Source organism: Patescibacteria group bacterium, assembly GCA_041645165.1.
GTDB lineage: Bacteria > Patescibacteriota > Patescibacteriia > 2-02-FULL-49-11 > 2-02-FULL-49-11 > 2-02-FULL-49-11.
The window spans coordinates 115,343-173,013 of sequence record JBAZQN010000001.1; the positions used below are offsets into that span (position 1 = coordinate 115,343).

General features: G+C 43.8%; 49 protein-coding genes (2 of these 49 running past the window's edge). 44 read left to right on the forward strand and 5 right to left on the reverse strand.

What is annotated here, in order from left to right:
- Window positions 1-61, reverse strand: the beginning of a protein-coding gene (locus tag WC659_00550) for a glycosyltransferase family 4 protein (protein ID MFA4872411.1). It extends 1,076 nt beyond the left edge of the window; 61 of the gene's 1,137 nt are visible here — the first part of the coding sequence; it begins with the start codon at window positions 59-61; its stop codon lies beyond the left edge, outside the window.
- Window positions 62-117: 56 nt separating this feature from the next.
- On the opposite strand from WC659_00550, the gene WC659_00555 reads away from it, so the two are divergent.
- The 35 genes from WC659_00555 to WC659_00725 all read left to right on the forward strand — a co-directional run bounded on the left by WC659_00555 (window position 118) and on the right by WC659_00725 (window position 35,002).
- Complete coding sequence (locus tag WC659_00555; protein ID MFA4872412.1) at window positions 118-1,080, forward strand: NAD-dependent epimerase/dehydratase family protein; 963 nt, start codon at window positions 118-120, stop codon at window positions 1,078-1,080.
- Between the two features lie 14 nt (window positions 1,081-1,094).
- A complete protein-coding gene (locus tag WC659_00560; protein ID MFA4872413.1) occupies window positions 1,095-1,892 on the forward strand; it encodes a hypothetical protein in 798 nt (265 codons plus the stop codon).
- A gap of 144 nt (window positions 1,893-2,036) precedes the next feature.
- The gene (locus WC659_00565) at window positions 2,037-2,984 is read left to right on the forward strand and encodes a GDP-mannose 4,6-dehydratase (protein ID MFA4872414.1); all 948 of its coding nucleotides are present in this window, start codon (window positions 2,037-2,039) and stop codon (window positions 2,982-2,984) included.
- Window positions 2,985-3,177: 193 nt separating this feature from the next.
- The gene (locus tag WC659_00570) at window positions 3,178-3,756 is read left to right on the forward strand and encodes a PsbP-related protein (protein ID MFA4872415.1); all 579 of its coding nucleotides are present in this window, start codon (window positions 3,178-3,180) and stop codon (window positions 3,754-3,756) included.
- A gap of 273 nt (window positions 3,757-4,029) precedes the next feature.
- The gene (locus WC659_00575) at window positions 4,030-4,683 is read left to right on the forward strand and encodes a DUF4190 domain-containing protein (protein ID MFA4872416.1); all 654 of its coding nucleotides are present in this window, start codon (window positions 4,030-4,032) and stop codon (window positions 4,681-4,683) included.
- A 241-nt stretch (window positions 4,684-4,924) separates the two neighbouring features.
- On the forward strand, window positions 4,925-5,617 hold the full coding sequence (locus tag WC659_00580; protein ID MFA4872417.1) for a hypothetical protein: 693 nt from the start codon (window positions 4,925-4,927) through the stop codon (window positions 5,615-5,617).
- Window positions 5,618-5,889: 272 nt separating this feature from the next.
- The gene (locus WC659_00585; protein ID MFA4872418.1) at window positions 5,890-6,543 is read left to right on the forward strand and encodes an alpha/beta hydrolase; all 654 of its coding nucleotides are present in this window, start codon (window positions 5,890-5,892) and stop codon (window positions 6,541-6,543) included.
- A 278-nt stretch (window positions 6,544-6,821) separates the two neighbouring features.
- Complete coding sequence (locus WC659_00590; GenBank protein MFA4872419.1) at window positions 6,822-7,610, forward strand: hypothetical protein; 789 nt, start codon at window positions 6,822-6,824, stop codon at window positions 7,608-7,610.
- A gap of 227 nt (window positions 7,611-7,837) precedes the next feature.
- The gene (locus WC659_00595; GenBank protein MFA4872420.1) at window positions 7,838-8,359 is read left to right on the forward strand and encodes an SET domain-containing protein-lysine N-methyltransferase; all 522 of its coding nucleotides are present in this window, start codon (window positions 7,838-7,840) and stop codon (window positions 8,357-8,359) included.
- A 168-nt stretch (window positions 8,360-8,527) separates the two neighbouring features.
- Window positions 8,528-9,040, forward strand: coding sequence for a GNAT family N-acetyltransferase (locus WC659_00600; GenBank protein ID MFA4872421.1), 513 nt, complete (start codon window positions 8,528-8,530; stop codon window positions 9,038-9,040).
- 225 nt (window positions 9,041-9,265) lie between these two features.
- Window positions 9,266-9,655, forward strand: a complete 390-nt coding sequence (locus WC659_00605; GenBank protein ID MFA4872422.1) for a hypothetical protein — start codon at window positions 9,266-9,268, stop codon at window positions 9,653-9,655.
- 29 nt (window positions 9,656-9,684) lie between these two features.
- Window positions 9,685-10,593 (forward strand): methyltransferase domain-containing protein, encoded by a 909-nt coding sequence (locus WC659_00610; GenBank protein MFA4872423.1) that lies wholly within the window; start codon window positions 9,685-9,687, stop codon window positions 10,591-10,593.
- A gap of 53 nt (window positions 10,594-10,646) precedes the next feature.
- Window positions 10,647-11,819, forward strand: a complete 1,173-nt coding sequence (locus WC659_00615) for a glycosyltransferase family 4 protein (GenBank protein ID MFA4872424.1) — start codon at window positions 10,647-10,649, stop codon at window positions 11,817-11,819.
- Complete coding sequence (locus WC659_00620) at window positions 11,803-12,270, forward strand: GtrA family protein (GenBank protein ID MFA4872425.1); 468 nt, start codon at window positions 11,803-11,805, stop codon at window positions 12,268-12,270. Before WC659_00615 ends, WC659_00620 begins: the two co-directional genes overlap by 17 nt.
- Before the next feature lie 165 nt (window positions 12,271-12,435).
- Complete coding sequence (locus tag WC659_00625; protein MFA4872426.1) at window positions 12,436-13,572, forward strand: glycosyltransferase family 4 protein; 1,137 nt, start codon at window positions 12,436-12,438, stop codon at window positions 13,570-13,572.
- A 158-nt stretch (window positions 13,573-13,730) separates the two neighbouring features.
- On the forward strand, window positions 13,731-14,504 hold the full coding sequence (locus WC659_00630) for a HAMP domain-containing sensor histidine kinase (protein MFA4872427.1): 774 nt from the start codon (window positions 13,731-13,733) through the stop codon (window positions 14,502-14,504).
- Between the two features lie 11 nt (window positions 14,505-14,515).
- On the forward strand, window positions 14,516-14,926 hold the full coding sequence (locus WC659_00635; GenBank protein ID MFA4872428.1) for a response regulator: 411 nt from the start codon (window positions 14,516-14,518) through the stop codon (window positions 14,924-14,926).
- Window positions 14,927-14,934: 8 nt separating this feature from the next.
- On the forward strand, window positions 14,935-16,074 hold the full coding sequence (locus tag WC659_00640) for a glycosyltransferase family 4 protein (protein ID MFA4872429.1): 1,140 nt from the start codon (window positions 14,935-14,937) through the stop codon (window positions 16,072-16,074).
- Between the two features lie 24 nt (window positions 16,075-16,098).
- Window positions 16,099-17,211 carry a glycosyltransferase family 4 protein gene (locus WC659_00645; protein ID MFA4872430.1) on the forward strand — a complete coding sequence of 371 codons (1,113 nt, stop codon included), beginning with the start codon at window positions 16,099-16,101 and terminating at the stop codon, window positions 17,209-17,211.
- 167 nt (window positions 17,212-17,378) lie between these two features.
- On the forward strand, window positions 17,379-18,230 hold the full coding sequence (gene rfbD, locus WC659_00650) for a dTDP-4-dehydrorhamnose reductase (GenBank protein MFA4872431.1): 852 nt from the start codon (window positions 17,379-17,381) through the stop codon (window positions 18,228-18,230).
- Window positions 18,227-19,513, forward strand: coding sequence for a glycosyltransferase family 4 protein (locus WC659_00655; GenBank protein MFA4872432.1), 1,287 nt, complete (start codon window positions 18,227-18,229; stop codon window positions 19,511-19,513). Before rfbD ends, WC659_00655 begins: the two co-directional genes overlap by 4 nt.
- 10 nt (window positions 19,514-19,523) lie before the next feature.
- Window positions 19,524-20,576, forward strand: a complete 1,053-nt coding sequence (locus WC659_00660) for a GDP-mannose 4,6-dehydratase (protein ID MFA4872433.1) — start codon at window positions 19,524-19,526, stop codon at window positions 20,574-20,576.
- 18 nt (window positions 20,577-20,594) lie between these two features.
- Window positions 20,595-21,176: a methyltransferase domain-containing protein gene (locus tag WC659_00665; protein MFA4872434.1), complete on the forward strand. Its 582-nt coding sequence runs from the start codon at window positions 20,595-20,597 to the stop codon at window positions 21,174-21,176.
- Between the two features lie 105 nt (window positions 21,177-21,281).
- Complete coding sequence (locus WC659_00670; protein ID MFA4872435.1) at window positions 21,282-22,331, forward strand: glycosyltransferase family 4 protein; 1,050 nt, start codon at window positions 21,282-21,284, stop codon at window positions 22,329-22,331.
- 188 nt (window positions 22,332-22,519) lie between these two features.
- On the forward strand, window positions 22,520-23,218 hold the full coding sequence (locus tag WC659_00675) for a class I SAM-dependent methyltransferase (GenBank protein MFA4872436.1): 699 nt from the start codon (window positions 22,520-22,522) through the stop codon (window positions 23,216-23,218).
- A gap of 13 nt (window positions 23,219-23,231) precedes the next feature.
- Window positions 23,232-24,173, forward strand: a complete 942-nt coding sequence (locus tag WC659_00680) for an FkbM family methyltransferase (protein ID MFA4872437.1) — start codon at window positions 23,232-23,234, stop codon at window positions 24,171-24,173.
- A gap of 139 nt (window positions 24,174-24,312) precedes the next feature.
- On the forward strand, window positions 24,313-25,515 hold the full coding sequence (locus tag WC659_00685) for a glycosyltransferase (GenBank protein ID MFA4872438.1): 1,203 nt from the start codon (window positions 24,313-24,315) through the stop codon (window positions 25,513-25,515).
- Window positions 25,516-25,520: 5 nt separating this feature from the next.
- Window positions 25,521-26,120, forward strand: a complete 600-nt coding sequence (locus WC659_00690) for a class I SAM-dependent methyltransferase (GenBank protein ID MFA4872439.1) — start codon at window positions 25,521-25,523, stop codon at window positions 26,118-26,120.
- A 5-nt stretch (window positions 26,121-26,125) separates the two neighbouring features.
- A complete protein-coding gene (locus tag WC659_00695) occupies window positions 26,126-26,863 on the forward strand; it encodes a glycosyltransferase family 2 protein (protein MFA4872440.1) in 738 nt (245 codons plus the stop codon).
- 14 nt (window positions 26,864-26,877) lie between these two features.
- On the forward strand, window positions 26,878-28,689 hold the full coding sequence (locus WC659_00700) for a hypothetical protein (protein MFA4872441.1): 1,812 nt from the start codon (window positions 26,878-26,880) through the stop codon (window positions 28,687-28,689).
- Window positions 28,690-28,711: 22 nt separating this feature from the next.
- The gene (locus tag WC659_00705; protein MFA4872442.1) at window positions 28,712-30,295 is read left to right on the forward strand and encodes an NAD(P)/FAD-dependent oxidoreductase; all 1,584 of its coding nucleotides are present in this window, start codon (window positions 28,712-28,714) and stop codon (window positions 30,293-30,295) included.
- Window positions 30,282-31,613 (forward strand): glycosyltransferase family 39 protein, encoded by a 1,332-nt coding sequence (locus WC659_00710; GenBank protein MFA4872443.1) that lies wholly within the window; start codon window positions 30,282-30,284, stop codon window positions 31,611-31,613. The genes WC659_00705 and WC659_00710 overlap by 14 nt, the downstream gene beginning before the upstream one ends.
- Complete coding sequence (locus tag WC659_00715) at window positions 31,610-32,659, forward strand: glycosyltransferase family 4 protein (GenBank protein MFA4872444.1); 1,050 nt, start codon at window positions 31,610-31,612, stop codon at window positions 32,657-32,659. The genes WC659_00710 and WC659_00715 overlap by 4 nt, the downstream gene beginning before the upstream one ends.
- Window positions 32,660-32,896: 237 nt before the next feature.
- Window positions 32,897-33,829 (forward strand): GNVR domain-containing protein, encoded by a 933-nt coding sequence (locus tag WC659_00720; GenBank protein ID MFA4872445.1) that lies wholly within the window; start codon window positions 32,897-32,899, stop codon window positions 33,827-33,829.
- Between the two features lie 9 nt (window positions 33,830-33,838).
- Window positions 33,839-35,002, forward strand: a complete 1,164-nt coding sequence (locus tag WC659_00725) for a GNAT family N-acetyltransferase (protein ID MFA4872446.1) — start codon at window positions 33,839-33,841, stop codon at window positions 35,000-35,002.
- Here the strand turns inward: WC659_00725 and WC659_00730 are convergent.
- From WC659_00730 to WC659_00740, 3 genes are all read right to left on the reverse strand, one after another.
- Entirely contained in the window at window positions 34,994-36,151 is a 1,158-nt protein-coding gene (locus WC659_00730) for a DegT/DnrJ/EryC1/StrS family aminotransferase (protein ID MFA4872447.1), read from the reverse strand. The genes WC659_00725 and WC659_00730 overlap by 9 nt on opposite strands.
- A 119-nt stretch (window positions 36,152-36,270) precedes the next feature.
- Window positions 36,271-39,180 (reverse strand): GNAT family N-acetyltransferase, encoded by a 2,910-nt coding sequence (locus tag WC659_00735; protein ID MFA4872448.1) that lies wholly within the window; start codon window positions 39,178-39,180, stop codon window positions 36,271-36,273.
- Between the two features lie 3 nt (window positions 39,181-39,183).
- Window positions 39,184-40,545 (reverse strand): O-antigen ligase family protein, encoded by a 1,362-nt coding sequence (locus WC659_00740; GenBank protein MFA4872449.1) that lies wholly within the window; start codon window positions 40,543-40,545, stop codon window positions 39,184-39,186.
- 157 nt (window positions 40,546-40,702) lie between these two features.
- On the opposite strand from WC659_00740, the gene WC659_00745 reads away from it, so the two are divergent.
- From WC659_00745 to WC659_00765, 5 genes are all read left to right on the forward strand, one after another.
- Window positions 40,703-41,917, forward strand: coding sequence for a glycosyltransferase (locus WC659_00745; protein MFA4872450.1), 1,215 nt, complete (start codon window positions 40,703-40,705; stop codon window positions 41,915-41,917).
- 10 nt (window positions 41,918-41,927) lie between these two features.
- Window positions 41,928-42,731 carry a class I SAM-dependent methyltransferase gene (locus WC659_00750; protein ID MFA4872451.1) on the forward strand — a complete coding sequence of 268 codons (804 nt, stop codon included), beginning with the start codon at window positions 41,928-41,930 and terminating at the stop codon, window positions 42,729-42,731.
- A 16-nt stretch (window positions 42,732-42,747) separates the two neighbouring features.
- Window positions 42,748-43,854, forward strand: coding sequence for a glycosyltransferase family 1 protein (locus WC659_00755; GenBank protein MFA4872452.1), 1,107 nt, complete (start codon window positions 42,748-42,750; stop codon window positions 43,852-43,854).
- Window positions 43,844-45,832, forward strand: a complete 1,989-nt coding sequence (locus WC659_00760; protein ID MFA4872453.1) for a putative glycoside hydrolase — start codon at window positions 43,844-43,846, stop codon at window positions 45,830-45,832. The genes WC659_00755 and WC659_00760 overlap by 11 nt, the downstream gene beginning before the upstream one ends.
- Window positions 45,833-45,940: 108 nt before the next feature.
- Entirely contained in the window at window positions 45,941-47,137 is a 1,197-nt protein-coding gene (locus tag WC659_00765; GenBank protein ID MFA4872454.1) for a glycosyltransferase family 4 protein, read from the forward strand.
- Window positions 47,138-47,205: 68 nt separating this feature from the next.
- Here WC659_00765 and WC659_00770 read toward each other — a convergent pair whose 3' ends face one another.
- Window positions 47,206-49,050 (reverse strand): hypothetical protein, encoded by a 1,845-nt coding sequence (locus WC659_00770; protein ID MFA4872455.1) that lies wholly within the window; start codon window positions 49,048-49,050, stop codon window positions 47,206-47,208.
- Window positions 49,051-49,574: 524 nt separating this feature from the next.
- On the opposite strand from WC659_00770, the gene WC659_00775 reads away from it, so the two are divergent.
- The 4 genes from WC659_00775 to greA form a co-directional block, all read left to right on the forward strand.
- Window positions 49,575-51,317 (forward strand): S8 family serine peptidase, encoded by a 1,743-nt coding sequence (locus WC659_00775; GenBank protein MFA4872456.1) that lies wholly within the window; start codon window positions 49,575-49,577, stop codon window positions 51,315-51,317.
- A 1,061-nt stretch (window positions 51,318-52,378) separates the two neighbouring features.
- Entirely contained in the window at window positions 52,379-52,969 is a 591-nt protein-coding gene (locus tag WC659_00780) for a hypothetical protein (protein MFA4872457.1), read from the forward strand.
- Window positions 52,970-53,065: 96 nt separating this feature from the next.
- On the forward strand, window positions 53,066-56,884 hold the full coding sequence (locus WC659_00785) for a hypothetical protein (GenBank protein ID MFA4872458.1): 3,819 nt from the start codon (window positions 53,066-53,068) through the stop codon (window positions 56,882-56,884).
- 647 nt (window positions 56,885-57,531) lie between these two features.
- Window positions 57,532-57,671, forward strand: partial view of a transcription elongation factor GreA gene (gene greA / locus WC659_00790; GenBank protein ID MFA4872459.1) — the 5' portion only. The gene runs 340 nt beyond the window's last position; 140 of the gene's 480 nt are visible here — the first part of the coding sequence; the start codon lies at window positions 57,532-57,534; its stop codon lies beyond the right edge, outside the window.

A 57,671-nucleotide genomic window follows, 5' to 3' on the forward strand; every position in this document is an offset into this window, starting at 1 on the left:
CTCCCCATACCGACTGGGTGACGAGGAAGAGAATTTTTTTCATGCGGGCTGGTATTTCCATATATATTCATGATAGAATGGAACAAGCGGAAGGTCAAAGAAATTACTTATTAATTTATGAATATACTTATAACCGGTGGCGCTGGTTTTATCGGTGCATGGTTGGCAAAAGCATTACACGAACGAGGAGATGTAGTTACGGTGATTGATGATTTTTCTTCAATTAACTATCGTGCTCAAATTAAGGAGGCACGTGTTGAAGCCCTCCTTAGCGGCGTTAACGTTGTACGTGGCAGTATTCTTGATGTTTCTTTGATGGTCAGGTTGCTTAAAGATAAACCGTATGATTGCATCGTACATTTCGCAGCAGCACCCGGCGTGCGCTATTCAAGTAGAGAGCCATTAACTTACGCGCGGGTAAATGTTGAAGGAACTACTGCAGTATTTGAGTCAGCGAAACAAGCAGGAGTGAATTGGGTAGTGTATGCGTCTTCTTCTTCAGTGTATAGCATGGTTCAGGACATTCCGTTCAATGAGAATCATTCAATAGAAAAAGTTACATCGATTTATGCTGCAACCAAGCGTGCAACGGAATTGATTGCAGGGACCTATTGGCTTACTGCGAGAATTAAATCTACCGGAGTACGTTTTTTTAATGTGTACGGCCCATGGGGACGTCCGGATACCCTTCCTTATATTGTTTCTAATGCTATTTTTAATCACGCTCCTATTGAACTGAAATGGGAAGGTAATATCGCGCGTGACTTTACATCGGTGCACGATATTGTTCGCGGAGTCATTTCAGTGATTGGTCATCCCGAAGCAGAGTGTGAACTTGTCAATTTTGGTAACTCTCATCCAATCCTTCTCAAGGAGCTGGTTAGTAGGCTTGAAGCAATCATCGGTATTGATGCAATTGTTAAGAGCGAACATGCGATTCCACGAGAGGATCCCATCAATACTTATGCCGATATTAAACTTGCAAAACTAAAGTATGGATGGGAGCCATGTGTCTCATTGGATGAAGGGTTAAAAGAATTGGCGGAATGGCATAAAAAATATTACAGAGCTGATTATTAATATTTCCATATATTATGAAATTTAAGTTAGGCATTATAGGAGTCGGAATGGTCGGCGGCGCGGTGTACGCGTACTATCCCGATGCTATTCCTTACAGCCCGCGGAAATATCCGCAGAATAAGGAAAAAATTAATGATGCAGATATCGTATTCGTGTGCGTTCCCACGCCATTTATGAAAGATGGCGTAGGGTTTGATCTGTCTTATGTGCATGACGCAATTTCACTATTGAAGGAAGGGAAGACAGTGGTCATAAAATCAACCGTCATCCCGGGCACTACGGATGCCTTGCAGGCGCAATATCCCCAGCATAAATTCCTTTTCAATCCTGAATTCCTGCGCGAGGCATCAGCTAATGAGGATTTCAAAAATCCGGACAGGCAGATTATCGGCACTACTGCGCAGAGTGAAGCCGCAGCCCGTGAATTAATGGGAATCCTCCCTCCCGCGTCGTTTAGCAAAATTGTTCCGGCAAAAGAGGCAGAGATGGTGAAATATTTCGGGAATACCTTCTTAGCTACGCGCGTTATCTTCGCAAACCAGATGTTTGACTTGTGTAAAAAGCTTGGAATCGATTATGAATTAGTGAAAGAAGCGGCATCAGCCGATCCCCGGATCGGGCCTTCTCATTTTAATATAGATCAGGATGGCTATCGCGGGTATGGCAAAAAATGCCTGCCCAAAGACACACGCGCGCTCCTGCAGCTCGCTGTACAGACGGGGGTGAATTTGGAACTATTAAAGACGCTTGAGGAGATTAACCACGAGCTCACCGGCGGCGTGGACAAAGAAGCAGACCCTTACGGTTTGTGAGAATCACAAACCGTAAATCCAAATTTCAAAGTTCAAATGTCAAATGAACGACCAATGCCAAAATTCCAATATTTCAATGTTTGGAATTTAGAATTTGAGATTTTATTAGAAATTTGAAATTGGGGCTTTAGATTTATTAAAATTATGCGTATTCTTGTTACAGGCGGTGCCGGTTTTATCGGCGCTCATCTCTGCAAAGATCTACTTACAAAAGGTCACGAAGTTGTGTGTCTTGATAATTTTGTGACCGGAAAAAAAGAGAATCTTGGGGATCTTCTGAAGCAGAACAATTTTTCTCTCATTATACATGATGTATGCGAACCCTTGCCTCCTGTACTTGGTAAAGTAGATCTTGTGTACCATCTCGCGGCCATTGCCTCTCCGTGGAAATACCTTGAACAGAAATTATTTACTTTGAAAACAAATATTTGGGGCACTTATCATGCGCTTGAGTATTGCCGCGCGAACGGAAGCGCTCTTATTTTTTCTTCCACCTCGGAAGTCTACGGCGATCCTGAAGAGCATCCTCAAAAAGAGGAATATTGGGGACACGTGAATCCCATTGGCCCGCGCGCCTGTTACGACGAAGGAAAGCGCGCGGCTGAATCGATGATTACTAATTACCAGGAAACGTATGGAATGCAGTGCGCGATAGCCCGGATATTCAACACCTTCGGACCCCAGATGGCGCTTGATGACGGCAGGCCGGTCATTAATTTTATCTCAAAAGCATTGAGAAGCGAACCATTGCCGATTCACGGCGACGGTCTGCAGACAAGGAGCTTCTGTTATGTGAGCGATATTATGAAAGGACTTCAGGCGCTCGCGGAGAAAGGAATAGGGAAAGGGCCGATAAATATCGGCAATCCCGATGAGCGCACCATTCTTTCCATCGCAGAATTAGTTCGCGCAAAAGTGAATCCTCACGCAGCCTTCACGCACATACCGCGCGTCGAAAACGACCCCCAGCGCAGATGCCCGGACATCACCAAAGCAAAGACCCTTCTCGGCTGGGAGCCAAAGGTAAGTTTTGAGGAAGGAGTGGATAGGACGATTGAGTGGGTGAAAGAATTAATTAAAAATCAAGCATAAATAGTAGCTAATTGTTCGTTCGTATAACATACCAAAAGTAGTCATTTATACGCCAACAGTTCGTATAATAACTAGTTATGTAAAATAGCCAGAAATTTCTTTATTACTTTTAAGATTTTTTTGGCAATTTATTTCGGGTCGAACATAGCTTATGATATGATTTAATCAGTTTAAGTAACTAACCAATACAATTATGAACAGAAAAAATGTAATCACGATCCTAATCGTCGTAGTCGTTGTGCTTGCTGGCACGACAATATACTTTACAATGACAAAAAATGCGGGTCAGCAACCAATCACAAATCAAACTACACAGCCTAATAGCAACGCAACTGCAACAATCCCCACTGGTTGGAAAGTTTACCAAAATAAGAATTTTAAATTTGAATTTGCCTATCCTCAAAATTGGAATATAGGCGACTTAACTGCTACCACTAATAATTTATTAACGCTGGGTATGGGAGTTCCTGGTCTTGGCGATGACACCGCTTGGATTAATGTTGTATCTGAAAATGGTTTAGCTAAAGCGATAGATTTACATGTCCAAAATTACGTCGAGGGAACAAAGATTGAAAAAGAACAAATATTTACACTCGACGGCATTGAAGGCAAGCTTATTTACTTGAATATAGGTGGGAATAGTCCTGATTTGGATAGATGGGTTTTTGTTAAGTATGATTCAAAGGTATACAATATTGGCATTACTTATGATGTCACACCATACGATGAAGAGTTCAATCAAATCCTCTCGACATTTAAGTTCATAAAATAAATTGCAAAAAATAAGGTAAAGAAATTTCTGGCTACATCACATAACAGCGTGTATGCGGCGACAGCTTGCTCCGTACCTCCGCAAGCCTCCGCCCATATTTGCTGGCGGTGAATCGCTTCGCGATATTATACAGCCAGCAAACATCGCATACACGCGAACGTTATACGCCATAATAAAAAGCCTCAAATACAATTAATTAATAACTTTGGCAATTTATTTTTTAGGCGGGTCGAGATAACTTGTTTTAATATAATAATTAACTGAAACAAAATTATGAACAACAAAACAGAAACTACACTTATTATCATTAGTTTTATTCTCGTAGTTGCAAGTTTATTTTTGGCACCCTTGCTTTTTGGCATTATAGCAATCATACTTTGTGTTGTCGCCTTGGTTAAAAACAGTAAAACCAACACTCTTTCAAATGGCAAAAAATGGTTAGCTTATATTTCTATAATATTAGCAATTATTAGCATGGCTTATGCTGTTCTAATAGTTAAAAACCAAGTTACTGGTCTTATTGATAATGCCAAACAAGAGCTTGATACGGCAGCTGTAAAATCACGTGATGCCAAAAGAATTGCCGACGCAAGAATATTAAATACCACCATTCAAATTTACGCCCTTGATACTGAAAAACTTCCTATCGCTAAAGACGAAAAAAATAATTTTCGACCGTTTAAACTGATAAAGGGATCGCCAGATTTTACTTCTCTTGAATCTGAAATAAAAGGTAACGATTCCTCGCAGTATATTACTGCCGATCCATCAGACCCGGAAAGATATTATGAATACTTTAGTGACGGTAAAATCTATACTATCAAGGCCTATCTCGAACAAACGAATGTGGAGAACTGCAAAGAAGTAAAATCTGGCTATTGCGAATTCGAAATAAAAGGAGACTTGGCATCGGCACTAGGAGAATAAATTGCCAAAATTATTTTACATTAAGGAATAGAGGCTTTTTATGACGGCGTATAACACGGGATAAGCGGTTCAGGGCAAATGCGATTTATTACTTACATTAATGAGTTGCATTTGCCCCTCACCCAAATTTTTACTACGTTTCACTCCGTAAAAACTTCGCTTATCCCGATACGTTATATGAAATAATCAAAATCTCTCTTATATTTTATTAAAAGATTTTTGGCAAATTATTTTTAACAATATGGAAAAAATTGAAAATCAACGGCCCTTTAATATACCAATAGAAAAAGGCATTAAAGGTGAAACCAAACAACTATACAAGTTTGTTGACAATGATAATTATGTAGTAAGATTTGCTCCCCTTCGATCATCGTCGAGAGATATTTCCACATCTGAACTTAGCCCAGAGGAAGCGGCCGATATGGGTATAAAACTATTTCGAGAATTAAGAGATGGTTACAATCTTATAGTACCGGCCCAATTTGTTCGAGGAAAATGGAAGCAATATACCGAAGGAACATACACAATAGTTAACCGAATTGAAGGTAAAAGTCTTGAAGATATGTATTTTGATAGTCGCTCTGATTGTCTTGTCTCTAAACTTGATGATTTGTTTGAGTCACTCTTGATGTATGTAAATGATAAATTTCATTCGGAAGATTATTTTTTATGGGATATATTTCGAAAGGAACAATATGTGTGGGGCAAGAAGATCGAAGATAATCGAGACCAAGGCGAACAAAACAAAGATGAAGAGGATATATATTTGACTGATGTTGATATATTTGCTTTTCGTAAATCTAAACATATGCTTTATGCTGGGTTTCAAAATCTCCTTAACAATATTAACACAATGGAACAAAGGTTGGATACTAAATTCGAAAAAACTAGGAAAAAACTCTCTGAAATTAGCAGTTTATTCCCAAGGATATAAAATTTTTTTTAGATAAATCACCCCATTAATAAAATAATTTGCCAAAAAGAATAATAAGGTAGAGAGATTTTTGATTACATCACATAACACGGGATGAGCGGTTCTGGGCTGGCGCGATTTGTTTAATAATAATGAGTGCGCCAGCCCCTCACCCATATTCGCTTCCCTTTGGTTTTAAGTTCATCAACTATTGGTGAATTTAAAACGATTAAGAAGCAAAAACAATTTAACCAACCAAATCGGGAAGCGAACATCGCTTATCCCGAAACGTTATGCAAAATAATAAAAACACCCTTAATAACATGACTTACGCAAAAACTCAGATATTTTATGTTCATGGAGGAAATACGTTTAGAAACAAACGTGAATATTTGCATTTTTTAAAGATACGAAATCCGTCTATTGAAAAAAAGTTCGCATGGAACGATAATTATCTTGATGACAAGATAGGCAAACAATTTCATATCATTAGACCCCGCATGCCTCGGCAAGATGGTGCAACATTCGCTGAATGGGCGATACATTTTGAACGGTTTTTCCCGAAGCTAAAAAATAACTTAATTCTCATCGACCAGTCTCTTGGCGGCATATTTTTAGCCAAGTACTTGTCCGAGCATAAATTTCCGAAAAAGATACTGGCTGCTTATCTAGTGTGCCCGCCGTTTGATAACACCTTGCCATCAGAAACACTGGCTGGCGGCTTCAAACTCAAATTAGACTTATCGCTTCTTGAAAAAAATTGCAAAAAGTTGACCTTGATATTTTCCAAAAACGATGAGGTAGTGCCAGTGTCTCATGCCAAAAAATATGCCGCCAAGTTAAAAAATGCAAATATTCTCGTCTATAAGCACATTAAAGGTCATTTTCAAATATCTGAGTTTCCAGAGATTGTAGCAATGATTAAGTCTGATATTCGGAAACGGTAGGTGTTTTTATTACATCGCACAACACCGAGTATGCGGCTCAAAAGTTTTGCCTTATTGGAAACTAAATTAAGGAACGCAAAACCTTTTCGACCCAAATTCGCTTTTCTCTGTTAGGTGGTAATCTAAGGAAAAGTGCGATAAAATAGTATTAAGATAATTCAAATAATTAACCAATAAATCCGAAAAGCAAACTTCGCATACTCGGAAACGTTAGACGAAATTGAAAAATGGCAATTTTCGGAAGATTTATATAATTCTTCAACCAAAATTTAACAAATATGTTCCAACTCTTTTTATTCATACTAATGGGTGTTGCGGCTGCTTCAATTGTAACCGGCTGGCAAGGATACAAGGACTCTCCTTGGGAAAATTTTGTATTTCGTAAATTTGTAAGAAGTTATCTCGTCGCTTCAGTGGCTGGATTAGTGTTTTATTATCTAGATAATTTCAAAATATTAAGTTTTGATAATTTAGGGGTGCTACTTCTTACGATTCTTAGTGTTGAAAGGGCTACTGGCGAAGTGTATAAAGGGTTCATCAGAAAACAATCTCATCCAGAATATGTCAAGCTTTTTGAGAGATTACATATTCAATTTAAATCCCCTGCAATTAGAGTCATTACAGGAATTTTATTTGCAGCTGTCCTTACTGGAGTAGTCCTCATTTTACTAACTCAGTTTATCTCTCGTATTCTACTGTTACCTAGTATCACGGCAGGATTAATTGTTGGATTAATTGGCGGGACGCTAAGTGCGGCTGGCGGGGCTATAAAGGATTCTCAATTTGAGGGTTTCAGGTTTAAAAAATTTATACGCAGCCCTATTGTCGGTATGCTTGGCGGTGTGATTCTTGTTCGTTTTACCAACAATCCACTTTTGTTATTACTAAACGTTACTGGATTTGAAAGAGTAGTAGTAGAGTTATACAAGACTTTTATTAAACGACAAGTGCGAGGCATTTTTGAAAGTCAAGAACCTAACTATTTATATTGGTTGAAGAATAGATGGATTTTTATTGTTTTATACGGTATTGGCGTATCTATACTAACCATATCCTTCTTTGCATAATAATAGAAGCAGAACAGAAAATTGCCATTTTTCAACTCAAGGGGACGCTGCGCTTTCGTTCCCGTTGGTCGCTCACCCTCGCCTAACAGCGGATATGAGGTTCGGCTCTTGCAGAGCCTCAACACAAATTGCTTCGCAACTTCTCATATCCGCATACGTTATATTCAGTTTTATTTCTGCCCTCTAGAATAGATAAATTTATATTTTCTTTTCTCTAAGCCGATCATATGAAGTCATACATAGTAAAAAAATCTAAAATTCATGGTAACGGATTATTCGCTAATAAAAATTTCAAGAAAGGCGAACTAATTTTTGGTGTTGATATATCAAAATTACCGAAACTTGAACCGAACGCTAAGCTTTCTGAAGAAGAAGATCTTCATGTTGATTATGCAGGACTGGGAAAATACATTGTTGGTACTCGCCCTTATGCGTATATAAACCACTCTTGCGATCCAAATGTTTTGGTAAAGCATGAGACCATTGCAAGAAGTAAATTTTTTACCATGAGAGATATTAAAAAAGGAGAGCAATTCACTTATGATTATGGTGTTAATGCAATGGATCAAATTGACAAAGAATTATGGAGTACAAAATGCAAGTGTGGTTCAAAGAATTGCAGAGGCACATTATCAACATGCTTTTTGAAGCAGCCGATTGAGATACAAAGAAAATATTACAAATATCTTCCTCAATCATTGAAAAGAAAATATAAAAATAAATTCTTAAAGTTACGGGGGCAAAAATAAAACTCTGAAATTTTCCTTTGGAACGTTGCACTAAAATTCTGTCCTGCGGAGAATATAACACGCATTAACCAACTCCGCTCGGTTGCGCCTCGCTCCGTCCAAATCAGCTTCGCCGACTTCGGTTAATGCGATACGTTATATGAAATATTTTTAATCGGTTTCTAAAATATGCATCTACTTATTAGGAAATTACAAAACCACGACGCAGAAATAATTTCTTCTGCCTTTAATGAAATCAGGTGGAATAAGCCAGCTTCACAATATAAACATTATTTTACTGAACAAAAAGTCGGGAAGCGATTAGTGTTGGTGGCTTTTGTAAATAAAAAATTTGTTGGCTATTTAACTATTGTTTGGAAGTCAAATTATCCACCATTCAAAAATGGTAACATTCCTGAAGTAGTAGACTTAAATGTATTGCCAAAATATCAACGACAAAAAATTGGCACTAAACTAATGGACGAGGCAGAAAAAATTATATCTAAAAAATCCAAAGTTGTGGGTATCGGAGTTGGTCTAGCACCCGGATATAATGCGGCACAACGAATGTATGTGCGTCGTGGTTTTATACCTGATGGACTGGGGGTTGAATATAATGAGAAGTCAGTTAAATATGGCCAAAAAATAGTTGTTGATGATAGTCTAACTTTACATTTTACAAAACGATTGAATAACCGATAAAAAATACCTCATATAACAAAGAGTATACGGTTCAGGATTTTTTCATCTATAATATTAATAAGGAGTAAAAAATTTCTTCACTCAAATTCGTTTTTTTTAGTCCATGCAAATAACAAGATATGTGCATCAAAATAGTTCATTTTAAATAACAAAGTTAATCAATTAAAGTCGGAAAATAAACTTCGTTTACTGCGATAGGTTAAGTGAAATAAAATACAGGCAATTATGAACAAAACCCAAGCACTTAAATTACTTTTAATTTTAGGCGCGCTATATTATCTCGTAGGAGCGACCGTTCACTTTTTCGGTCTTACTCTTTTTCCGTTTTATGACGGTGTGCTTTATCAGCCGTATCATGATACCGTTATAGCTTTAGTCGCGATAGTTCTCAGTCTTCTCTTGTTATCTATTGCCAGAGACCCGGTAAAAAATGTTGATTCACTCAATGTAATTATAATCGGCGGGATTATTGCCATTATATTCAGCATTGGAATTATTTTGAAAATAGATTTTGTTCAGCTTGGTGCGCCAGGGAAAAGAAATCAAACGATAGTTGAAATGATTCTACTGATAATTTATGTTAGTTCATTAATATATCTTAAGCCCAAAAAGTGAATTAAGTGGATATTTTAAAAAATCGTGTTATGGGTAATAAAAGTTTAAAAATGAACATTTCACTGACTGATTTTTATCTTTTGCATAGCGACAAGTTATATGGCGACCCTCTATTTAAAAAGCAAATTATAGGTCATCAGCGATTTTTGAAATTTGACAATATATTAAGTGAAAGAGCGGTATTTGACAAAATCCTCATTCAGTTTCTTGAAGAGGCAGAATTAACCCTATCCCTCATAAATGATTTGGATCTCACCGGAAAGGATGTTTTAGAGATTGGGGGAGGGCTCGGATTCGTATATGGATATCTTCAGAAAGCAGGTATCAATATATATGGAATAGAGCCCTCAGATTCAGGTTTTGACGGATATTTTAATGCCGCGATGCAATTATTCAAAATAATAGATGTTGATGAATCACATTTTTATCCATTTTCAGCAAAAGAATGTATAAAATTAAACAAGCAATTTGACATCATATTCTCAAATAATGTCCTGGAGCACATCCCAGAGCTCGATGAGTCCTTTTCAGCCATGAAGAGCGTCCTTGATCCTTATGGATTGATGGTGCATAACACGGTGAATTATCTTATACCGTATGAGCCGCATTTTAAGATGATGCTTTTCCCTTTTTATCCAAAACTCACCGTGCTTTTCAAGCCAAGCCTAAGGAGCTCATCTCTTTGGAACGGCCTGAACTTTATTACCACTGGTAAATTGAAACGTATATGCAAAATTAAAAATCTCAGTATTGAGTTTAAAAAAGATGCATTGTACAATACCTTATTAAGATTGGAGAACGATCCGATGTTTGCGCAGAGGCAAAAATATTTCATCCCGCTATATAGAGTTTTGAAATTTACAGGTTTAATGAAAATTCTTGTTAAAATTCCCATAGCCCTCACCACCCCTATTACTTTCACAATAAGAAGAAAATAAATTCCAATATATTCATTAATGATACCAAATTTTAAACTCTCACTTCTCTCGCCATGCCCCGTCTCCACATCCTCGTCTTTAGCCTTGCGTACCGCCCTTATGTGGGAGGCGCGGAGATTGCGCTTGAGGAGATTATGCGGCGGTTGCCGCAATATTTTTTTACCGTTGTAACGGCGCGTGCTATGAAGAATTTTGATTATGTAAAATTACCGGATATCGAGGAGAAGGACAATGTGCGCGTGGTGAGAGTGGGCTCCCGCAACCGTTACCTGGGCCAATACGCATACCCGTTGGCGGCCCTGAAGCACGCTTACAGAGAAGCGCGGTTTTCCAAGCCTGCCTGCGTGTGGGGCATGCTGGAATCGTATGGCGGCATAGCCGCGGCTCTTTATCATCAGCGATTCCCTAATATGCCATATATCCTCACTATGCAAAGCGGGGATTCAGAATCATTTTGGGGCTGGCGCACCTGGTTTTGGCAGCCGTTGTATAAGAAAGTGTTCTCACAGGCAAACGCGATTCAGGCGATATCAAAATACTTGGCAGAGCGCGCGAAGAAATATGGCGCGCGCGGAGAGATCAGAATTATCCCCAATGGAGTCGATAGTGTTTTTTTTGAACGAATCAGTGATGAGGAACGAAGGAGGCTGCGGCAGGAATTAGGATTAAGTGATGATGAGACAGTCGTCATCACCGCATCGCGTTTAGTGAGTAAAAACGGCATTGATACATTGATAAAAGGCTTTTCGGTATGGCGGCAACGAGGAGGAAACGGCGTATTGCTTATTTTAGGTAAAGGGCCTCAGGAAACGGAATTGAGAAAGTTATCGTATAAACTTGGCATAAATACTCAAGTGAAATTTTTAGGTGAAATTCCGTATCAAGAATTGCCAAAATATTACGGCGCCGCTGATATTTTTATCCGCCCGTCACGGTCTGAAGGTTTGGGAAATGCGTTTCTTGAGGCAATGGCATCAGGCATCCCGGTGATCGGCACGCCGGTAGGTGGCATCCCCGATTTTTTGACGCATGAACGCACAGGCTTAATGGTGCCGCCTGACGATCCAGAAGCACTAAAAGATTCTATTGCACGATTATGCAGCAATCCTGAATTGAAACAGAAATTAATTCAGGAAGCCCGGAAGCTCGCACTAGAAAAATATTCATGGGATGTCGTGGCTCATGCGATGAATAATTTATTCCAAAATTATGTTAAAATTTCTTGATAAAATGCTCACCTACGCGGCGTCGCTGGGCGGCCGTGCGCACCTGGAATTGGAACTTTTTTTGCGTTATGCAATCGCAGGAGGGATGGCGGCAGTGGCAGACCTTATAATTGTGTGGTCTTTAGTGGAATATGCTCATCTCCATCCATTTCTCGCGGGCGCGGTTTCGATTTTTTTTGGCATATCTATTAATTTCTCTATAAGCCGTTATTGGTCTTTCAAAAGCAAAGGCCCATTGGTAAAAGAATTTTTAACTTTCTTGACCGTAGCAGCCATCGGCACTGCCATCAACTATGGAACGTTCGTGGCATGCATTGGTTTGATTCATCTTTGGTATATGGCAGCAAAGGTTATTGCTATTGTCATCGCGTGGGCATGGAATTATACTTTAAACCGCCGCGTCACCTTTAAGCATTTTACCTTTACGACGCACCGGACTCTGGAGAGATGATTGGAAACATTACTTACGTATTATGGTGGCCATGGCTAGAAAATTAAGTATGGTGGCATTATGCCCGCCCAAATTTTGCCAGCAATAATGAGTTTGTTGTATCTTAAGACTCAAGGTTATTATCCCAGTGTAACGCACATGAAAGGATGCAAAATTTAGGCGGGTATGAATGAAAGAAAAAAAATAATTTTCGCATGTGAAATATACCCGCCAGATATCGGCGGGCCGGCGACGTATGCGCGTGAATTGCGGGAGCAGTTATTGTTGCATGGTTATACTGTTACATTGCTCACGTTTGGTGATAAGGAAGAAATTAAAAATGAAGAAACAATCGTGATTGATCGGAAGAAAAATGTCTTTGGCCGTTCTCTTAACTATTTTTATACTCTTTTGCGGTTATCAAAAACAGGTGGTGTGATATATGCGATGGGACCGGTCGCAAGCGGCCTTCCGGCGGTGGCTGTCGGTTGGTTGAGAAAATGTCGGGTCATTATACGCGTTCCCGGCGACAGGGCATGGGAAACACATTGTCAGCGTGTGCAGCAACCGGAATCATTTGAAGAATTCCAGCACAAGACCCACAAAGGTTGGGTGGGTATTTTAACGCGTATAGAACGGTTGGTGGTGAAAAGAGCCGATCATATCGTTGTCCCAAGCAATTTCTTAAAAAATGTGGTGATAGGTTGGGGTGCAAACGAAAACCATGTAACAGTGATATCCAATGCGATCAAGGCTCCCATTTCAGAATTGCCGCACCAGGAGAATTTATTGTCCATCCTCGCCATCGGGCGCCTTGTGCCATGGAAAGGGTTTTCTGATCTTATACATGCGTTTCAGACTGTGTTGAAATCGTATCCTCATGCCACGCTTACCATCGTTGGAGACGGCCCTGAGCGAAGATATTTAGAAAATCTAGCGCGACAATCAAACGTGGCCGTACAGACGCATTTTACGGGATCAGTGCCGCGTGAGAACCTCGCGCGTTATTGGCAACAAGCGTCTGTGTTCGCGCTTCCCTCGGGGTATGAAGGATTCCCCCATTTAGTGCTGGAAGCGTGGGCAGCGGGCATTCCTGTGCTCGTAAGCGATATACCTGGAAATACCGGCATTGTGCGAAACGGTGAAAACGGCCTTGTCGTGCCCTATAAGGATAACGCCGCGTTATCAAACGGCATACTTGCGCTTGCGCTTGATGCCGACTTGAGGCAGCGCATGCGCGCAAATGGCGCGCAGTCTCTTGCCCAGTATCGCTGGGAATGCATAATTGGTAAAACAATTGCGCTCCTCAAAATTTCATGGTAATGCTATACTGAATTAAAGAATAATTTATCGTATCGGAATTTCAATCCTCCGTCCAAGGTAAAGCATAGAGTAGCGTGGCAGTTTATCTGCCATCCACCATGTCGCAGACAAGCTGCGACGCTACAGAGAACTAATTAGTAGCAATATACTTGACTGCTATGCACACAAGGACAAAGCGTCCATCCATGAAATTTGATTTCGTGACCATTGCTTCCCACCAATTGAGGACGCCGCTTTCTGCCATGAAGTGGTTTCTCGAGATGCTTATCGCGGGCAACGCAGGGAAACTCACCAGTCGGCAGCGAGAATTTTTAAGCGAAATTTACAAGTCAAATGAAAGGATGATCCGCCTTGTGAACGACCTGCTCATTGTTTCCAAAATTACCCAAAAAACTTTTCGTCTGTCATCGCATCCTTTTATCTTTGAACAGATGGTGGCATCGGTGATAAAAGAGGTGAAGCCAATTATCCAGTCGGCGCAAATTACCGTAGTTTCAAAATTTGACACGTCGCAGCGCACGTGTGTGAATGCGGATGAGGACAAGATTCGCCAGGTGATACGGACCCTCTTCGATAATGCAGTGCGCTACATGGTAGACGGGGGATTGATCATTGTTCGGGTAGACTACAAGAATCACCACATCGCATTCGAAATCCAGGATACTGGCGTAGGCATCCCGAGCGATGAGCGCACAAAAATATTCCAGCAATTTTTCAGGGGGAGCAACATCGTACGCATGCGCACAGAAGGCACGGGCTTAGGGCTTTTTATTGCTCACGCGATTGTGGCCGCATCCGGCGGATCGATCAGCTTCACTTCGCAGGAAGGCAAAGGTTCTACGTTCCGCGTGGCCTTGCCAATATCTAAAAAAAATCAACCCGCATTATGTGAGCCGCATCTTAAGAAGAAGCGAAGACGCGCTCATAATTAAACCTATCACATATGAATGTCCTAATTATCGAAGACGAAAAGATGTTATTAATGGCATTGGAAGAAGAGTTTAAAAGGAAAAAATGTTCAGTGTTCACGGCAGAGGACGGTGATCAAGGATGGCAGATTCTCTCAAAACACCCGGCTCTTGATATGATTGTATTGGATCTTGTGCTTCCAAAAATAGACGGATTTGAACTGTTAAAAAATATCAAGGCGGATGATAAGCTGAAAACGACACCCTTGGTCGTCCTTACAAATCTTTCCGATGAAAATACTATAGCCGCTATTGTAGCATCAGGGGGGACCGATTATCTTGTGAAAGCGGATTACACGCTTCAGGAAGTCGTGGGAAAAATAATCGAGATAGCAAAGAGGCCTGCATTTGAAAAATATAGAAAACTACAAAGTCCAATTACGTGAAAACAGATATGGCTACTCAACAGAATGTGTTCATGGTCTCGTTTGACCGGAGTTTGGTGGGCGAGGGGGGGACAGACGCGGTTGAGCGGCATAAAAAATATGCGGCGCTGCTGCAGGGGTCGCTCTCGGTGGTAGTGGTAACGCCGTCCGGGTACCAGCATTTAAAAGTAGATGAGAGGCTTGAGACATATCCGACCAATGCGAAGGGGCTCGCAGGACATGCGCGTTCTATTTTTTATTATTATCGAATAATCCGGCGCGCCCAACGCATCAATTTGATTATTGCGCAGGACCTCGCCGCACCAGTCCTTCTTCTATTGAAATGGTATTCGCGGTTGCCGCTACTCGTCACCGTGCATGGTATTTGGTGGGATGATTGGTTTTCTGAGAAGAAGTGGTGGTATCGGTGGTATCTTCCGCTCATTACCTACTCATTTAAAAAAGCAGATGCAGTCAGGGTTGTTTCGCATTATTTACGAAATGAGCTCATCGCGCGAGGGGTTCGCGCGAATCGGATACATGTGATACCTGTTCCTGTGAATCTTGAATTATTTTCACAATGCGATCCTAAAGCCTTAGAAGACGTACAGCGGAAAATACCATCTCCGTTTGTGCTGTCCGTCGGAAGGCTTGAGCGAGAGAAGGGATTTGACCAACTGCTTCTCGCGTGGGAACTTCTGCAGAAAGAGCAAATAACTGCTCATCTGGCAATTATCGGTGAGGGGAGCGAGAGAGCAGGATTAGAAGCATGGGTGAGGGAGCATAAACTCGAATCATCAGTAACCTTTGTAGGGCGCGTTGCCACAGAGCAACTTCCCCCGTATTATCATGCAGCGCGGTGCGTGGCGCTGGCGTCCCGCAGCGAAAGCTTTGGAAAAGTCCTTGTGGAAGCAGGTGTCGCAGGGAAGGCGGCAGTCGCGACAGACACCCACGGGGCATCAGAGATTATAAAGACTGGTATCACAGGATATCTCGTACCCCAAGGTGATATGCACGCATTTGCGCAAAAAATGGCAGATTTGCTCCAGAATCCTGTGCTTGCCGAGGAATTGGGAAAAGAGGCGTTTGCACATGTAATGAATGCATTTGACGGTGAGAAAAATACTGAAAAGATCGTGCGGTTATGGAAGCATATCGCGATACATTAGTTTTGAGTTTTGAGATACCATCGTATGAACCTCTTATTTATCACGCGGCGCGTGGACCGCAATCATCCGCTTGCGGGTTTTACCTGGAAATGGATAAAGGAATTCAGTGTTCAGTTGTCAGTTGTCAGTGGTCAGTTGGCGGTGATTACCTTAGAGCCGAGTGCCGATGAGGGCTTGGCGGATAACGTGATGATACGATCAGTGCGCAAGGCGGAGAAGAACCGCGTACAAGATTTTTTTGTATTTTGTAAATTACTTTTATCACTTATTCCCAAGTGCGATGCGATTTTTATTCACCAGCACCCCGTATATGCCATCATCGCAGCGCCTTTCGCAAAGCTATTTAATAAAAAAATCTATCTTTGGTACATGCATAAGCATGTAGATATTAAATTAAGGCTCGCGACTGCGCTGTGCAACGGCATTTTTACTGCGTCAAAGGAAAGTTTTAGATTAAAAACCAAGAGGCCCATTTCTATTGTTGGCCACGGCATTGACACGAACATTTTCAAGCCTTCAGATACCCATACTTCAAGCAATGTATTCACCATCCTCAGTGCGGGCAGGCTTTCCCCCGTGAAAGGATATGCGGTGCTTATAGATGCGGCTCTATTAGCACTACCACGATTTAACAATTTAAAAATGCGTATCGTAGGCGGGCCGGGTTTGAAAGAACATGCGTGGTATGAGAATGAATTGAAAACATTAGTTCATGAAAAAGGATTGGATCAAGTGATACAATTTACCGGCCCTGTGCCTCATAATGACATTGTGGCCGAGTACAGGAATGCACATGTGTTTATAAATTTGTCAGGCACTGGCTCGCTCGATAAAGCCGTGCTGGAAGCAATGGCGTGCGGTGTGCCGGTTATTACTTCCAATGAAGCGTTTCAGGGGATATTAGCGCAGATTGACCCTCATTTATATGTATCTTGTAATCCGCGCGCGGTAGCAGAGGCGATTGAAAGATTAATCACAATGCCACTGGAGGCGCGCAGGCAATTAGGGGGAGCATTGCGCGCCGTGGTTGTGCGCGATCATGATTTGAAGCAGCTTGTCGCAAGGATCTTATCAAAAATATGCCCAGTCATACAACATCCAAGAGGGAGGCAGATACTTTATACAGAGAATGGATAAGATATGAGGGGATCTACCTGAGTGTAGTAAAGGCGTATTCAGAGCCTCCCTCATCAATCGCCAAACGTTTTTTAAACATTAATATGTATCACAGCACCAAGGTCGTATCTATTCTAGGATTTATCTAATACCAGCCACGTTTGGCGTTGGATGTTGATATACTGGGTATGAGTATATTATTGCTGGGCGCACAAGGGCAATTAGGCGAAGCCTTGGGAGACGTGTTGCCAAAAGAAACATTGAAATGGGGAAGGGGCGAATTGGATCTTACACAAATTGATTCGATTGCCCCAAAGATATCTGAAGCACATCCTAATGTAGTAATTAATGCGGCAGCAATGACTGATGTGGATGGATGTGAAATAAATAGAGCATTAGCCGTAAAAATAAATGAAGATGCGCCTTGCCTGCTCGCAAAAGTTTGTAAGAGTTTAAACAGTCTCTTAGTACAGGTGAGCACTGATTATGTCTTTGGATATGATGAAACAAGGAAAAAACCCTACAATGAATCAGATACGCCGCATGCAATAAATTATTATGGCATTACTAAGCTTGAAGGAGAGCGAAAGATTATAGAGAGCGGCTGCGAATATTTAATCTTACGAACCTCAGGATTATACGGCAAGAAGAGTATGGGCTCGAATTACTCGAATTACGTTGAAAAAGTGCTCACGCGCGCGAGATCACAGGAAGAGATACGCGCAACCACAGATCAAATTTATTCCCCTACCTATGCCCAAGAGTTTACACAGGCACTTATATCTCTTATTGAACAGAATCAGCGCGGACTTCTGCATTTGGTAAATGTGGGCGAGGTCAGTCGTTATGAGTTTACTCAAGCAATTATTGAGCTTGCGGGATTGCCGGTACGGGTGGTGCCAGCTTTGAGGAAAGATTTTTCTCTACTTGCGCAGCGACCTTCATATTCAGCGCTTACCAGCGAACGCATTGAACTTTTTTCATTGATGAGCGATTGGAAAACTGCGCTTCAGAATTATATTAAAGAACGCGTCTTATGAAACTTTTAATTGTCGCATATAAATTTGGCACAGAACAGGAGATAGGCGAGCATCTTGGCACGTATCATTATTTTATCGAAAAAATGCGTCGTGTGGCGCTGAAAGGCCATGAGGTGCATGTCGTATGCCCGTGGCTCACCATGACACGAAGGGGAAGCGTGAAAGTTGATGGCATTATACTACATCGCACTTGGCCTCCGATGCTCAATAAAGCGTGGGCGTGGCCGTTGAATCGTCTCATGCGGCGATGGTATATGCACCGAACGCAGCGTAAGGTACTGCATCTTGTGAAGAAATTGAAGTGCGATCTCGTCTATGTTTGGCAGGCGCGCGAAACTGGCTACGCGCTTTGCCAAATAAAGGAACAATTGGGTATTCCCCTCATATTCCGCCAGATCACCGCGTGGCGGTGGCATTTTGAACGCACGATTGCGGATATTTTTAAATCTCATCGGTGGTATAAGGTTTTACAAAAGGCCAAGCTCCAACATTTGATTGATCCAGTTATACGTTATCTCCTTGACCTTGGAATTCAGGTCCATTACGCGCGCACGATATATCAGAAGGCTGATAAGATTGTATTTTTAAGCAATGCCGCAGTGGATGAAGCGGTGTCATTGGGATTAGACCGCGCGAAAGCGGATACCATTGGCGTGGCAATAGAAGAGGAGGCCTTCAAGCCGTTAGGGATTGAGAAAAAGGCATTGCGTGAAAAATTAGGATTGAACGGTCATAATATTATTAGTTTCATCGGTCGGTTGAATTTTGCGGAAAAAGGGATTGGGTGGCTGCTCTCTGCCCTTCCTGCGGTAGTGCAGTCAGTGCCTGGCGCTACACTTGTTATTATTGGTGGAGGAGGGGAGATGGAACGCATCAAGCGTGTGTGCAGAGAACTTCACATCGAACCATATGTCCAATTGGTAGGCAAAAAGCCATTGAATGAACTTGTTGCCTATTTAAACGCGTCTGATGTATTTGTGGTACCATCCCTTTGGATGGAAGCGTTTGGTCAAGTGACGATAGAGGCCATGTCCTGTGGCGTGCCCGTGGTGACGAGCGATGCAGGAGCAAGCCCGGAAATAAACAAGGATAACGTGAGCGGTATGGTGGTGCCCGTAAATGATGCGAATGCGCTTTCCAATGCCATCATCACAATACTGAAAGATGAAACCTTAAAGCAGCGTATGGGCCAAGCGGCTCGCGCGCGCGTCATTGAACTCTATACGTATGAGGTAATGGTGAATAGATTTCTAAATATCATGCAATCTTTATTACCGCGTTAATAGCATCAAAATGAAAATCCTTGTTACTGGCATCACAGGTTTTGTAGGCGGACATTTCACGGAATATATCGCTTCTGCTCATCCTGACGTCGAACTCCACGGAACTTCGCTTACTCCCGCATTGCCGCAGTATTTGGAGCCTATTAAAGGGCACTTAACACTTCATGAGTGCAATATAGACAATAAAGGACGCATACAAGAGCTTATAGATCACATCCGGCCTGATGCTCTTATACATCTCGCTGCGCAAAGCTATGTAAGCACCTCGTGGGAAAATCCGGAAACGACCCTGCATACCAACATCATTGGCCAGAGCAATCTGCTGGAAGCGGTAAGAGCCGTACAGGGTGGTTCCTACAACCCCATTATTCTCATCGCGTGTTCCTCTGAAGAATATGGGCAGCAAGGCCCGCAAGAAGGCTTTACCCCGTTACCAATAACGGTACAGCATAAAGTAACGGGAACAGAACGCTATGACGGAAATAAGTACCTGGTAACGGGGTTTACTGAAGAGAGCTCCCTGCAGCCGCTCTCGCCCTATGCGCTTTCAAAAATCGCGCAGGATTACATGGGCTATCAGTATTGGAGGGCGTATGGTATGAAGGTCATCCGCCTACGCGCGTTCAACCATACCGGCCCGCGTCGCGATCCCGTATTCGGCGTATCGGGTTTTTGCAAGAAGGTTGCGGAGATTGAAAAAGGATTGCGCCCCCCGCAGCTGGAAGTGAGGGATTTGACTGCAGTGCGCGATTTTACTGACGTGCGGGATGTGGTGCAGGCTTATTGGTTGGCGGTAGAGAAGTGCAAACCGGGGGAAGTTTACAATGTATGTTCGGGCAGGGGGTATCGTTTTCAAGATATTATTTCCGCGATCACTAAGCTCTCTCGAGTGCAGCCGATCGCGTTGGTTCCTGATCCCAAAGGGTTGAGGCCCACTGATGGAGGCATTATTATAGGCAATAACAGGAAATTCTGCACCACAACCGGCTGGCAGCCGAAATTTAATTTCCTTAAACATACGATTCCTGATATATTGGAATACTGGAGAAATAATATTTCTTAGATTTTAATAGCACAAACTATGTCACGAATTGAATTTTTATTTTTGAACCTCAAGCCCGGCGTCATTCTCGATATAGGAAATTTAGGGAGAGCCAAACTTTTCCACGAGCGGCTGATTGCGGAGTTCCCTCAATCACAAATTCATGGGATTGATATTGAAGACCAAGCCATATACGGACTGCATTTCCAGAATCAAATTGTGGGCAACGCAGAGGCAATGCCGTATCAGGATAATTATTTTGATGCCGTCTACATGGGTGAAGTTATAGAGCACAGCTGGGTTCCGAAGCAGATTATTGATGAATGTTACCGGGTGCTTAAAATAGGCGGCGTGCTTATCCTTGATTGTCCGAACGTATATGCACTGTCGCGTATTCTGCGTTTTTTAGCAACCGGCCGCGACATCATTCTTGGCAGTCCGAATCATCGCATTTTTTATTCGCGTGCGATGATGGAGAATTTGCTAGAGAAGAGCGGTTTTCAGAAAACTGAAGTCACTGCGGACAGCAAGTGCACGATAAAAAGCAGAAGTTTCAAATTGCCGCGTTTCGGCCCGTTTGCGTATCTAGGCGAACATCTGCTCGCCGCGGCGTGGAAATGAATTTCACTTTTTTAAAGATCGTATACTGTGGAGCGCAGGCGTCGTTGCCTGTTTTTTTTATTAGAAAAATGATAGAATAAGCGTAAATTTAACTGTCTGATCATTATGAGAAACATTAATTTATTTGCGTTTCCTTTGCATCTGAAAATACCCAATGGCTATTGGGATCAGCTCTATGGCGGCATTGCGCGGGAGCGGCCGGATATCGTGCTGAAGCATAATGATTTTATGGGCCTTGCGCGCTCGTGGCGCAGCACAAACGTGGTGCATTTACACTGGCCTTCAATACTTTACGCAAGCAAGTGGCGTGTTATCTCCCTTATAAAATTTGTCATCCGTATAGGCATTATCACATTGTCGAAACTGCGCGGCGACAGGATTATTTGGACTGTCCATAATATGCGCGATCATGAAGGGAAGAATGCGGCCTTTGACGCGCTTGCCCAACGGTTCCTGGCGCGGTACGCGGACGCGGTTATTGTCCATTCGCCCGCTGGCGTTGAGTTTCTTGCTGAAAATTACCGGAGGGCGAATGACGTCTATGTTATTCCGCATCCCAACTACGTCGGCTTCCATGGTCCGCGACTCTCGGCGCCGGATCCCTCGCTTCGCGCCGTTCTTGATTTAAAAGAGAATGACAAAGTTTTTTTAAGTTTTGGTTCAATTCGGCCTTATAAAAACCTTGAGCAGCTCATTTCACTTTTTAACAACTTGCCTGATCGCTATATTTTAGTGATTGCGGGAAAATCGTTTTATCAATCATATCTTGCCGCATTGCGTGCGTTGGTAAAAAAAAATAACGTATGCGTTGTGCCTCATTCTATTCCGAACGAAGACATACCACGCTATTTTTCATTGGTTCACGCCTCGCTTTTTGCCTTCAAAGAAGTGCTCACTTCAGGATCGATGCTGCTTTCGCTTTCCTACGGCGTTCCCGCGATTGTGCCAAAGCGCGGCGATATGCCCTCGGTGATTAAAGATGGAGTCAATGGATTTTTATATAAGAATGGACAGGAACTTGACGCACGCATAAGATACATGGGAAGTTTGGATAACGCGGCGCTCTTAAGACTGCAGGAAAGCACTTTACGGGAAACGGTATCGATTTCATTGGATGCCATTGTCCATGCTACACTGGGAGTATATGGCATTTAATATATATTGAATTGCTAACCTAATTCCGATAATGTCATTCCTGACCGAGATCAGGAATCCAGACAAAAAATAAACAAAAATCATTTTTCTTTTGGTTTTCTGGATTCCCGCCGGAGTTTACCCCGTACCGTGATACGGGGCGGGAATGACATTAGAGTCGGAATTTGAAGAGCAATTGAATATAATATATGGACCCTAAGGCCTTCTATGACTCCGTGTATGCAAGCAAAGGGGACCGCGCCATGCGCCCGCGATGGGTATATGAACGGTGGTTCAGGTTATTAGGCAATACACAAACTTACCAATCATTGCTTGATGTCGGGTGCGGCACGGGGTTGTTTTTGCAAGTGGCTACGGAGCAGGGCTTGGCTGCCACAGGCCTTGATTTATCGGATGCCGCGGTCGCGCTCTCAAAGAAAAATTCGCCCCACTCCACAGTGGTGCAGGGGAGCGGGGAACGTCTGCCCTTTCTCGATAAGCAGTTTGACTATGTGTGTTGTCTGGGGAGTTTGGAGCACTACAGCGATCCTCTAAAGGGGCTTCGTGAATTGGTGAGGGTTGCGAAAGACGATGCGAAATTTCTTATTATACTGCCGAATGACAATTACCTTTTTTGGAAGTTAAAAAAAATAAAAAAAGGAACTGCGCAGAGGGAATTTGAAGTATTAAAAAATTTTGATGGATGGAAGCGTTTTTTGGATGAAGGGGGATTGGAAATACTGCACATATATCAGGATAAATATCCTTCAGAGGAGCTGCGCATATTTCAATTTAAAAATCCCTACAAGATACTGCGGCGAGTGCTCTATAAAATGATTTGGCTTATGATGCCGTTGAAGTACACGTATCAATTTGTTTTTATTTTACAGAAAAATTTTTATACGTGAAACGTATATAAATATGAAAAAATATATTAGAAAATTATTAAGTTTTATTATCTTATTATTCAATAAAACACATTGGATCGTTAGCCTCATCTTATGGCCATTGGCAAAAAGAGGATTGGGTCAAAATTACCTCGAAGTCGTACAAATCGGTGATGGCATTAAATTGAAGGTGTATTCTGATATGTATGATATGGTGAATAAAGTATTGATGTTTTATTCTGATTTTGTGACTTATGCGTGGGAGCCTGTAACCACCAGATTATTTCAAAAATTAATTAAAGGGAAGAAGTGTATTGTAATAGCCGGCGCCCATTTGGGATATTATCCCCTCATTGCAGCTCGTTTTAATATCAATGCAATAATTTATGCGTTTGAGCCTGTTACATATATATATGATCGCTTTATACAAAATATAGAACTAAATCATTTTCTAAATATTCGAGCGGAACCACAAGCGCTATCCAATCAAAATAGCGAAACTGACATCATCAAAGCGGACGGCGGTTCCACAATCATCCTGTCCCAATATCCATCCTTAAATAAAGGAAAAGAAAAGTGCCATTGCGTTACTATTGATGATTATTTTAACGATAAAGATGAGAAACCAGATTTTATGCTGTTGGATGTTGAAGGTAGTGAATACCGAGCATTAGCGGGAGCAGAACAAGTGCTTAAAGTATTTCACCCAGATATTATATTCGAAATATATTTAAAAGATACTGCACAAGCCGATACTATTGTTCTACCTGCTCAATTGTTAGACAGGCATGGCTATGAATTATATGTAATTCATGAACAAAACGAACCTATGCTTATAGGAGAGAATTTTCCCATTGTACTATCACGGCTGCGAGTTGACGATGTCCGACATCTCAAGGGTGCGTACGTTAATATTTTAGCCACTCGTGATCGTAAGAAGATAAAACTGATGTTTCCAAGTATTTCTGGCATATAATACGAGCGGGAATATACAATGTTAACCATACTATTCGTATGAGAAGAGTCATTACACGGGATTATTCTGTAGGTATGGCAAAAGTATTTATGTGAATAAAAATTGTTTATTCCCTATAGTATATAGAGAATTTATTTCCATGAAGTTAATTTATTTTGCCAATATACGCCTGCCTACGGAAAAAGCGTATGGCATACAGATAATGAAAATGTGTGATGCTTTTTCACACGCAGGCGCGGAAGTGACGCTGGTGATCCCCACGCGCGCGAATCCCGGATTTAACGGTGTCAATCCTTTTGACTATTATGGGGTGAAACGATCTTTTGCGTTACAACGCATTAAAACGTTTGATCCTTGGTGGCTGATACGATTGCCGCAAGGCATCTATATTAAGGTTCAAGGATTTCTTTTTATATTCAAATTATATTTATGGTTCTTTATTCACAATATATATTCAAAATACGATGTCGCGTATACCCGTGATGAGTATCTCTTGCCGCTCCTGCATAAATTTTTTCCGCGTGTGGTGTGGGAAGCGCACAATTTACCAAGTCATCCGCAGCGCTATATCAAAGCATGGCGAAAATGCCGGTACATTGTCGCAATTACCAAGGGGCTTAAGGACGCATTAGTGAAACAAGGCGTACACCCTGATCACATAATGGTGGCGCCGGATGGAGTAGACCTTGAAAAGTTCACCCGGTCATCCGACCGGGTGCCCAGTCGAATGACTGGGCAAGTTCAACCCTTCGACTCGGCTCAGGGTGACAGGGATGAGTTACGGAGGCAATTAGGTTTACCGACAGACAAAAAGATTATCCTTTATAGCGGCCATTTATATGAACGGAAAGGCGCGCAAATGCTCGCTGATGCGATCCGTTTGCTCGATGATCGCTTTCTTGCGGTAATTGTGGGCGGCACACCTCATGATATCGAGAGATTTGCGATACGCAATATGGATACATTCCGTATAAAAATTGTCGGTTATCAGCCCCATGCGCTCATCCCGCGTTATCTCAATGCGGCAGACGCGCTGGTATTGCCGAATTCTGCAAAAAACGATGATGCAAAATTATTCACTTCACCCATGAAATTATTCGAATACATGACCGCGCACGCCCCTCTTATTGCGTCCCGCGTGCCTGCGCTGCAGGAAATATTAAATGACCATAATGCAGTTTTTTTTAATCCGGATGATCCGCGCGATCTCGCCAATGTTATTCAAAAGGTAATTGATAACCCAGATCTCTATAATGCATATTGGCAGCAGGCGAATAAAGACGTCATGCAGTATACATGGCTTAAGCGGGCACAGCGTATCTTCACTACAATCATCAAATAAATAATATGTTCAATAAATTTCGAGATTTACTAGCCAAAAAACCATGGATTTTCAATGTGCTAAGAAATATTATTGAATTTAATTTTACCAAAGAAAAGGAGCTTATCCGAAAGGCCTTTGGCGATAGTGCGGGGAAGACGATACTCGATATTGGCTGCGGCACTGGCACGTTTGCGCCACTTTTTGTGGATGATATCTATTATGGCATAGATCTATCGCCAGATTATATTCAGCATGCAAAAAAAAATAAAAAGGGTACTTTCAAAATTATGAATGCAACCCAATTGGAATTTCCTGATGAGAAGTTCGATTACGCGCTCATCATGGCCGTTTTACACCATTGTGACTCTGAAACGGTTCAGCAAATTTTACGAGAAACACGTCGTGTATTAAAAACTCAAGGGAAAGCGCTAGTGATTGAGGTCAGCCATAGCACTGAAATGGACAACTTTATTTTTCGTTTCTTGAGGAAATTTGATAAAGGAGATTATATCCGCTCTCCACAAGAATACGCGCAACTCATTTTAAATAATTTTAAAATTGACAAGGAAATGACTTTTCGCAGCGGATTATATGTCTATCACAGCTTCGAGGTGTATAAATAGGGAATATGGCATCAGTGACTCCTCTCACGTCTGAATTATCGATAGTGATCCTCTGTTACCGAGCAGGAGACGCAGTCCGTGATTTCATTTCACGTACCATCGTAATCCTTGCAGAAGGCGGTATTCCAGACTATGAGCTTGTATTGGTAGGCAATTTTATGGAAGGCTCTGGAGACCGCACTCCACGCATCGTAGCAGAATTAGCGGCGACCTATCCGAAAGTGGTATATCTGGCAGAACCAAAACAGGGAATGATGGGATGGGATATGAGAAAAGGTTTGGAGAAAGCGAGAGGCGCCTATCTTGCGGTCATTGACGGTGATGGGCAAATGCCGATTGCGGATTTAGTAAAAGTATATACAAAAATTAAAAATGAGCGACTTGATATGGTTAAAACATATCGTCTGCAAAGAGGAGATAGTATTTTAAGAAAAACAATTTCTTTTATTTATAATTTATTTTTTCATGCGCTTTTCCCTGGGTTAAATGTACGGGATATCAACGCGAAACCGAAAATATTCACTCGTGCGGTCTATGAACGCATGTGGCTGGAATCAAATGACTGGTTTATTGACGCAGAAATTATGATCGAAGCACGGCGTCTGCACTTGCGTATAGGAGAAATACCCACAGTTTTTTTGGGACTTACGGGACGCAGGTCATTTGTGAAAATGAGAGCGATAAATGAATTTTTAATAAATTTAATACGCTATAGGATAAGAGAATTTCGGCGTACAAAATAAGAATGAAATATAGTATGCAGGATACATTTATGCCGCAAATAAAAAAAGTGTGCATATTTTTATATACTAGTTGGTTGTCTCGTTTTTTTAAACCCCTCTTTATTTTTTGTCGGGCGCACGCGGGCGCATTGTTCCTCTCTTTATTCATCGGAATGATAACGATAGCGCCACAGCTTATTTTCCAGTCAACGCTAGGGGAGCGCTACCAAGGTATTTATTTGGGCGGTACCGATAATGAAGACTATTATGCGGGAAGGGTGCGGGAAGCGTTCGACGGGCACTATGCTATAGGCAACGCATTTCTTTATGAAGGCCGTGACGCACTTTTTTTGCAGCCACCTTTGGGTGAATTATTATTTTTACCCCTTGGCGCTCTGTTCTCTTTTAATCCAGTGACGACTCTCTTCTGGGGCTCGCGTTTTGTTTTTCCCTTATTATTAACGTTCATTATATATTATTTCATTTATCTGCTTTTTTCGTCTAAGTTATTAGCGCTTGCCGTAAGCAGCAGTATCGTGCTTGCTTCGCAATTTGTATATTTTCCTAAACAATTATTTAATTTAATTCCCACGCAGTTTGGTGCTTTTTCTATTGATAGTTTTCTTACCTATTCCCGCCCTGTGCTTCCCCAAACAAGCACGCTATTTTTTTTCCTATTTTTATTATTATTTTTCTTGCTCCTTAACAAGCGTACGATGGTATGGCATTGTTATCCGATAGGCATACTGTATGGGTTGAGTATCTATCTCTATCTTTATAACTGGATTTTCCTTACTGTTTTTTGCATTATTATTATAGGGTTTTACGTCTGGTGGAAAGATAAGGAAATGGTAAAGGCATTGATGCGATTTTTTTTCTGCGGGATAATTATCACCCTGCCCTTCTGGTTTGTCATGTTAAAAAATGCGAATTCACCATTTTGGGTTGAGACGGCGGCACGATATAATATATATGGGTCCCATGACTTCGTATTCAGCAAACTGTTGGCTATAAGCCTTATAGGATGGCTTGCCGCGAATTACCGGAAATTGAAAGATCCTGCAGTCCACCTGATACTCGCCCTTATATTAAGCGGATTTGTGGTAATTAATCAGCAAATCATCACTGGGAGAGTTTTATTTTACGGGCATTTTCATTGGTATTTCAACGTTCCAATTTTTATTATAGCCATGCTCTATTTAGCGCATATGCTTAGTGTACGGGTAGCTCCTCTGCTGAATAAAATAATGGTGATAATTATTCTTAGCGTGAGCATCGGTTCCGCCACTATGATTCAAGCGAAAAGCCTGGAAACGAGAGCCCAAGGCTATATGGCGCAGCAGGATTGGGGTGGCGTATATCTGTGGCTGGATAAAAATCTCCCTTTGGAGTCGGTTATCTTAAGCAATAATAGAAGTTTTTCAAATGCGATTCCCACCTATACTAAACATTATCCCTATGACGGGATATATGCGCATTTGTTTTTGGCTGATCCGGAACGATTAAAGTATAATATATTTATTTATCTTTGGTTGCGCGGCCTGAAAGCGGACAAAGCGGGCGAATATTTTTCACACACACCGCATGAAATCATTGGATACCTTGGTGCGGCAAGGGTGAGGCGCGTCTATGGATGCACCGTCTGCGTGCCCGCAGATATTTTACACGGCTTTGCGGATGAATATGTCCGTTTTATCGAGCAACGACGCTATGAGCAACTTGCGCAATATAAACTAGACATATTTGCATGGGATAGGCGCGAGGATGGCGCAGTGCCGGAATATTTACTCACCAGGTTTACATTCGTTACAAGGGTGAATAATTTTGACATTTATCGCATTCATTAACTATATAACCTAAATACCTATTATGACTCAAGATGCGCATCAGAAAAAAACAGCGATTATCATAGGCGCAGGCCCAGCAGGCTTAACTGTTGCATGGGAATTGCTGACAAGAACTGATATAACTCCCATAATCCTTGAAAAAAGCAATATGATCGGCGGATTAGCGCGTTCTATTGATTATAAAGGTAACCGTATGGATATCGGGCCGCATCGTTTTTTTTCAAAGTCCGATCGTGTCATGCGCTGGTGGCTTGGGCATTTGCCGTTACAGCATGTGGACAATATGGAGTTTATCCGATCTTATCAAACGAAACTGGGCATCACGAATCAAAATCAGCGCCTTGATCCCGAGACAACTGATTTAGTTATGCTTTTGCGCAATCGGAAGACGAGAATATATTTTTTAATGGATCTGTTCCCTTATCCGATTGCGTTAAATATGGTTATGCTTCTAAGGCTCGGTTTTTATAAAATTTTGCGCATCGGCATCAGTTATGTATACAGTATATTATTTCCCATAAAACCAATGAAAAATTTGGAGGATTTTTATATTAACCGTTTTGGAAAGGAACTCTATTTAACTTTTTTTAAATCATATACAGAGAAATTATGGGGATTATCATGCCGCGAGATCAGTGCGGAGTGGGGAGCGCAGCGCGTAAAAGGCCTTTCGGTGGGGAATGCGCTGAAAGATTTTATTATGAAACTGATACATAAAAATAAAAGCATAGACCAAAAAAAGACTGAAACGTCGCTCATTGAATGGTTTTTGTATCCTAAGCGCGGTGCGGGACAAATGTGGGAAACAGTAGCGGATAAAATACGGCAAAGGGGAGGTGAGATTATCATGAATTTTAATGTCGATAAAATTTATCAAAAGGAGCATACTGTAATAGCAATTGGTGGTCATAGTCTCATTGAAGGACAAAAAAAAGAATGGCAAGGAGATTACTTTTTTTCGACAATGCCGGTGCAAGAATTGACAAAATCATTTATGGGAGAAGTCGATCAGGAGGTAAGAGAAATCAGTGATGGGCTGCGTTATCGTGATATAATTCTTATTGGTTTATTATTGAAACGCCTATTATTAACTGATAAAGAATATCCCCACGAACTAATACGTGACAATTGGTTATATATTCAGGAACCCAATGTGCAGGTGGCGAGGATACAAATATGCAATAATATGAGTCCTTATCTCGTGGCAGCCCCGGGGCTCGTATGGATAGGGGCAGAATATTTTTGTCAGGTTGGCGACAATATGTGGGAGCGCGATGATGCTTCTTTAGTGCAAATGGCGCAAAAGGAATTGGAAAAAATTGGGATAATCGCAGAAAGAGATACAGTTGACGGGGTGGTCATACGCCAGGAGAAGGCGTACCCGGTTTATTTCGGCGCATATCAGCAGTTTGAAACGGTGAGGAAATTTTATGACCAATTCGACAACCTATTTTTGCTGGGCCGCAATGGCATGCATAAATATAATAATCAAGATCACTCTATGCTCACCGCCATGGTAGCAGTGGACAATATCATTCATCATCGCCAAAACAAGGAAAATATTTGGGCGGTGAATACGGAGAAAGAGTATCATGAGGAAAAGTAATTTATTTTCATCGTTCCCCATGGTAGGGTGGCTCATATTGTTATCTTTAGCCATTCGGCTTTGTTTATTTGCAATATATCAGCCATGGCAAGAGATTACCCTGCAAAAAATATTAATTTCCGATGCCCTGCAGTACTATCAGTTGGCAGAACGCATTCTCTCCGATATTTCATTATCAACTTTCGGCACGTTCCGCACTCCTCTTTACCCTCTCTATCTTGCAGTCATTTTTGCGGTTATAGGCAGTAAGGTTTGGGCGGCGCTTTTATTCCAAATTTTTTTTGATGTCGGTACGACCATCCTTGTATACCTGCTGGCAAAGGAGATATTCGCGTCACAGAAAACAGCGCATTATGCCATGTTGTTCTACAGCATTGATTTATTGGCAGCAGCCCAGACGTTGCAGCTCATGACTGAAACTATTTTTACGTTTATCTTTACGGGCGCGGTATTGGCCACGGTTTATGCATTGAAACGGGATAATATTAAATATTATGCTTTGGGTGGAATGTATCTGGGGTTAGCAACGCTAGTTCGCCCCGTAGCTCAATATTTGGGACTCATCCTGACTTTTTTTATACCTTTTTCACGCAAGCTATTTAGTCGTGCAGTGGTATATATCGGATTTTTTTTCCTCATCCTTTCATTTTGGCAAATAAGAAATTATTTCAATTTTGGGCACTATGCTCTCTCTACCATCGAAGGCTACAATCTTTTGGAATATAATGTCGCAAAGGTAAAATCGTTAGTGGAGCATGTCAGCCTTGATGAATCAAGGTACGAATTGAACAAGCTCGTAGATCCCACGATTACCAATCCATTCAGCCGCGCATCGGTGCAACAAAAAATAGCCGTTTCCTATATTCTCGCCCATCCTTGGTGGTATAGTTATTATCATATAAAGGGAGGCGCAAATATGATGTTAGGGACTGCGAAGGTCAGCTTATTGCCCGTATTAAAAATACCTCCCTTTATAAGAAGTGATACCACTCTTAGTGAAAATCTTTTTACCAGAATTGAGAGAACCATATCTACCGCAAGGCAGGAATATTGGCTCACACCCATCCTATTTATCATGCAATTAATTGAATATGTATTATGTGCGATAGGTTTTACAGTAATGAGGAAAACCGATAATAGATATTTAATGTTATTAATTGCGATGATACTGGTTTATTTCTTTCTCGCAACTGGCGTAGTGGGAACCGCGCGGTATCGTGCCCCGGTCATCCCCTTATATCTTATCATGAGCGCGTATGGGTTTGAGCGAGTAATAAATTATTATAGACAGAAGAATCTTTTACGGCGTGTGTTATGACCATGCTCTATATAGGGTTTGCACAGCCTCATACCTCCATCGATGGCGTATATCTGCGCGGTTTGAGGGAGAATGGCATAGAAGTAATTGATTATTTTTTTCCGCAAAAATCGCTTGCGCGTTATTGGCAGATTTTATCAGCGTATTTTAAGCAGAGACACAGTGTTGATATCATCTGCGCCGGTTACGCAAGCCCGCACGTGGTAATCTGGCTCCGTCTGTGGTCGCGGAAAAAGATTGTTTATAATGCGCTTTGTTCGGAATATGAGAGGAAGATCATTTCACGGAATCTTGCGAGTACTCATTCTGTCAAAGCCATATATTATTGGCTTTTAGATATACTTGCATGTTGGTGTGCAGATTTGATAATGGTGGAAAGCGCACATCAGAAAGCCTTTTTTGAAAAAAAGTTCCATGTGCCGGGAGGAAAGCTTATGGTCGCATGGACGGGCACCGATGATAAGAAGTTTCATTTTGATCCCCAGAGTAAGAAGTTTGATGATTTTACTGTGCTTTTCAGAGGGCGATTGCTGCCTGAAGCGGGAGGGGACATAGTGGTGAAGGCTGCGAAAATATTGGAAGGAAAAGGGATTAAGGTATTGATGCTTGCAAACGGCATTGAGCTGGAAAAGATTCAAAAGTTGATTCATGAGCTTCAGCCGCAGAATCTGGAATTAAAAACAGAATATTTGACAGAAGACGAGCTCATCGCCCTTATGTTGCGCTGCCATGTCAGCCTTGGGCAGCTGTCCTCTCATGAACGCCTTGAGCGGACTATCCCACATAAAGCGTATGAATCGCTTTGTCTGAGATTGCCGTATCTTACCGCGAGGAATCCGGCCATCATAGAAATTGTGAAGGAGGGCGAGACGTGCATAGCCTGCAATCCTGATGACCCTGAAGACCTCGCGGAAAAAATATTATGGTTTCGCGATCACCCGAAGGAGCGCGAGGAAATCGCCGAAAGGGGATACCGGCTCTATCATGAGCGCTTTACACCCCAAGCGCTTGCCGCTGCATTATTAAATGAACTGAAGAAGTTATAAGCCTTGTCCGCCATTTGGCGCGATATGGCGTGTAAATTTTATAATAAGGCTAAAATAGCCCAAGAGGTTGACAAATTACAGGAATCTGGTAGTCTGTATGGTTCTTTACCCCGTTACAAGAACGTTATGGTTCTAAGACCTTAAATGAACGGCAATTCAGCCCGAAGGGGGATTCGGGTGAATACTGTAGAGGCCTTAAGCCAATTGTAACGGGGTTTACCGGATAACCGCATATTTATGCCATCGATTACCCAATTCGTGTATAAACACTGGGGAGGCATCGTCATTTTAAGCCTCATTGGCGCAGTTGCCGCGCTTGGGCTTAGCCTTCAGCAAACGCCCCTTTATGCCTCGTCTGCGCGCATTCTCGTGACGCAGAAGCAAACCAGCGGCATGGACGCCTACACTGCCGCGCGAGGATCCGAAAAACTCGCGCAGAATCTGACCACAATCATCGGCACCGCGTCATTTTTTGAACGGGTGCTTGGAGCTGGCTTTTCCATTGTGAATGATTTTCCAAAGGACGAGGCAAGCAGGCGCAAAGCGTGGGGTGCGGTCGTTAAACCGTCTGTGGTGCCCAGCAGCAGCATACTTGCCATTACGGTCTACCATAAGAATCGGGAACAGGCGGAACGCATTCTTGTAGCCATCAACACCGTGCTCATTTCGCAAGGGACAGGGTATTTGGGCACGGGCGACACCGTGAATCTGCAGATAGTCGACGCGCCGCTAACCACTACCGCGCCGGTGAAACCGAATATCCCCATGAACATGGCAGTGGGGCTCATCGCAGGATTCATCATCTCGCTCGGGTATTCATTTGTCCGGGAAGCAATCGCCCAGAGCATTACTTATCCTCTTACGCTCTCACCAAACGCGAGTGCGGAATATACGCCGCTTCCCATAGGATACCTTGCCCCTAAGAAGAGAGAGGAAGTTTTACCGCCAGCGCCTCCTGCGAACCAAGAGTTGCGGATAAATCCTTATGTGGTGGGAATACCCGAGTCAGAGCCCTATCAAGAGACTATCGAAGAAGCGTCTCAATATATTCCTGAATCTTCACCAGCAGTGCCGCCCACTGCATCTCACGTCCACAGCATGCATGACCATGTAAAAGCGCCATTCGGCGGCAAGTATTATTTCCAAAACAAGTTTTTCTATTTGTCGTAAATTGATAATATGATAGCGCACGGATTTGAGAATTTTGCGTCGGTGAGCGATCAGTGGGATCGCACGGCGCAAAAAAGCGAACGGAACATTGATAAACTCTTCGGTTCCTCTTCTTTTTTGAAGGTGTGGTATCGCACGAGTCTTCCGGCGGCGGAGCCTTACGTGTTATTCGACGACGATAGATCGCGCACTTGCGGTCTCCCGTTGGTATTATCACGGACCTCACGAGGTAAATTGCTGCTATCCGCTCCCACTACCACTGAAGACAACACCTGGTATGCGCCAGTGATCGGCGATGCGGACGAGGTATCTGGCATGCGTATTGCCGCTACTCTAGAAGAATCCAATGTTGGGGACGCTATTATACTGCAGCACGTTGACATGTCTCGCGTATTTTGGCGATCATTTATTCAGTATTTTCGATCAAGAAAATACGCCCTCGTGGTTTATCCCACTATACGAATAGGCAACATTAGCTTGGGCGAACAATGGGACGTATATTACCACAGTTTAAGAAGTGATCTTAAGCGATCATTGCGTAGAAAGGAGCAATATCTCACTAGCGAATTTGGGCCTCTTACGGTTTCTGTGGCCGAACGGAAAGAAGAGATAATCAATGCGTGTTATGAGGGTTTTGCCATTGAAACTATGGGATGGAAAGGATATGCGCACAGCGCCGTGTTGCAACAAGATCGCACGAAGCAGTATTTTTTTGATTTGGCTAAAACGGCGGCAGAGAAAGGTTCGATTGTCTTGGTTTCTCTCATCTGCGGCGGGTTCCCGGTGTCGTTTCATTTTATGCTCCGACAAGGAAATGAAGCGTATTTTTTTAAAACGATGTATGACGAAAAATTCAGTTGCTATAGTGTGGGGCAGTTAGGTGTGTTGAAAACACTGGAATTACTTCACCGGCGTGGAGTCAGAACATTGAATTTCTTCGGGCCGTACGTGCCCTGGCATGACCGCTGGAAGCCGTCATTCGTTACCCAGTATTCTAAAGTTGTCATTTCGAGGAGCGTCAACCGCACGTTTGCCGTGCTGCCGTATCGCGCGTACGCGATTATCAAGAAATCCACCTTCGCGTTTCGTTTGTTTGCGCAGATGCGAAAATTATATAATATCATGAAAATTTTGCGGGATACTTTCAAGGTGCTGGTACAACATTTACGATAGGCAAATTCTTCTAATAGCAGACCCCATAATTTCCATATCGCTGGTGGATAAGTCCTGATGGATGGGGAGTACTAAGTGCTCGCGAAGAATTTTTTTAATAAATGGGGAAGAATCGCCAATTTCATAGGATCGGTGGTCGGGCCAGAAGACGCTTGTTTCAATACCTTGTTGGCGCAGTTTCGCGTTGATTTCATTGCATTTGCAACCTAGTATCATGAGATCGAGCGGGACCGTGTGAGCAGGCAGTGAAGAAAAAGCAATCGTAAGACCAGGAACCCCCTTAATGGACGCGGCGAGCGCGGTATAGTTTTCCCTGTGACGGTGTTTTATGTCTTCATAATCGAAGCGCGGAAGAAGATATTTTGATATCGCGGACATTCCCCAATCGGTTTTTGTCGCGTCAAATTCAAACCTTCCGCATTCAGTATTTTTGATACCGATAGTTTTAAGAAACGCATTGAGGAGAGGGACGGCTCTTGTCCATGTCCAGGAGCCAAAAAGCGCAAAGGCACGGCTATTTTTGCTCGCTGCCATGCGTTTTAGGGAGAGCGCAGCCATTTGGCGCGCCGTGGAGTAATGCGATGGACGGCGTTGACGGGTTGCGGGAAATGGGAGGTCTGGGTTATTCACCACCATCAATCCGCCGTGCGGGATGGGCACCGTTTTTCTTGGACAGAAAATTGCCGCGTCGCCTTTTGAGCCGAGCGGTTCGCCGTCTTCGTCGGCGCTTAAGAAACCTATCGCCACATCTTCGAACAAGTAAAGTCCGTTATTTTTGCAGACGTTGAGCGCGTCCCGCGTCAGTTGCGGGAAACCGAGGTAATGCGTCAGGTATAATATTTTTGTACGCGGCGATAATTTTGCTCGAACATCATTGAAATTCGGTGTAAAGTTTTCGTGCAGGTCATAAATGACAGGCACGAGGCCAGATGCGATTACCGCATCCACTTCAATGCCGCTGGTGAAGGCGGGCATGAGTACTTCATCTCCAGTTTTTAGGCCAAATATTTGAAGCGCTTCCCAGATGCCGTTACGGGCGAAGTAATAATACCGCACGCGTTTTTGGTTCAGCGGAAAGGGCAGCAAGGAGGACGGTTGTGCCGGTTGTCTAAAATATGCAGGATGTAATGTGGGGAAAAGAGGAATCATACGTTATGGGGAATAATCTAATAAAAAAGTTTACACGCAGATTAACGCAGATAACCGACCGCCATACGTTCGTACTATTATCTTGAGGTACAGGGCGTATACGGTCGGACGCGGATTTACTAGATATTATTTAAATTTCGTTCACGATGAACATATTTTTTCCATATATGTATTATGTCGTCAAGTATTCCCGAGACACGAACTTTGAACATCCATAATGGTTCATCAAATATCACGATACGCGGAATCTCGTAAGGGTCGTCGTGGCAGGATGCAGTGCGTTCTTCGATGGTGCAGGCAGCACGGAATCCAGCGGCCCGGAGGATCTCTCTGGTCAGGGTAGTAAAATCTTCTGATTTACCAAAAGGGTAGGCGAATAAATCGATCGGCGCTTGGATCTGTCGCTCAAGCTCTTGTTTTGATTTAAGTATTTCTTGCGCTGCTTTATGTTCGTCCAGCTTCGAAAGACGTGGGTGATCGTGCGTGTGCGCTCCAATTGCGGCCCAGGGTGATTGTTTCAGGATTTGCACATCGCCGCTGGTAATGGCGGGCGCCGCGGTGCAGCCGTGTGAATACAGAATTGTTCCATAATCGATGAAGCCCGTAGAAATAAAGAAGGTGGCCGGGATGCGCAAATTTGCAAGTATGGACAGGACATTTTGAGCCCAATCTTTTGTTCCGTCATCGAATGTCACCACTGCTGCACGCGCGGGAAACGGACGTTGATCTTGTATCGCTGTCGCAATTTTCGCAAGGGTAACGATTTGAAAATTTGTTGATAAGTATTCCATCTGACGTGTGTATGTCTCGAGTGAAATATCAAGATGTGCATCGGTTGGCTGGGTAGGGATGCGGTGATAGCAGATGATCCTTGCTCGTTGCGGAGTGAGTTTGGCATAAAGCCAGGAGACACCGGAATAGTAGACGCCAGCGAAGATAATAACGCGTAATATATTTTTTAATTCAGTCCGCAGCGCCGTGGCAGATAAGACGTGCACGCTTTGGGAGGCAAACTTTTTTGCCAGCCGCATAAAGTGAACAAGAATTTTGATTTTTTTAAGAATATTTTTGCACTTGGAGAGAGTTCGGATGTAATAAATATAGAGCGGCGAATCCGGTGCTGCTATAAATTCAAAGTTTTTTGTATCACTCTCCGCAAAACGGCGTTTATACGCCTCATCTCCTCGACCGAAATCATATATCGCAAACTCTCCGGATTGATAGAAAGAATTAATGATGGCGCGCATAAGTAAGAGCGACGGCGAGTAGATGTGGTAGGTAGGATCAAACGTTGTGAGGTACAATGACATCCTCATGGCAGTCGCGAAGTGCCACTGGATTGCGATTATCTCTTTATTCAATTGTAACGTAGCGCAGCGCACAATATCTGAGTTCGAGAACGCGTCAATGAGCGCATGCCAGAAACGGCGCAGGAGAGGATTCTGCATGGGTGAGGAAAAGGATGTTTGCCGGCAGCGTTTAGCCTGTAGTTCGCAAAAGAGATCAAAGAGCCAATGTTTTTCGGCATCGCCGTGATTAAGTGTAATTTTAATGTCTCCCAGTTTTTGCAGTTTCTTCATCTCTTGGTTCAAGTGTTTTTTTGAGAGCTGTCTGATTTTTTGTGCTGTATTCTCTAGTGTCGGCTGCGGGATGAACAATTGGAGATTCGTAGATCCTATGTGCTGGCGGACAAAAGCCGGATGGCTTCGTATTTTATGCAAAAAAACGGAATTTTCTGGCAGTTCTTTAATCCGTACCATATCCCATTCAAATCGTGAATTTGCGATATAATTGCATATTAAGTCAAGCGCGTTCACACTTTCAGCAAGATGAGGAACATCTGCTATATCATTAAGCGGAGTTCCAATAAAAGAGAGCGTGCGCCGGATTTTGGGTAGCCAGCGTTGCGTGACTATCATGCCCGGGAAAAGCGCGCAAATATCATTTTTGTCGTTGACGGCCAGAAGCACAAATAATTTTTTGTCATTTCCGAAATGTTCCCACCAGGTTTTTATCCAGCGAAACGTTTGGAATGCGCTGCCGGCGTTGCTTTGTACTACGCAATGATTCCAAGCGTCCTGCATTTGAGGTGTTATTGCGGAAAGATCAGTGATGCGCATGATGCGATAGCCATTTTGTGATGTGGAGTTTGCGAACACTGATGGAGCGGCTGGCGCGTGTTTCAGTTGGATGGTGTCCCATAGTCTGAGCCGGAGCTTTTGAAAACTGATCAAAGATGACAAAAAATGCCGCAAAGAAGAAGGAATGACACTTGCCATTAACATGACGAGACGGTTGAGACACCCCAATACATAATGGGGATAGTGCGCACGATACCGGATTATCACTTTGAGTGTTTCCCGAAGCAATTGTTTTCGTTTCACAATGCTGACATTATTTCCATGCAAACGAAAGTAACAGAAAGTTGCCGGCAATATGCATAATTTTCCAAGCAATCCCAGTCTCAACCAGAATTCATAGTCTTCCGTATAGGCGAGAGATTCATCGTACCCGCCTGCCTTTAGGGCATGAGCGCGGCGATAACAAACGGTGCTGTGAGGGATGATATTTTCAATCAGGAGTCGTTCGCGTATTCGTCTGTCGTCGTGCCACGGCACAGCACACCTGCGGACGATGCGCTGTGCCGTCTCATTGATCTCGGCCGCATGTCCAGCGACAAGGACTATCTCAGGATCACGATCGAGGATATTAATTTGGCATAAAAGTTTTTCCTTATCATTCCACATATCGTCTCCGTCAAGGATGGCAATATATTCACCTTGGGCGAGCGAAAGTCCATGGTTCAAATTTCGCGCTCTTCCAAGGCGCGTTTGATTTCGGACATAACTGATCCGGAGATCGTTTGCGGCAAGATCTTCTGCTACTGTTTCTGTGTTATCCGTTGAAGCATCATCGAGCACAATCGTTTCCCAATCGGGAAAGGATTGATCTTGGACGCTTCGTATCGCGTCAGCGAGAAACTGTCCTAAATTGCACGTTCTGATAATAATACTCACTTTTGGTTCCATAGGTTATGCTGAGATACTAAGTTGATTAAGTAATCGTTGAGCTTCGTGTTTTTTCGCGTGTATCATGCCTGTCGTGCCGCCCATAAGCGCCCATAATAGCCAGTTTACTGGCGTGCTTCTTAAAATATTATCAGAGATGCTCATGATCAGGAAGGCGGTAATGGTAGCAGCAACTACTATGTATATTTTTTTATCCAGCAGAAAACGCGCCGTGCGGACTCCTTGTATGCACTGTATGAGATTGGCGATGAAGAAGAGGAAATAACTCGCGGCGCCCAGGTATCCGGTTTCCAGCGCCAGGCGGAGATAGTCGTTATGCGCTTCGGTGCCGATGTCAGTGAGATAGCTTACCGTGCTCTCGCGCACCTGTGCATACATGGCCGGGCCATAGCCGAAGATCGGCATGCCGTGCAATTTTACTGATACTTCTTTCCAAGAGCGCAGGCGCCACATAAAGGAATCAGTTTCATCAGAAGGTGGGTGTAGCCGCTGGATGACTTGGCTGCGAGTCATGTCATAACCAGTAGCGGCGAAGATCATGTCGGAGATATGGGGGAAAGCGAAAACGGTAAAGGCGATTAATGCTATTATAATTATTGTTTTCTTTACATGAAAGCAGAGAAAATAAGCGAGAAGAATAATGGCGATGCCAATCCAGGCGCCTCGCGTGTAAGTAAGAAGCAGCAATATCCCCAGCGTGGCAAGGATGAGGGGATAAGGAAGACACGAAAGCCGGGACATTAATTTTTTATCAGATGGCGAGATGAGCGGATTTTGTCGTGATGCCAGGAAACTCAGGATCACCCAAGAGGAAATGGCAATGACGAGGGCGAAAGCAAACGAATTAGGGTGCACGTACGTACCCATAAGACGGTTCTGGATATCAACAGAAAGTCCGGTGCCGCGCGCGAGTTGTACGAGTCCTGCCGTAGCTGGTATGATAATGGCAGATGCGAGGACGCTGATGAGCGCGGTGTAACGCGGCATCGTTTTACAGAAATCGTAGGCAATTATAAAAATGCAGACGAGATTTACGAATTTAATAAGATCTTGCGCGCTTTTTACCGGATCGAGGGAAGTAAACACGCTCGCGGTGCATATAAGGATAAAAATTGCAGGGAAGGCGAGATCGCGAGTCAGGAGAATTGGCCGGAATTGAAAAAAATACCACATACTCCATCCGATAAAAAATAGTCCGATGAGGCCGGCAAGATTAATGGTCATCCCTCCCAGACTGATCAAAGGCACATCGCTCATCACATCGGCGATATTGCGCAGGATGAGAAGCGCGAGGAAGGCATGATGGGGATATCGGAAAAGGAGAGGGGATATGCTCAAGAATAAAAGCATGATAACGTATGGCATAATTGCGGGTGTGCGCAGGATAAAAAACGCTGTCGCAATTATGATTGCGGCGCAGAGAGGCAGAAAGATACTTAGTGTTTCTTTATTCATCGTTATCAGGTTAAATTGATTATTATAGAAGCCATTTATTAAAGCGTAAATTTTAAGTTTTGTCAAGATGCGTATACTCCAAGTAAACAAATTTTATTTCGAACAAGGAGGGGCAGAACGCTACATGTTCGCGCTTTCATCCCTGCTTGAAACGCATGGACACGATGTCATTCCTTTTGCTATGGCTTCAGGAAGAGATAAGCAATATCCACTTAATAGATATTTTGTTTCTAAAATTATTACGGAACGACCACAAGGGGGGTGGGAAGGATTGCGCACCGTTGGGCGGGTATTGTGGTCGAGAGAAGCGGCAACAAAGCTTGATGCGTTGCTTACGCACTATCCTATTGACATTGCGCATCTGCATAATATTTATCATCAGATTTCTCCTTCTATATTGCCGGTTTTAAAAAAACATGGTATACCGATTGTCATGACACTCCATGATTTTCATCTTGTATCACCGGCGTATAACTTATATGCACATGGGGGATATTGCGAACATGCAAAAGGCAGCCGTTTTTTTAATTCCTTCATCCATCGTTGCGTGAAATCCTCTTACTTCGCCAGCGCAGTATGCGCGTTTGAGCTGTGGATTCATCATACCTTAAGGTTATATGAACGGTATGTGGATGCCTTTATTGTACCCAGTGAATTTATGGCGCGTACACTGCAAGAGTGGGGATTTCAGCCAAGGCGCCTTGAGGTTATTCCGAATTTTATTGACGCTAAAGAGTTTTTACCTACGCAGGACATCGGGGATGCTATGCTCTATGTAGGCAGGTTGTCGGAAGAAAAAGGTATACATATATTGCTCGAGTCAGTGAAACAGTTGCCAGATGTGTCATTCATTATTGCCGGAAGCGGTCCCTTGGAGCGCCTCGTGCGCGACTGTGCCGCAAATTGCCTGAATCTTCGTTTTCTGGGGCAGGTCCCGCACTGTGAGCTTGCCCGATTATATGTTCAAGCGAGGGCGGTAATAGTGCCTTCACTCGCGTGTGAAGTTTTCCCCATGGTGATTCTTGAAGCAGGAGCAGCTGGGAGGCCAGTCATCGCATTCGATAAAGGAGGTATCAATGAGATTATTGAGGATGGTTATAATGGCAAATTGATATCGAACGAGCATGATAATGAGATGTTATTGTGTGCCATAAAGGAGATGGAGGAGAATATGGCACATTGCTTGCAGCTAGGCATAAATGCGAGGACTAAAATTAATAATCTTTTTAATACTAAATTTCATATTAATAAAATTATTAAACTCTATTCTTCATTATTATAGTATTGATACTATGAACTTTCATTCTCGTTTTGTCTTATATAATTTAGAAAAAAAGCTGTCTGATCAGTTACGTACTATCTCATCTGAGGGTCGTGAACAAATGTATGCAAAAGTATATCGCGGTTTTTTTGACATGGCGAAACAAATTGAAGGATGGGAGGGAGATGCAGAGATAAAGGAAAATGCAGCTAAAGAATTACAAAAATTAAATCTATTGAGACACCTTGTGCATCCAAACACAACATTCATTGAATTTGGTGCGGGTGATTGTGCACTCGCATTGGCGGTAGCTCGATTTGCAGGATATGTTTATGCCACTGAGACGACCAATATGCTACCCAATAATGTAGCTCTTCCTTCAAATTTTGAGCTCATACTTGTGCCATTACAAGAAAATTTATTAAAACGGGAGAGTATGGATCTCGCATACAGCAATCAATTCATTGAGCACCTTCATCCTGATGATGCAAAGGAGCATATAAAAAAGGTATATTTATTGTTGCGTATGGGCGGGAGATATCTTTGCATGACCCCCAATAAACTGACAGGGCCTCATGATATTTCTCGATACTTTACATCGACGCCAACCGGATTTCATTTAAAAGAATATTCATTTAAAGAGCTTATAAAATTATTTAGAGATAACGGATTCAGTGAACTAATTACCTACATAGGAGGAAAGGGATATTATATGCGTTGTAATATCAATGTAGTACTTTTTATTGAGCGATTGTTTAGTAAGTTGCCGTTAAAGATACGTCAGAATTTTCCATTAGGGGGAGTTCTTAATGTAAGGATTATGGGAGTTAAGTAATAAATAGTGTTTTAATATGCGGATCGGCATTGATGCTTCGCAATTAGTAAAGTGGCAAAAAACCGGAATTGAGTGGTATAGCTATCATGTAGTCAAAGAAATGCGGCATGTGGTTCCGCCGGAACATCGCGTCCGTCTGTATGCGCCTTGTGCCCTTCCTCAGAAATTTTTACCGCTTCCTTCCTATTGGGAGTTAAAGATATTGCGCTGGCCTCTTCCTTGGGGCTGGACTCAACTTCGCCTTGCATGGGAGCTTATACGCAATGCGCCCGATATTTATTTTACCCCGGGTTACATTATTCCTCTACTTTTGAAGGAGAAAGCCGCGGTGAGCATCCATGACGTGGCATTCAGGAATTACCCGTCTGCGTACCGCCATCCTCGCCTAAATGAACTTATCCACCGTTGGAACGCAAAACGTGCGCAGATAATTATAGTGCCTTCAGACGCGACCAAGAAAGCGGTGGTCAACGCATATCATATTGATTCGGAGAAGATTCATGTTATACCTCACGGATATGATCATACGATTTATCATCAATACGGGAAGGCGGAAATACAAAAAACGTTTAATCGTTACCGCCTTACCGATCCCTATGTAATTACCGTGGGAAGAGTGGAAGAAAAAAAGAATATAATAAGTGTTCTAGCCGCAGTTGAAGAGGCAAGGAAGCGGTCGGAATTAAAAAATCTCATATTGGTATTAGTGGGCAGTCCTGGATTTGGATATGAGGAGATACAGCGTTGGATCAAAGATCACCATGCGCAAGACTGGGTGCGCGAATTAGGCTGGCTGCCATCGGAAGATGTCGCGGTTTTGATGAATGGCGCCTTGAGCCTCCTCGCATTAAGTTGCGAGGAAGGGTTCGGGTTGACTGTGCTTGAAGCGCTCGCGTGCGGCACGACTGTACTTGCGTCCGATATCCCGGCTCATCGGGAAGTGGGAGCAGAGTTCGTCACTTATGTGGATCGTATGAATATATCGGCTATTTCACAAGCGATTACCAAAATTAATAATACGCCGGAAAAAAAGAGACAGAAAATGGAGTATGCTTCTCAGTTTACCTGGCGGCATGCTGCGCAAAGCATATATGAAAAATTAGTGTTGATATATGAAATATAGAGTTATTATCACATTTTTGTCCATCATTCTATTTTCAATTGTTTATATTTCTGCCGCACATGCGAGCAGTTTCCCTCGTTTGGCAAATTATTATCTAACGGGAGGAGGTATTACGGAACAGGAAGCGCAAGAACTAACGAAATGGGATGTGGTCATTATGGGAATGGAAGTACCCGAAATTTCGCCGGCGGCGTTTGCGCTTATAAAAAAAAATAATCCCGACGTCAAATTGTTGGTGTATGTGGACAGTATAATGCGTGGCACGGCCCCGGTGCAGTGGCGAAGCTCTTTTCATGAGTATCATTACAATAATGCAAAAAGTGAGTGGCTTTTGCAATCTCCACAGGGCGAGAGCATGACATTCTGGCCAGGGACAGAGATAATGAATCCCACCGATTATGCGCCTTTGGCGCAGGGGAAACGTTGGAATGATTTTTTGCCAGCATTTGCTGCTCAGGTTTATCAGAAACAAGGAGTTTGGGACGGCATTTTTTTTGACGACGCGATGTCGGACATTTCCTGGCTGAATAACGGGAATATCGACATTACTAATGACGGCGTCAAAGACGCGCCGGAATTTATTGATAAGGCGTGGCGAACAGGTATGCGAAGCATTTATCAAAAAACGCGCGCCAATTTGGGCGATAATATAATTATTATCACTAATTCAAGTTATGAATATAGCGAACAGTTGAACGGCCGGATGTTTGAGACAGTGCTAACGCATGGGTGGAAGTGGGATGAGCAAATCAAAGCCATCGAGGATGCGGGAAGTTCAGGCGGTTACCTGCCGCGCTATATCGTGGTGAACGCCAATACTGACAACACAGGCAATCGGGAAGATTGGCGCAAATTTCGTTTCGCCTTCACATCGACATTACTGACTGACGCTTATTTCAGCTACGACTACGGCGACAAATGGCACGAACAAATCTGGTGGTATGATGAATATAATGTAAATTTAGGTAATGCGAGGAGCAACGCATATGCAGTAACTAACAAAGAAAGGACATTGTTAGGCGTATGGCGTCGGGATTTTGAAAAGGGGATTGCTTTGGTGAATATTACAGGAGTTGCACAAACGGTAATCGTAGGCAGCAATTTTAAAAAGATAAACGGCACGCAGGATAAGAGCGTAAATAACGGACAGCGCGTCTCGCAAATTACGATGGGTGCATACGATGGTATTGTTTTAGAGAGAGTGAATCAAGAATCTGTGCCACAGAATATGACTGTATCGCAAGGATTCGTTGCAGGCAGTAACGCGGAGTTATGGGATATGACAACAGGTAAATCGGTAGGTATTATGGTTTTGAATTTACAATCAATTCCTAAGGGTACGTTTGGTTTAATAAACGATTTAGACAGTGACGGTATCGATGAGACCATTATTTGGAAAAATGGAGCATTAACCCTCTACCGGAATGGACAAAAAATGTGGCTCATGTACCCATATGACAAACGTTGGCGAGGCAGTGTAAGTCTTGCATCAGGAGATGTGGACGGTGACGGTATGCGTGAAATTGTGCTTGCCGCGGGCTTTGGCGGCGGCCCTCATGTAAGGATTGTTGATGTAATGGGAAAGTTAAGAGGGCCGGGATTCTTTGCGGGAAACAAAAATAGCAGGACCGGCACCTTTGTAGATGTGAATGATATCAATGGAGACGGGGTAGATGAAATTATTGCTGGCACGGGACGCGGTGAAGAGCCATGGGTGAGGATATTTGACGCAAAGGGGACATTGCTGAATTCCTTTCTTGCGTATGAGCGCAATAATCAGCAGGGAGTATCTGTGGTTGCAAGTGATGTTAATAATGATAAGGTAAGCGAGATATTTACGATTAATGCGAATCATGTTAAAGTGTATGCCTCCACAGGTATATTGTTGGATCAATTTACCCTTTCAAACCAAGGGAAAAATAATAAAAGGGTAGTTATTGTTCAGGATGCTCTACATAAGAGACTTGCTACGTATTGAAATAATAAGGACAATTTATCTAAAAAAAGGCGCAGAATATGCGCTTTTTTTTGACAAAATAAAAAAAACAATGTAAGGTAAATTTCTTTTGTTTTAAGTATTTTATATATGCGGATAGCAATGATAGGGCAAAAAGGCATCCCTTGCACCGGAGGAGGGGTGGAGCGGCATGTGGAGGAATTATCCCGTCTGTTGGTGCGTGCAGGCCATGAGGTCCTCGTGTATACGCGTCCGCATTATACTGACAAGAAACGTGCGCGATATCATGGCGTAACACTAAAATCACTCCCTTCTCTCCCCACAAAGCATCTTGACGCTTTGAGCCACTCGTTAATAGGCACTTTCCACGCGATGCGCCAAGGTGTGGATATCATACATTATCATGGCATAGGGCCTTCGTTGTGCGCACCTATCCCTAGGGTATTTACGCCTCATATCAAAGTTATAGGTACGTTCCATTCACAAGATTGGAGGCACCAGAAGTGGGGACTCTTCGCTCGATTCATACTGCGTCTCGGGGCGTGGACTATGACGCATGTGCCACACATTACAATTGCAGTATCGCAAGAAATCAGTGATTTAATTTTTCAGCGTACGGGAAGACGAGTGCCGTATATTCCCACCGGCGTATTGCTCCATAAAAAGAAGCCTCCTTTAAGGCTTTTAGAATCATTTCATCTGCAGAGAGGAAGATATCTTTTGGTCGTCTCGCGTTTTGTCCGCCATAAATCCATTACTGATGCGGTAGAGGCTTTTATCCGTTTGAAGTCGCGTTTTCCAAAAGATGCGCGCATCTCACGCTTAAAACTCGCCTTGGTTGGCGGAGGCGCATTCACTGATGCATATGTGAATGAGATTAAGGCATGCGCGGGTAAGAGAGACGACATCGTGCTTACAGGGTACCAGAAAGGCTATACCCTTCATGCACTGTATGCCCATGCTTTTGCATTTCTCCAGCCTTCAATATCTGAAGGAAAATCTATCGCGCTGCTTGAGGCTATGTCATGGGGATTGCCTATCATTGCCGCAGATATTCCTGAAACGCGGGAAGTGCTTATCCCCGTTCAGCGAAAGGTTTCGGGGGTACTTTATGCGCCGCGCAATATCGCAAACCTCACCCATGCAATGCATGCGCTTATCAATAAACCAAGATACGCCCGACAATTAGGCGCACAGGCGCGCAAAGAGGTTGCCGCCACTTATAATTGGGATACCATTATTTATGATATTATCGCGCTATATGAATGTGCGCTGCAGCAAAGCGATGAATATCATGCGCTCGATTACCGGTTGAGAGAAGCCTAATTGATATCGCATTCAAACGCACTCACTACGCACTCAAACGCAGTTGAGGTGCAGTATTTATTGATTTATTAATCCGTGATACTGGGATCGCCTGGTCCCACTGAATAGATGGCGTCGCCGTTCAATACATAGATTCGCCGCGCTGCTTCATCCGGGTAAAGTCCCCGCAATTCAGTAAACAGCGGGCTCGTATATTGGGCAACTAATGAGCCGTCTTTTTTTAATACGACAACTACGCGGCGTTGGGGTTGGTCGAGGAGATAGAGATAGGGAGAATCTTCCTTAGTCGCGATTGCTTTCACGTTTCCCAAAGGAGGCTGGAGAGGCCTTAAGGCAAATGGCACCCGTTTGCCTTTTTCAAGCCGTATTATGCTGTGGTCGGTGAATGTCACGTACATAGAGCCGTCAATGGCAAAAGTAGTCGCTTGCGATAAGTCTATAGAATCATCTTCTGACCAAGGCGACCATAAATTATACCCCTGATCTGTGCGTTCAAAGCGGTAAATGGAGCGTGTGCGCGCATCAAGCAAATAGATGTGGTCAAGGTATGTCGCATACGCAATTGGCACCATTGACGCGCGAGGCAGTATAAGAGGGTACAATTGGAAGGTGCGGTGTTCGGAATCAAAATTTAACACGCCGAGCGGGTTTTCAGTGAGCACCATCACAGTGCCCGGGGTTGAAGCGATGATATCTACGGGCTTGCCCGCACCATCAGGAAGTTCTGTCATCACGACAATGCGCCTTTCTTTCCCGTCAAATTCATAAATGGCGCCTTCCGCGCGGTTCACCGTATAAAGTTTTCCCTGCTTGAGCGCGAGCCCCATGAGGTCAAACGTATGCGTTTCGCGGAATGATTTTTCCATGGAGACCACTGGTGTGGGATTTGCAATAATAGAAAGCTTATTGATCAATGCAGCGCGCTGTGCAAGCCTTGTTCTTAAGTTTTGAATAGTGGATGCTTGAGTGTCTGAAAGATACTGGGGCGCCGCATTGAGGAGTGCGAGTGTGGCGTCAATGAGCTCAAGCGCATCTTCTTCCTTTTTATCCTTCAGCAGCGACTCTATCTGCGATTCGCGCCGGACGGTTTCTGCAATTATGCGTTCCACATTTTTTGACCCCACGGAGACAAATATGATACGCAGTGAGACAAGCATTAAGAGCGCGATGACTGCTATAGCGATGCGTTTCCGGTGGGAGCTTTGCCGTAATAATGCGATACCTCCCAATATGCTTTTTTTAATCGTGGTTAAAATCGCGACCCAGTTTTTTCTTGTTTTGGGCAATGGAAGAGATGAGATTTTGTTGCGCAGGTGCAAGGCTCTGTCCTTAATGCTTTTTTTTTGGATAAGTCTGATAATAAATGCAGTACCCAGTGTGTCAATAATTTTATTAATTTCTTTTTTATTCCCTTCTTTAAGCTGCTGGGCAAACCGCGTAAGATCGGACTTTCCAGATTCTTTTAATGTGATGAGAATCGCGCCATGTTGGTGCGCGCCCGCCACAAATTCAGTAAATAATTTTTTTCGCCCTACCGAATATTCTGATTGGCATACTTCAATAATGTTTCCTTGTGACAAAAGATACGCGTAGCATTCTCCGCCCGAAGTGATAGCAAAGGAGTCTTTATTGTAGGCGAGTGCGCATACATTTTCTGTATATGATTTCGTGTCCTTGCTCAATTCGTTTACCCTGCTACCTGCATGCTCAAGAGCGCTCTCTAGCGATCCGCGGTTCGCAAAAAAATGTATTGAGAGATGTTTAAAAACTTCATCTCCGTATGACGAATGGCTTAAGGCTACGAGAAATGAAGCTGATGTCTCTCCCGGCCGCAGCCCTTCACGTTGTGACATTAAAATTCCGCCATTATCGGCGATATTGTGTGATATGCAAAATTGGATACCTTTGGGCATACCCAGTATATCAACATCCAACGCCAAACGTGGCGAGGATAGTAGTATTACGTAGTACCGTTGCGACCCTGGAGTATTGATTTATCATAATGGACAGAATAAGCGTTTGGCGATCGGTGAGGGAGGCTTTGATAGAATCTTGAAATGCATTTATACCATTATTTCATGTTTTATTCATTCTCTGTACTCTCATTTCCGCCTCCCTCTTGGATGTTGTATAACTGGGCATAATTTAGAACGTTCGACTCTATCATAATTATGTTTTTTTTGCAAGAGGGTGGGGGATGAACATTTTTAGTGTTCATGCCCACTTGCGCTTTTTTCTGCGTATGATAGGATATGAAACTTCCTTAAGGGCGCTTAAAAAAATAACCTTTCCAATATAATCCTCATTTTATTGCGGCATTAGGCTTATTAACTATAGTACCGCATCAAAGCGGTGAATATGTTATTTTTTTACGGCGCCTAAGATATTTGAGATATCTCACAGAGTTATCCACAGCTACTCTCTTTAATTTGCTATTATGGCGAAAAGATTGATAAATATATCTCTTTCAATTCTCATCGCCTTGGCGCCTTTTTTCTCATGGCACACCGCGCTCAATGCCGCGGAAACAGAAAGTCCCTATCAAGTGCATGAGGTGCTCATCACGTGGCGCAAATCATATCAAAGCCGTTTGGATGAAATGATGCTGCGATTAAGGCATGATATTAACGAAAAGTTCGGAAAAGGCATGAGCGAACAAATTGTCGAGGCGCAATCATATGACGGTTCATTTACACGCATTACGGTGCCTGAAAGCATTGAATTGGGGAAAGCCCTTAAAGTGTTACGTACGATTCCGGGCATTGAAACCGTAACACCTAACTGGCCGATTCACGCGCTCATGATTCCAAATGATCCTTACTATGAGCCGTACCAATGGAACATGAAACTCATCCAAATGCCGGAAGCATGGGACGCGAGTTTGGGCGCTGGCGCGGTAGTGGCAGTGGCAGATTCCGGCATCGCGTATGAAGATTACGGTATGTATAAAAAGGCGCTGGATTTGGGCGGCGTGAGTTTTATGCCCGGATATGATTTTATCAGCCGTGACAGTCATCCGAATGATGAAAATGGCCATGGCACGCACATAGCTGGCATCATCGCGGGCACGCTCAATAATAATATGGGAGTGGCAGGCATCGCGCCGAAAGCGCAGATCATGCCTTTGAAAATTCTTGATAAATATGGATCAGGGACAGTCGCGGGTCTTGCGGAAGCAATCAGATGGGCGGCAGATCATGGCGCGCAAGTGATAAATATGTCAGTAGGGAGCCCAGAACCATCACCTGTGCTCACTGACGCGCTTTCCTACGCCTATCGCAAAGGAGTCGTTTTGGTGAGCGCCGTGGGCAATGACGGGACGGATAAGGTGCTTTATCCTGCCGCAGAAAGAGATTATGTGATTGCCGTAGGCGCTGCAGGGATGGACGGATCGCGCGCGCCGTATTCAAACACCGGTGAGGCAATCGATATACTCGCACCCGGCGGGGATTTTACCGCAGATTATAACCATGACACGTATCCGGACGGTATACTACAACAGACCTTTGCCACACGCGGCCCTCTAATAGATGTACGTTCGTTCTCTTACCGGTTCATGCAAGGGACTTCGGTGGCTGCTCCTCATGTGACAGGCGTTGCAGCGCTTCTTAAGTCACTTGGCGTGCGTGATCCTGCATCGGTTAGATCTATCCTGCGCTCGAGTGCGACTGATATCGGCGCAGAAGGATGGGATCGCGAGACAGGCGCAGGGCTTCTGAATGCCGCAAAAGCGGTTCTCGCGGCGCGCGCGCAGAACTCACTTGTGAATGTAACTAATTCAACCGTTGCGCGAAGTACGGAAATACCATCAGAAGAAAACGCTCCGCAAACTAACGAAGAGATAGCAAGCCAGCCGTCAGTTACCGCTCTCACGCTAACGCTTACTGCACTAAACCAATTTGGGAAGACTGCCACGAAATTTACCTGGTGGGAGCCTATCACAGTACAAGCACGAGTAGTAGACCAAAATGGCAAGCCTGTCGCTGACGCAACCCTCACTATTACCTACAAACAAGGCAGTAAGGAACCAAGCATTTTGAATGGGAAAACAAACACAGACGGCGCAAGCGCATTCGTGATAGGACCTTTCAGCCGGCGCAGTATTATTCAGATTGGAGGGATCGCGGAAAAAGAGGGAATTGCCAGCCCTTTGACTACCCTGCAATTTTCAATTAAGTAACAAATGTCTAGATTTGTAGCGTCGGAGCTTGTCTCCGACTCACGGGTGGCAGACATCCCAGTCATTCGACGGGACAGGAGCTGCTACGCTACCGTGAAACGCGTAATTCCTGTTTAATATCATTTTCTGTGGATAACTGGAGGAAAACTGAAGGTTTTTGGGTGAATTTAGCTTAATTTTGAAATGATAATAAAAATAATATTAAATATTATGCAATAAAATGGCTAACATTAAAAGAAAATACTTGATAATAAAGCTAATATTTAGATTGACAGGGCACCTTGTTTTAGGATAAGATTGGATAACCAAAAAACAACATAAGAAACCAAATAAAAGGCAGAGATAACGATCCCGTGCTCACTTAATCGGAAACAGACGCAGATTCCGCCAGCGGGCGGATACGCAGATATATGCAGATTTTCTTAAAGTGCATGGGACTATTTACGGTATCAGGACAATTTATAGGGCGCAGAATGGAATCCGACTATAACGCTTTATGCGCGGATCAAACGCGAACACACGCGAGAGATCACGCCAATAGACGCGAAAGTTAGATTTCGTTCTGCGCTCTTTATATTGCGCAGATATAAGCAGATGATACGCAGATAGTCGCAGATATGTCATGAGTAAGACTATAAAAATAAAAAAAAGAAATTAACATTTCATTTCAATATCAGCGTTGATCGGCGTTTAATCCGCGTTGATCAGCGAAATGCGTAACATGCATTTGTATTCTTCTCTGTGATCCGGGTTGGTCTGCGCCCCCCGCCCAAACTTTGCCAGATTCAGCAGGCAAATCTGCTGGTGGCAAAACTTGGGCGGGGTCAGATTCCCCAGCCCGGATCAAAGGGAGGAATAAACCGGTCGACATCCAAACTGATCAATGATCTTTGGATCTTTGAACAGGAGGATTGGATTCCATGTGGCGTTACGAGAGGGGGCCCTACCCAATAATGGGCACATAATTATACTCTGGTAACACCATGGCCCAGAACATCACTCCCCGCAAATTTTCGTTTAACGAAACTTAAGCGGGGGACTCCAGAAAGGCGGTGATATACATGAAAAAAATAATCGTAGCACTATCTTTGGCATTGGCTCTCGGTCTCGCATACTCTGCAACCGCAGCCAATTCAATCACCGGTAATGCGTTCGATGATGGCTCTGCCACAATCATTTCTGCGAAGTTCGCCTCACTTAAGATAAAAATCAAGGGGGTGTCAGTGGTGCAAGAGTATGTTGAGAACACTGCCGCATCAGGCGGTTCGTTCGTCGCATGCGGTGAAGATTGCCAGGATGTCACACTCGATTCTGGAAATGCTACTGCCACCACTGACAGCGGACTTGAGGTTGGTACGGTGGAAGTAAAATATGATGGTTTGTCAACCAGCAACAGCGGAACCATTTCTGGCAATAGCGGTGACGACCCAGCTCTCTTAATTGTGGAAAATGAAACAACCAAGGAAAAAGTGAGTATCGACACCTACGAAAATGTCGACTCTGTGGTAGTGGCAGGAAGCGCTACCGGTGGACAGTTCGTAGCAGCAGGGGATGACGCGACTGGTATTGTCGTGAAGACCGGTACATCCGGATCTATCCTTACACGACTTGCAGCCATTGGCGTCAAGTTAGTAACAAGATACGCTCCATAATCAACGTCGTTGCCTGGGGTATTTGGTCTCTCCACTCAAACGGAGGGGCCAGACCCCGAGGCAGTGATTAGTTATCAGTTAATAAGTTATCAGTTTGTGAAGTATTCGACTTATCAGACTTATCCGACCTATAAATCTACAAAGCCTTGGGCGATTTGGACGCTCACCGTTCTTTTGGCGTTGCAGTCCATTTCTGGTGTTGCGATCGCACAAGAAGAGCAAACGCCTGCGCCAGAATCTGCTGGAAATTTCCAGATGCCGACCATGCCGCAAGTACCATCACTGCAAGATATGATGCAAGGTTGGAATTCTAATGGCGTGGTTGACGACGATGATCCGCCGGAAATAGAAGCGCCGGATGAAGATGCTAATGAGGTAGATGAGGATGCAGGCGATACACAGGAAACGCCATCAGTTCCATTAATTCCCACAACTCCTCCATTATCTGACACTGACGGTTCTGGTTCAGGGACAGGAGGCACGCCAAGCGGTACAGGGGTACCATTGAGTGATACCCAGTGGTGGCAAGGGCTTATCCCTTCCATGGGTGGCCCAAGCGGATCTGGTAGTTCACAAACTGCTCAAGATATCCTTGATCTTTGGAATCGGAGCTGGATGCCGACAGAAGAAAAAGAGATTACTACTCCTGGCGCAGGATCTGGCGAGACCACAGGCGGCATTACCAGTCCCGCAGCAACCAGCACGCCCACGACCACTGCGCTTACCATACCCGGTGATACAGGAGGAGAAGTGAATGCCTTAAATGCGACGTCAACCGCAACTACAACTCCTTTGGCAGACGCGGAAAATTCGAACAATACCGGAGAAGGAAGTTTTATAAGTTCTGATACAGTAGCAACAGAAACCGGTATAGAGATCACCAATGTATCAGATGTGACCAATAAACAGGTCATCGCTTCAGATTCCGGCAATAATACTCTTGAATTCGGACAAAGAGGGGAGGGCGGGATTACTACTGGGCAGTCAGATACGACCGCGAAAGGCGATTTTGAGTTGAATACGGTTGAGGTGAGAGAAACAGGAGAAATGACTCCAGACCAGACAGGCTGCGCTGATTGCTGGGCAGTCTGGAACATGGGTTCAGTCGCGCTGAATGAAAATACTGGCGAAGACTCCAATAATCAGGCGACCGCTGATGTGGACCGCGATTATACGGTGGTAAATAACAACATCGCCTATCTGGGCAATGACTATCTCATCTCCGGCAACAGCGGCCGAAACCGCGTACTCGCAGGATTTAGTTTCAAGGACGGTTGGGTAGAAACCGGCAATGTTAAAGTGCGCTCAAATATCATCAATAAAGTGAATACGAACATTATTGATTTAAACGGCGTGGAAGCGATCTGGAGGCCGTTCGTGCTTGATATCAATGGCGAATACAATGAGGACATAGATCTCTTCGAACTTATCGCGAGCAGATTTGGCGGCACACGCGGCATTTATGCAGACGCGAATAATACGAATACGGGCGAGGATTCCCTGAATCTCGCGGCCGCAAGCATTGAAGAGCGCACTGATATAGAGGTGAACAACCAGGGGTTGATTGAAAACGATTACGGAATAGAGGGCATATCAGGTAAGAACAGCATTTTTGCAGGCACCAAAATAAAGCGCACACGAGTGGATACAGGCAATGTTGACGTATCTACGAACCTTTTCAATTTCTTAAATACGAATATCATCGGCGGAGAAGCAACCGTGGCAGTAATAAATATCTTCGGCAATTTTAAGAAAAATATTTTACTTCCCTCGTTTGACCAGATTTTCCCCCACGTGGGCCCTCGCATAGCCACAGGCGCCGATGCATCCGCGTCCATTGAAGGCGCCACAGGAGACTCTATAAATAATGCGGTCGCAATCGCGACGAATGATACGGAAATTACCGTGCAAAATTATGGCGGTGTCATAAACGAACTCAAGAATCGCGCAAATTCAGGAGAAAATGAAAACGTATTTGGCGATGATGGAGATAACATCACGGTAAAGACTGGCAAAGCGAAAGCGCAGACAAATGTGCTCACCCTTGCGAACCGCACCTGTATCGGCTGCGGATGGTTTTCCGGATTCTTTAACATCCTCGGCGATTGGAGCGGCCGGGTGAGCGGATTGCCTGATACGGCAAAAAGAGAAGGGAATGGTAAAAGCTTCGTGGTATCGGTAGAAGACACAGATGTGCCGGGTTTGGGTGGCAATGGAGTATCTGCGGACGCTTCGATAAACGGCACTGGCGATGATTCATTCAATGGTTCTGCGGCAGTTGCAGCAAGAAGCGTGAAAGTAAAAACAGCCAATGAAGGCGCTGTTATCAATAAATTAAACCAGGTCGCTGATTCCGGTTCCAATACCATAGCTGCAATTGACGGCAAAGATATTACCGTGAACACCGGTGATGTAAGCTCTGCTATGAATGTGGGCACCATTTTGAATACTGATGTGATTGGCGGGAAACTCGTCACCTTGGCGGTAAACTTGTTCGGCTCATGGGATGGTGATTTCATAATCGGCGATCCTACTGACGTAGGCGTGTCGCTCACCGCAACACCCTCGCCATCGCCCGCAGCATTGGGAGGTACCATAACGTATCAAATCAATGTGACGAATGCCGCAAATGGCAAGACCACGGACGCCTCAGTGAAGGTGACGTATGACAATGCAAGAACCACTCTCGCGAATGCCGGCAACGGTACTGCAGGAGAGGGGAATGTAAGTTTTTCATTCCTTGGGCTTGTGCCGGGCGCACAAGCGTCAGCAACCTTCAGCGTCACCATAAAGAATACCCTCGGATCCGGCACGCATATTATAAATGCAACTGCGGCCGCATCATCCTCAACTGCTGATAATAATTCAGCAAACGACCAGTCGAGCGCTGCGGTGTCAGTGACTGTTGGCCAATCAGGCAACACGAATCCAGGTAATAATGATGAAGGTACGGTAGGAGGAACAGTTTTGCCTGGTGGCGATACCTCATATCAGAATACTAATCCCTCCGCAGGCAATAACACCGGTGGCACTAGTATCGGCAGCGCCACGTCAGGATCAGATACGGTGTTTAGCATTACTAAGACCTCAAGCGCTCCTTCCACAGGCGTTGCTCCCGGTAGCACCGTGCCCTATAAGATTACCTTGCAAAATAACAGGTCAGTGCCGGTAAACGATGTAAAAGTATACGATAAGCTCAAGAACGAAGGCGGGCTCGTGGTATTTGAAAATTCATGGGATCTGGGTCAAGTGGCGCCGAATGAAAAAGTAGTCATAGATTATACCGTTATATTTTCTTCTGAAGCGCCCGCGGGTTACTATACGAATACGGCGTATGCGTCAGGATTCGACCAATCAAATACAGTGACAAAATCGCCGAATGCCACGTTTAAACTTCGGATAGCGCTCGGTACCGCATTATTGAACGGCACGATAGAAGGCGCGGGTGTAAGCGGCACGGGAAGCGGCACAGGAGGCGTGGCAGGGCTGGCAACAGAGACAGCGCCCTTGTCCGATACTCCGGATAATGCAGCCTCGATACCGCTCAATAACGATGCGCCTATCGGCGATATTAATGCAATTTATTCACCTGACTATGCCTCTGCAGAAGTAATCGCGCCTGAAAATACGGTGATGGACATTGCCAAGGGCACGGTCATCAGGACCATTGGAGTCAAATCCGCATCTGCCGCCGGGCTTAACGCTGATCTGCTCGCAAACCTTGTTGCCGATCCGCAGTCACCGCTTACGCAGACGCTGACCAATAGGGTTCCTTTGCCGGCCAGCCAGCTCATGGCGCGTACCATAATGTTCGGCCTCCTTTCATTGCTCTTTTTCTTCTTTGCCTTCCTTATCGCGCGACGCCGCAGGAGAACTGAAGCAAGCGTAGCGCAGACTCCTTATTGGTTCCTATAAGATAATTAACATCTTAAAACAGTTTTAGTATTTTACACAGACAGCAAACCTGTCTGTGTAATTATGTGATGATGTTTAACGTGAAGTCGCAGACGAGCCTGCCTGCGCAGGCAGGCTGCGACGTTACTTGAGTTGGCTCTTCAGACATTTGTGTGGGTAATTTACGGATAGTCTCACTCCGGATTTCCCCTCTTAAAGTAAGAGGGGCTAGTGCCGTTACAATTTAATTCGGCTATAACTGATATGCTTATTTTACCGTCTGTATTGAAATACTAATCTCTTGCATGTCGCAAAACTTAATTGTAACGGTACTAGGGGAGTTATGAGAGGGACGCATGAAAAGGCTTTGATTCGCCAAAAGTCTGCATATGCGCCCCGTCATAACCCACCCTCACCCTCCCTTATCTTTCAGCCCGAGGCTTCAGCCATAGGCTGATCTGCCTCTGGCATGAGATCCGCCTTCGGTGGAAAGGGAGGGGGCTGGTGGAACCGCTCACGAGACCCATCGTACCCACAGAAAACCCGGAAGAACCCTTGAGTTATCTGGTATTTTGGATGCCGCTTGACAGTAAAAGGCGGTTAGTAGTATCTTTAGCACGATTATAGGCATTACTTCCTCCACGTGTGGGGAAGTTCCAATTTAATTTATGCCAGGATATAACCAATTAACCTATCTCACGAAAGAAGGGTATGAAAAGCTAAAGGAAGAGCTTCATACGCTCAAGACCGTGAAGCGGAAGGAAGTGGCATGGCGCATCCAGCAGGCGAAAGAACTGGGCGATTTATC

Bases quoted from the DNA above. Each gene is read 5' to 3' on its own strand.
- WC659_00555 (MFA4872412.1), top strand. From the start codon at position 118: ATGAATATACTTATAACCGGTGGCGCTGGTTTTATCGGTGCATGGTTG.
- WC659_00560 (MFA4872413.1), top strand. From the start codon at position 1,095: ATGAAATTTAAGTTAGGCATTATAGGAGTCGGAATGGTCGGCGGCGCG.
- WC659_00565 (MFA4872414.1), top strand. From the start codon at position 2,037: ATGCGTATTCTTGTTACAGGCGGTGCCGGTTTTATCGGCGCTCATCTC.
- WC659_00570 (MFA4872415.1), top strand. From the start codon at position 3,178: ATGAACAGAAAAAATGTAATCACGATCCTAATCGTCGTAGTCGTTGTG.
- WC659_00575 (MFA4872416.1), top strand. From the start codon at position 4,030: ATGAACAACAAAACAGAAACTACACTTATTATCATTAGTTTTATTCTC.
- WC659_00580 (MFA4872417.1), top strand. From the start codon at position 4,925: ATGGAAAAAATTGAAAATCAACGGCCCTTTAATATACCAATAGAAAAA.
- WC659_00585 (MFA4872418.1), top strand. From the start codon at position 5,890: ATGCAAAATAATAAAAACACCCTTAATAACATGACTTACGCAAAAACT.
- WC659_00590 (MFA4872419.1), top strand. From the start codon at position 6,822: ATGTTCCAACTCTTTTTATTCATACTAATGGGTGTTGCGGCTGCTTCA.
- WC659_00595 (MFA4872420.1), top strand. From the start codon at position 7,838: ATGAAGTCATACATAGTAAAAAAATCTAAAATTCATGGTAACGGATTA.
- WC659_00600 (MFA4872421.1), top strand. From the start codon at position 8,528: ATGCATCTACTTATTAGGAAATTACAAAACCACGACGCAGAAATAATT.
- WC659_00605 (MFA4872422.1), top strand. From the start codon at position 9,266: ATGAACAAAACCCAAGCACTTAAATTACTTTTAATTTTAGGCGCGCTA.
- WC659_00610 (MFA4872423.1), top strand. From the start codon at position 9,685: ATGGGTAATAAAAGTTTAAAAATGAACATTTCACTGACTGATTTTTAT.
- WC659_00615 (MFA4872424.1), top strand. From the start codon at position 10,647: ATGCCCCGTCTCCACATCCTCGTCTTTAGCCTTGCGTACCGCCCTTAT.
- WC659_00620 (MFA4872425.1), top strand. From the start codon at position 11,803: ATGTTAAAATTTCTTGATAAAATGCTCACCTACGCGGCGTCGCTGGGC.
- WC659_00625 (MFA4872426.1), top strand. From the start codon at position 12,436: ATGAATGAAAGAAAAAAAATAATTTTCGCATGTGAAATATACCCGCCA.
- WC659_00630 (MFA4872427.1), top strand. From the start codon at position 13,731: ATGCACACAAGGACAAAGCGTCCATCCATGAAATTTGATTTCGTGACC.
- WC659_00635 (MFA4872428.1), top strand. From the start codon at position 14,516: ATGAATGTCCTAATTATCGAAGACGAAAAGATGTTATTAATGGCATTG.
- WC659_00640 (MFA4872429.1), top strand. From the start codon at position 14,935: ATGGCTACTCAACAGAATGTGTTCATGGTCTCGTTTGACCGGAGTTTG.
- WC659_00645 (MFA4872430.1), top strand. From the start codon at position 16,099: ATGAACCTCTTATTTATCACGCGGCGCGTGGACCGCAATCATCCGCTT.
- rfbD (MFA4872431.1), top strand. From the start codon at position 17,379: ATGAGTATATTATTGCTGGGCGCACAAGGGCAATTAGGCGAAGCCTTG.
- WC659_00655 (MFA4872432.1), top strand. From the start codon at position 18,227: ATGAAACTTTTAATTGTCGCATATAAATTTGGCACAGAACAGGAGATA.
- WC659_00660 (MFA4872433.1), top strand. From the start codon at position 19,524: ATGAAAATCCTTGTTACTGGCATCACAGGTTTTGTAGGCGGACATTTC.
- WC659_00665 (MFA4872434.1), top strand. From the start codon at position 20,595: ATGTCACGAATTGAATTTTTATTTTTGAACCTCAAGCCCGGCGTCATT.
- WC659_00670 (MFA4872435.1), top strand. From the start codon at position 21,282: ATGAGAAACATTAATTTATTTGCGTTTCCTTTGCATCTGAAAATACCC.
- WC659_00675 (MFA4872436.1), top strand. From the start codon at position 22,520: ATGGACCCTAAGGCCTTCTATGACTCCGTGTATGCAAGCAAAGGGGAC.
- WC659_00680 (MFA4872437.1), top strand. From the start codon at position 23,232: ATGAAAAAATATATTAGAAAATTATTAAGTTTTATTATCTTATTATTC.
- WC659_00685 (MFA4872438.1), top strand. From the start codon at position 24,313: ATGAAGTTAATTTATTTTGCCAATATACGCCTGCCTACGGAAAAAGCG.
- WC659_00690 (MFA4872439.1), top strand. From the start codon at position 25,521: ATGTTCAATAAATTTCGAGATTTACTAGCCAAAAAACCATGGATTTTC.
- WC659_00695 (MFA4872440.1), top strand. From the start codon at position 26,126: ATGGCATCAGTGACTCCTCTCACGTCTGAATTATCGATAGTGATCCTC.
- WC659_00700 (MFA4872441.1), top strand. From the start codon at position 26,878: ATGCAGGATACATTTATGCCGCAAATAAAAAAAGTGTGCATATTTTTA.
- WC659_00705 (MFA4872442.1), top strand. From the start codon at position 28,712: ATGACTCAAGATGCGCATCAGAAAAAAACAGCGATTATCATAGGCGCA.
- WC659_00710 (MFA4872443.1), top strand. From the start codon at position 30,282: ATGAGGAAAAGTAATTTATTTTCATCGTTCCCCATGGTAGGGTGGCTC.
- WC659_00715 (MFA4872444.1), top strand. From the start codon at position 31,610: ATGACCATGCTCTATATAGGGTTTGCACAGCCTCATACCTCCATCGAT.
- WC659_00720 (MFA4872445.1), top strand. From the start codon at position 32,897: ATGCCATCGATTACCCAATTCGTGTATAAACACTGGGGAGGCATCGTC.
- WC659_00725 (MFA4872446.1), top strand. From the start codon at position 33,839: ATGATAGCGCACGGATTTGAGAATTTTGCGTCGGTGAGCGATCAGTGG.
- WC659_00730 (MFA4872447.1), bottom strand. From the start codon at position 36,151: ATGATTCCTCTTTTCCCCACATTACATCCTGCATATTTTAGACAACCG.
- WC659_00735 (MFA4872448.1), bottom strand. From the start codon at position 39,180: ATGGAACCAAAAGTGAGTATTATTATCAGAACGTGCAATTTAGGACAG.
- WC659_00740 (MFA4872449.1), bottom strand. From the start codon at position 40,545: ATGCCATACGTTATCATGCTTTTATTCTTGAGCATATCCCCTCTCCTT.
- WC659_00745 (MFA4872450.1), top strand. From the start codon at position 40,703: ATGCGTATACTCCAAGTAAACAAATTTTATTTCGAACAAGGAGGGGCA.
- WC659_00750 (MFA4872451.1), top strand. From the start codon at position 41,928: ATGAACTTTCATTCTCGTTTTGTCTTATATAATTTAGAAAAAAAGCTG.
- WC659_00755 (MFA4872452.1), top strand. From the start codon at position 42,748: ATGCGGATCGGCATTGATGCTTCGCAATTAGTAAAGTGGCAAAAAACC.
- WC659_00760 (MFA4872453.1), top strand. From the start codon at position 43,844: ATGAAATATAGAGTTATTATCACATTTTTGTCCATCATTCTATTTTCA.
- WC659_00765 (MFA4872454.1), top strand. From the start codon at position 45,941: ATGCGGATAGCAATGATAGGGCAAAAAGGCATCCCTTGCACCGGAGGA.
- WC659_00770 (MFA4872455.1), bottom strand. From the start codon at position 49,050: ATGCCCAAAGGTATCCAATTTTGCATATCACACAATATCGCCGATAAT.
- WC659_00775 (MFA4872456.1), top strand. From the start codon at position 49,575: ATGGCGAAAAGATTGATAAATATATCTCTTTCAATTCTCATCGCCTTG.
- WC659_00780 (MFA4872457.1), top strand. From the start codon at position 52,379: ATGAAAAAAATAATCGTAGCACTATCTTTGGCATTGGCTCTCGGTCTC.